The 44,349-nt window shown below is 71.2% G+C and carries 37 protein-coding genes and 1 rRNA gene; 15 read left to right on the forward strand and 23 right to left on the reverse strand.

Annotated features, from left to right (window positions below):
• Positions 1–71: 71 nt before the first annotated feature.
• The 6 genes from ACWEF6_RS32220 to ACWEF6_RS32245 form a co-directional block, all read right to left on the reverse strand.
• Positions 72–1,367 carry a sensor histidine kinase gene (locus ACWEF6_RS32220; protein ID WP_449686375.1) on the reverse strand — a complete coding sequence of 432 codons (1,296 nt, stop codon included), beginning with the start codon at positions 1,365–1,367 and terminating at the stop codon, positions 72–74.
• Between the two features lie 2 nt (positions 1,368–1,369).
• Positions 1,370–2,080 carry a response regulator transcription factor gene (locus ACWEF6_RS32225; RefSeq protein ID WP_449686376.1) on the reverse strand — a complete coding sequence of 237 codons (711 nt, stop codon included), beginning with the start codon at positions 2,078–2,080 and terminating at the stop codon, positions 1,370–1,372.
• Positions 2,081–2,127: 47 nt separating this feature from the next.
• Positions 2,128–2,790 carry an IclR family transcriptional regulator gene (locus ACWEF6_RS32230; RefSeq protein WP_449686377.1) on the reverse strand — a complete coding sequence of 221 codons (663 nt, stop codon included), beginning with the start codon at positions 2,788–2,790 and terminating at the stop codon, positions 2,128–2,130.
• A gap of 51 nt (positions 2,791–2,841) precedes the next feature.
• Positions 2,842–3,654 carry a sugar phosphate isomerase/epimerase family protein gene (locus ACWEF6_RS32235; protein WP_449686378.1) on the reverse strand — a complete coding sequence of 271 codons (813 nt, stop codon included), beginning with the start codon at positions 3,652–3,654 and terminating at the stop codon, positions 2,842–2,844.
• Complete coding sequence (locus tag ACWEF6_RS32240; RefSeq protein WP_449686379.1) at positions 3,654–4,787, reverse strand: dihydrodipicolinate synthase family protein; 1,134 nt, start codon at positions 4,785–4,787, stop codon at positions 3,654–3,656. Before ACWEF6_RS32240 ends, ACWEF6_RS32235 begins: the two co-directional genes overlap by 1 nt.
• An 82-nt stretch (positions 4,788–4,869) precedes the next feature.
• Positions 4,870–5,910: a LacI family DNA-binding transcriptional regulator gene (locus ACWEF6_RS32245; RefSeq protein WP_449686380.1), complete on the reverse strand. Its 1,041-nt coding sequence runs from the start codon at positions 5,908–5,910 to the stop codon at positions 4,870–4,872.
• Positions 5,911–6,127: 217 nt separating this feature from the next.
• Between ACWEF6_RS32245 and ACWEF6_RS32250 the strand changes: the two genes are divergently transcribed.
• The 8 genes from ACWEF6_RS32250 (at position 6,128) to ACWEF6_RS32285 (ending at position 14,990) form a co-directional block, all read left to right on the forward strand.
• On the forward strand, positions 6,128–6,532 hold the full coding sequence (locus ACWEF6_RS32250; RefSeq protein WP_310971327.1) for a nitroreductase family deazaflavin-dependent oxidoreductase: 405 nt from the start codon (positions 6,128–6,130) through the stop codon (positions 6,530–6,532).
• A gap of 69 nt (positions 6,533–6,601) precedes the next feature.
• Positions 6,602–7,372 (forward strand): lysophospholipid acyltransferase family protein, encoded by a 771-nt coding sequence (locus tag ACWEF6_RS32255; protein WP_449686381.1) that lies wholly within the window; start codon positions 6,602–6,604, stop codon positions 7,370–7,372.
• A 31-nt stretch (positions 7,373–7,403) separates the two neighbouring features.
• Positions 7,404–8,267, forward strand: coding sequence for an alpha/beta fold hydrolase (locus ACWEF6_RS32260; RefSeq protein WP_449686382.1), 864 nt, complete (start codon positions 7,404–7,406; stop codon positions 8,265–8,267).
• A gap of 287 nt (positions 8,268–8,554) precedes the next feature.
• The gene (gene lpdA / locus ACWEF6_RS32265) at positions 8,555–9,946 is read left to right on the forward strand and encodes a dihydrolipoyl dehydrogenase (protein WP_449686383.1); all 1,392 of its coding nucleotides are present in this window, start codon (positions 8,555–8,557) and stop codon (positions 9,944–9,946) included.
• A 296-nt stretch (positions 9,947–10,242) separates the two neighbouring features.
• Entirely contained in the window at positions 10,243–11,139 is an 897-nt protein-coding gene (locus ACWEF6_RS32270) for an NADP-dependent oxidoreductase (protein ID WP_449686384.1), read from the forward strand.
• 136 nt (positions 11,140–11,275) lie between these two features.
• Positions 11,276–13,183 carry a S8 family peptidase gene (locus ACWEF6_RS32275; protein WP_449686385.1) on the forward strand — a complete coding sequence of 636 codons (1,908 nt, stop codon included), beginning with the start codon at positions 11,276–11,278 and terminating at the stop codon, positions 13,181–13,183.
• Positions 13,184–13,241: 58 nt separating this feature from the next.
• On the forward strand, positions 13,242–13,976 hold the full coding sequence (locus tag ACWEF6_RS32280) for an SDR family oxidoreductase (protein ID WP_449686386.1): 735 nt from the start codon (positions 13,242–13,244) through the stop codon (positions 13,974–13,976).
• Between the two features lie 21 nt (positions 13,977–13,997).
• Positions 13,998–14,990, forward strand: coding sequence for an AraC family transcriptional regulator (locus tag ACWEF6_RS32285; RefSeq protein ID WP_449686387.1), 993 nt, complete (start codon positions 13,998–14,000; stop codon positions 14,988–14,990).
• A gap of 102 nt (positions 14,991–15,092) precedes the next feature.
• Here the strand turns inward: ACWEF6_RS32285 and ACWEF6_RS32290 are convergent, their stop codons facing one another.
• Positions 15,093–16,100 carry an SDR family oxidoreductase gene (locus tag ACWEF6_RS32290; protein WP_449686388.1) on the reverse strand — a complete coding sequence of 336 codons (1,008 nt, stop codon included), beginning with the start codon at positions 16,098–16,100 and terminating at the stop codon, positions 15,093–15,095.
• Positions 16,101–16,170: 70 nt separating this feature from the next.
• Here ACWEF6_RS32290 and ACWEF6_RS32295 point away from each other — a divergent pair, with 70 nt between their 5' ends.
• Entirely contained in the window at positions 16,171–17,049 is an 879-nt protein-coding gene (locus tag ACWEF6_RS32295) for a LysR family transcriptional regulator (RefSeq protein ID WP_449686389.1), read from the forward strand.
• A 133-nt stretch (positions 17,050–17,182) separates the two neighbouring features.
• Positions 17,183–18,061 (forward strand): bile acid:sodium symporter family protein, encoded by an 879-nt coding sequence (locus ACWEF6_RS32300; protein WP_449686390.1) that lies wholly within the window; start codon positions 17,183–17,185, stop codon positions 18,059–18,061.
• A gap of 368 nt (positions 18,062–18,429) precedes the next feature.
• On the opposite strand, the gene ACWEF6_RS32305 is transcribed toward ACWEF6_RS32300, so the two are convergent.
• Positions 18,430–19,875, reverse strand: a complete 1,446-nt coding sequence (locus ACWEF6_RS32305; RefSeq protein WP_449686391.1) for a peptide ABC transporter substrate-binding protein — start codon at positions 19,873–19,875, stop codon at positions 18,430–18,432.
• Between the two features lie 104 nt (positions 19,876–19,979).
• Between ACWEF6_RS32305 and ACWEF6_RS32310 the strand changes: the two genes are divergently transcribed.
• Positions 19,980–21,314 carry an LVIVD repeat-containing protein gene (locus ACWEF6_RS32310; protein WP_449686392.1) on the forward strand — a complete coding sequence of 445 codons (1,335 nt, stop codon included), beginning with the start codon at positions 19,980–19,982 and terminating at the stop codon, positions 21,312–21,314.
• On the opposite strand, the gene ACWEF6_RS32315 is transcribed toward ACWEF6_RS32310, so the two are convergent.
• On the reverse strand, positions 21,209–21,817 hold the full coding sequence (locus ACWEF6_RS32315) for an MmyB family transcriptional regulator (RefSeq protein WP_449686393.1): 609 nt from the start codon (positions 21,815–21,817) through the stop codon (positions 21,209–21,211). The two genes, ACWEF6_RS32310 and ACWEF6_RS32315, sit on opposite strands and share 106 nt — an antisense overlap.
• Between ACWEF6_RS32315 and ACWEF6_RS32320 the strand changes: the two genes are divergently transcribed.
• On the forward strand, positions 21,816–22,196 hold the full coding sequence (locus ACWEF6_RS32320) for a VOC family protein (protein WP_449686394.1): 381 nt from the start codon (positions 21,816–21,818) through the stop codon (positions 22,194–22,196). The genes ACWEF6_RS32315 and ACWEF6_RS32320 overlap by 2 nt on opposite strands.
• Before the next feature lie 49 nt (positions 22,197–22,245).
• Here the strand turns inward: ACWEF6_RS32320 and ACWEF6_RS32325 are convergent, their stop codons facing one another.
• From ACWEF6_RS32325 to ACWEF6_RS32355, 7 genes are all read right to left on the reverse strand, one after another.
• Complete coding sequence (locus tag ACWEF6_RS32325) at positions 22,246–23,817, reverse strand: glycoside hydrolase family 13 protein (RefSeq protein ID WP_449686395.1); 1,572 nt, start codon at positions 23,815–23,817, stop codon at positions 22,246–22,248.
• A 31-nt stretch (positions 23,818–23,848) separates the two neighbouring features.
• A complete protein-coding gene (locus tag ACWEF6_RS32330) occupies positions 23,849–24,718 on the reverse strand; it encodes a carbohydrate ABC transporter permease (RefSeq protein WP_449686396.1) in 870 nt (289 codons plus the stop codon).
• Positions 24,715–25,683, reverse strand: coding sequence for a carbohydrate ABC transporter permease (locus ACWEF6_RS32335; RefSeq protein ID WP_449686397.1), 969 nt, complete (start codon positions 25,681–25,683; stop codon positions 24,715–24,717). Before ACWEF6_RS32335 ends, ACWEF6_RS32330 begins: the two co-directional genes overlap by 4 nt.
• Positions 25,661–27,037: an ABC transporter substrate-binding protein gene (locus ACWEF6_RS32340; protein ID WP_449686398.1), complete on the reverse strand. Its 1,377-nt coding sequence runs from the start codon at positions 27,035–27,037 to the stop codon at positions 25,661–25,663. The genes ACWEF6_RS32335 and ACWEF6_RS32340 overlap by 23 nt, the downstream gene beginning before the upstream one ends.
• Before the next feature lie 181 nt (positions 27,038–27,218).
• Positions 27,219–28,226 carry a LacI family DNA-binding transcriptional regulator gene (locus tag ACWEF6_RS32345; RefSeq protein ID WP_449686399.1) on the reverse strand — a complete coding sequence of 336 codons (1,008 nt, stop codon included), beginning with the start codon at positions 28,224–28,226 and terminating at the stop codon, positions 27,219–27,221.
• A 77-nt stretch (positions 28,227–28,303) separates the two neighbouring features.
• Positions 28,304–30,484, reverse strand: a complete 2,181-nt coding sequence (locus ACWEF6_RS32350) for a discoidin domain-containing protein (RefSeq protein ID WP_449686400.1) — start codon at positions 30,482–30,484, stop codon at positions 28,304–28,306.
• A gap of 6 nt (positions 30,485–30,490) precedes the next feature.
• The gene (locus ACWEF6_RS32355) at positions 30,491–32,737 is read right to left on the reverse strand and encodes a discoidin domain-containing protein (RefSeq protein ID WP_449686401.1); all 2,247 of its coding nucleotides are present in this window, start codon (positions 32,735–32,737) and stop codon (positions 30,491–30,493) included.
• A 198-nt stretch (positions 32,738–32,935) separates the two neighbouring features.
• On the opposite strand from ACWEF6_RS32355, the gene ACWEF6_RS32360 reads away from it, so the two are divergent.
• Positions 32,936–33,718 carry a class I SAM-dependent methyltransferase gene (locus ACWEF6_RS32360; protein WP_449686402.1) on the forward strand — a complete coding sequence of 261 codons (783 nt, stop codon included), beginning with the start codon at positions 32,936–32,938 and terminating at the stop codon, positions 33,716–33,718.
• Positions 33,719–33,750: 32 nt separating this feature from the next.
• Here the strand turns inward: ACWEF6_RS32360 and ACWEF6_RS32365 are convergent, their stop codons facing one another.
• The 5 genes from ACWEF6_RS32365 to ACWEF6_RS32385 all read right to left on the reverse strand — a co-directional run bounded on the left by ACWEF6_RS32365 (position 33,751) and on the right by ACWEF6_RS32385 (position 40,420).
• The gene (locus ACWEF6_RS32365; protein WP_449686403.1) at positions 33,751–35,487 is read right to left on the reverse strand and encodes a choline/carnitine O-acyltransferase; all 1,737 of its coding nucleotides are present in this window, start codon (positions 35,485–35,487) and stop codon (positions 33,751–33,753) included.
• Positions 35,484–36,293, reverse strand: coding sequence for a class I SAM-dependent methyltransferase (locus tag ACWEF6_RS32370; protein WP_449686404.1), 810 nt, complete (start codon positions 36,291–36,293; stop codon positions 35,484–35,486). Before ACWEF6_RS32370 ends, ACWEF6_RS32365 begins: the two co-directional genes overlap by 4 nt.
• An 11-nt stretch (positions 36,294–36,304) precedes the next feature.
• Positions 36,305–37,159, reverse strand: a complete 855-nt coding sequence (locus ACWEF6_RS32375) for a HalD/BesD family halogenase (protein ID WP_449686405.1) — start codon at positions 37,157–37,159, stop codon at positions 36,305–36,307.
• Positions 37,160–37,249: 90 nt separating this feature from the next.
• Positions 37,250–37,750, reverse strand: coding sequence for a DUF4232 domain-containing protein (locus ACWEF6_RS32380; RefSeq protein ID WP_449686410.1), 501 nt, complete (start codon positions 37,748–37,750; stop codon positions 37,250–37,252).
• Positions 37,751–37,822: 72 nt separating this feature from the next.
• Entirely contained in the window at positions 37,823–40,420 is a 2,598-nt protein-coding gene (locus tag ACWEF6_RS32385; RefSeq protein ID WP_449686406.1) for a bifunctional FO biosynthesis protein CofGH, read from the reverse strand.
• A 153-nt stretch (positions 40,421–40,573) separates the two neighbouring features.
• On the opposite strand from ACWEF6_RS32385, the gene ACWEF6_RS32390 reads away from it, so the two are divergent.
• Positions 40,574–42,151: an IS1634 family transposase gene (locus ACWEF6_RS32390; protein ID WP_449686407.1), complete on the forward strand. Its 1,578-nt coding sequence runs from the start codon at positions 40,574–40,576 to the stop codon at positions 42,149–42,151.
• A 76-nt stretch (positions 42,152–42,227) separates the two neighbouring features.
• On the opposite strand, the gene ACWEF6_RS32395 is transcribed toward ACWEF6_RS32390, so the two are convergent.
• Together ACWEF6_RS32395 and ACWEF6_RS32400 are read right to left on the reverse strand one after the other, a co-directional pair.
• Positions 42,228–42,989, reverse strand: a complete 762-nt coding sequence (locus ACWEF6_RS32395; RefSeq protein WP_449686408.1) for an SDR family oxidoreductase — start codon at positions 42,987–42,989, stop codon at positions 42,228–42,230.
• Between the two features lie 30 nt (positions 42,990–43,019).
• Positions 43,020–43,805 (reverse strand): alpha/beta fold hydrolase, encoded by a 786-nt coding sequence (locus ACWEF6_RS32400; protein ID WP_449686409.1) that lies wholly within the window; start codon positions 43,803–43,805, stop codon positions 43,020–43,022.
• A 451-nt stretch (positions 43,806–44,256) separates the two neighbouring features.
• Between ACWEF6_RS32400 and ACWEF6_RS32405 the strand changes: the two genes are divergently transcribed.
• Positions 44,257–44,349 (forward strand): 16S ribosomal RNA (locus tag ACWEF6_RS32405); the annotation flags it as partial.

The raw sequence follows: 44,349 nt of genomic DNA on the forward strand, positions 1-44,349 counted from the left end.
GTGGTAAGGAGGGTTAGAACCCTCCTTACCACTCACGACCAGCCGCGGCAGACCACCTGAACCGTGGCCTGTCACTCCGGGTCGGTGGGTGGGGCGGCGGGGAGGAGGAGGGTGAACGTGGGTGGGGCGGGGCGGCTGAGGCGGAGGCGGCCGCCCTCGGCTTCGGCGAGGCTGCGGGCCAGGCGGAGGCCGATGCCGTGGCCGCTGGGCGTCGTCGCGAACGGGTCCGTTTCGCCCAGGTCCGGGCCTTCGTCGGTGACGTCGATCGCCAGCGCGTCCCCGGCGTCGCGGGCCAGGACCGTGACCGTGCCGCGGCCGTGCGTCACGGCGTTGTCCAGCAGGACGCCGAGCACCTGCCGGACCGCCGCGGCCGCCACGCGGGCCGCCGGGGGATCTTGACGGCTGATCCGCAGCTCCCGCCCCTGCGGCCCGAGCAGCGCTTCGCCCGTCTGCCGGACTTCCTCGAGAAGCGCGCCGAGGTCCAGCTCGGCCCGCGGTGCCCGGCGTTCGCGGCCCAGCGCCAGGAGGTCCTCGATGGTGCGTTCCAGCCGGTCGGCGGACGCGATGCCGGCGCGGATGGCCGCGTACGGGTCCGCCGCCGGTGTCTCCAGCGCGGCTTCGAGCTGCAGGCGCAGCCCGGTCAGCGGCGTGCGCAGCTGGTGGGACGCCTCCGCGGAGAACGCGCGCTCGCGCTCCAGGGTCTCGCCGATCCGGGCCGCGGTGGTGTCCAGCGTCTCGCCGACCTGGTCGATCTCGGGGATGCCCGCGCGCGGCGACCGGGCCGTGAAGTCGCCGTCGCCGAGCCGCTCGGCCGTGACGGCGAGCTCCTCCAGGGGCCGGACGAGCCGCCTCGTGAACCGCCGGGCCAGCAGCCAGCTGACCCCGGTCGTCACGACCGCGAGCCCGGTCATGCCGACCCAGGTCAGGATGATCTGCAGCCGCAGCTGGGACAGCGGCCGCGCGGCGCGGACCACGCCCGTCACCCGGGAGCCGCTGACCACCGGCACCGCCAGCGCCATTTCGTCGTCCTCGCGGCCGATGACGACGTCCGCCGTGGCCTTGGCGGCCTGCCGCTCGACCGCGCCGGCGACGGCGGGCCCGTGCCCGGCGAGGAGCCGCCCGTCCGGGCTGTAGACCGCGACGTCGGCTTCGGCTTCGTCCTCGTCCTCGGCTCGCGGCACCACGGGCGGCAGGCCGGCGTTCAGCTCGTGGGACACGGAGAGTGCGGCGGCGTCCGCCGCCCGCTCCAGGTCACCCTTCGCGTCGTCGTGGTAGTACTGCCACACCGCGAAGCCCAGCGGCAACGCGAACAGCAGGGTGGCGACGAGTGCGGCCAGCACCGTCAGCGAGGTGATCCGGCGGCGCACGGCTACCCCTCGGCGGCGGTCCGGGCCGGGTCTTCCAGCCGGTAGCCGTGCCCGCGCAGGGTGGCGATCCGCGGCACCTCGTCCTCGGGCCCGGCGGCTGCCGACAGCTTGCGGCGCACCGCCGCGATGTGCACGTCCAGCGTCTTCGTCGAGCCGTACCAGTGCGCGTCCCAGACCTCGGCCATCAGCGTCTCGCGGCTGACCGCGACGCCGGGTTGCTCGGCGAGCCGGGCCAGCAGGTCGAACTCCTTGGCGCGCAGCACCACCTCGCGCCCGCCCAGGGTGGCGCGGCGGCCGGCGATGTCGACGGTCAGCCCGCCGACGATCACCGGCGGCCGGGCCCCGGCCGGCGCGCCGCGCCGCAGGTGCGCCCGCACCCTGGCCAGCAGCTCGCCCAGCCGGATCGGCTTGGTGAGGTAGTCATCCGCCCCGGCGTCGAGGCCGACGACGACGTCCATCTCCTCCTGCCGCGCGGTGAGGATGACGAGCACCGCGGCCGGCAGCGCGGCCCGCAGCCGGCGGCAGACTTCGACGCCGTCGAGGTCGGGCAGGCCGAGGTCGAGCAGCACGAGGTCGAAGTCGCCGGACTCGGCGGCCTGCAGGGCGCTCCGCCCGTCGCGGCACCAGCACACCTGGTGACCGTGCAGCCGGAGGGTCGATTCGAGCACGCTGCCGATCGCGGCGTCGTCTTCCACCACCAGCAGGTTCGGCATGCCGGGAAGCCTAACCAACGACGCGCCGGATTCCGTCCGGCTGTGGCCTATTCCGCCCGCGTGGCGAGGCCGATCTGCGATATCCGCACCGAAGCGGCGGCCAGGGCTTCGGTGAACGCAGCGACTTCGCCGGGCCCGAACCGGCTGCTGGGCCCGGTGATCGCGAGCGCGGCCAGCAGCCGCCCGTCGCCGTCGTGCACCGGCGCGGCAACGCTGGACGCGCCCGCCTCCGGCTCACCGTGGCTGACCGCAGCTCCCTCGGTGCCGTCGAGGACCCGCCCGGCGGCCCCGGATCCGAGCGGCAGCTCGTCCCCGACGCGGCCGACGTGCCGGATCGCCAGCGGCCCCTCCTGCTGTGCCACGCAGACCAGCACGGAGGTGCTGCGGACGTAGAGGTTCACGGTTTCGCGGCATTCCCGGGCCAGCTCCCGCAGCACCTGGCGGACCGGCTCGGGCAGCTGCCACGCCGTGTTCGCCAGCTGCGCCCACCGCAGCATCCCGGGCCCGACGGTGATCCGCCCGTCCGGCCGCGTCCACAGCAGGCCGCGCTGCTCGCAGGTGGCGACCAGCCGCAGCACGGTCGTCTTCGCCAGCCCGCTGGCCGCGGTGAGGTCCTTGACCGCCCAGACCCGGCGGTGTTCCGTGAAGAGGGCGAGCAGGTCGAACGCGCGAAGCACGCTCCGCACCGAACCGTCGTCGTCTGCCTTCATGAGCGACCCCCGTCCGCCTGATGGACCCAGAGTACCGCCAGGCGGACCGGGTCAGCCCACGTATCGCTCGAACGCCGCAACGGTCTCCGCGAGCACCTCCGCCCCCGGCCGGGCCCAGAGGTCCGCGTTGAACACCTCGACCTCGATCGGCCCGGCGTACCCCGCCGCCTCGACGGCCGTGCGCAGGTGGCGGTGGTCGATCGGGCCGTCGCCGGGCAGCGCCCGGCCGAGCAGCGGGTCCGGGAGCGGCACCAGGACGTCGCACACGTGGAACCCGGCGATGCGCCCGGCGGCCGCGGCGATCGACTCCTCGATCCGGGGGTCCCACCACACGTGGAACTCGTCCACGATCACCCCGACCTGCTCGGCCGGGTGCTCGAGCGCGACCGCCAGCGCCTGGTCCACAGTGGACAGCACCGACCGGTCCGCGCACTGCATCGGGTGCAGCGGCTCCAGGCCCAGCCGGACCCCGCGCTCGCCGGCGTACGGCGCCAGCTCGCCCACCGCGTCGGCGACGCGCTGCCGGGACGCGGCCAGGTCGTTGCCCGCGATTCCGCCCACCACCAGCACCAGCACGTCGGCGCCGAGCGTGGCGGCTTCGTCGATCGCCTCCCGGGTCTGCGCCACACCGTCCACAGGGGACCCGTCCGGTGTCACGCCGGTGAAGAACCCACCGCGGCACAACGACGACACCCGCACACCGTGCTCCTCGAGCAGCCGCGCGGCCTCGTCGGCGCCGGTTTCGGCGACCTTGTCGCGCCACAGCCCGATCCAGCCGACGCCCGCGTCGGCGCAGCCGGCCACCGCCTCGGGCAGCGACCAGGACTTCGTGGTGATCTGGTTGAGGCTCAGCCGGGGGTCCATCACACGACCCCCGCCACCTGCAGGATCGGCCGCATCCGGACCTCGGCCAGGTCGGGGTCGGCCAGCACACCCGCCTCGTCGGCCAGCCGCAGCAGCGTCGCCAGGTGGGTGATCGTGCGGGCGGACTCCTGGCCGGCGATCATCCGGAAGTGGTCCTGGTGGCCGTTGAGGTGGGCCAGGAACACGACACCGGTCTTGTAGTGCCGGGTCGGCGCGCGGAAGATCTCGCGCGACAGCGGCACGGTGGGGTCGAGCAGCGCGCGGAACCCGGCCTGGTCGCCGGCGTCGAGGCGGGCCAGCGCCGCCGTGGCGACCGGGGCGAGCGGGTCGAAGATGCCGAGCAGGGCTTCGCTGTGGCCTTCGGCGTCCCCGGCGATCAACGACGGGTAGTTGAAGTCGTCGCCGGTGTAGCAGGCGACGCCGTCCGGGAGCGCCCGGCGGAACTCGACCTCGACCTCGGCGTCGAGCACCGACACCTTGACCCCGGCGATCGCGTTCGCGTGCTCGGTGCAGAGCGCCGCCAGCTCGCGGGCAGCGGCGCGGACGTCGGCGTGACCCCAATAGCCGGCCAGCGCCGGGTCGAACTGCTCGCCGAGCCAGTGCAGCAGCACCGGGCCGCCCGCTTCGGACAGCAGTTTCCCGTACGCCGCGTGGTAGTCGTCCGGGCCCGTGGCCGCCGCGGCCAGCGCGCGGCTGGCCATCACGACCGGGACCGCGCCCGCGCCGGCGACCAGGGCGAGCTGCTCGCGCCAGGCGTCCACAATGGACGCGACGGTGGCCGGTCCCGGCGGCAGCTGGTCGGTGCCGACCCCGGCGCACCAGCGCCGCCCGGCCGCGACCGCGCCGGTGCGGGTCACCAGCTCCCGCGTCGTCGCCCAGTCGAGGCCCATGCCGCGCTGGGCGGTGTCCATCGCTTCCGCGACGCCGAGCCCGGATGACCAGAGGTGCTCGCGGAAGGCCAGTGTCGTGTCCCAGTCCACGGCGTACGGCTCGTCGGCCCGCGCGTCCGCGACGACGTGCGCGGCGGCGTAGGCGGTGCGCGAGGCCGGCGGAGTCTTCGGGGGCGCGGGGGGCCGTGGCCCGGACGGCGACCAGTTCAGCAGCTCGCCGCCGGGGGCCGGGAGCACGAGCATCGAAGACCTCCGGAAGGGTCAGAAAGCGCTTTCTCAACCCACGGTAGGGCCTGTGCCGCGCCCGCGGCAAGGCCCGGTGGGGTCACCGCTTGGGGCGGCCGGTGCTTTCGCGCAGGACGACTTCGCCGGACAGCCGGACCGTCCGCGGCCGGGCACCCGCGGAACCCTTGATCGCCAGGTCCATCGCGCGTTCGCCGAGTTCCTCCAGCGGCAGCCGCACGGTGGTCAGCGCCGGGGCGAGGTCGCGGACCACCGGGATGTCGTCGAACCCGGCCACCGAGATGTCGCCGGGCACCGACAGGCCTTCCTCGCGCAACGCCGTCAGCGCGCCGATGGCCATCACGTCGGTGACGGCGAACAGGCAGGTCGGCAGCTTGCGCTTGCGGCCGGCGAGCAGCCGTTTCGTCGCCTCGTAGCCGCCGTCGCGGCTGAACGCGGCCTCGACGACGTCCTCTTCGCGCAGCTCGATGCCGTGCGCGGCGAGCTCGCCGGAGAACCCGGCCAGCCGGTCGATCACGGTGCTCAGCCGCCGCGGCCCGGCCAGCACGGCGAACCGCTTGTGGCCGAGGCCGGCCAGCTCCTTCGCCAGCGCCGCGGCGCCGCCCTTGTTGTCCGGCTGCACGGTGTCGATCTTGAGGCCGCGGTGCCTGCTGACCGCCGCGACCTGGCCGCCGCCGCGCCGGTAGGGCTCCAGTTCGGCGGCCATCGCGCGTTCCCACGCCCGGTCTTCGAACGCCGAGCCGATGAGCAGGATGGCCGCGGCCCGCTGCGCCCGCAGCGTCGAGACGTAGGCGACTTCGCGGTCCGGGTCGCGGAACGTGCCGGCCAGCATGACGAGCAGCCCGTTGTCGGTCGCCACCCGCATCACCCCGCCCGCGATGGCCGCGAAGTACGGGTCGCTGACGTCGTGGCAGATCACGCCGACCGTGCGGTGTGTGCCGCCGGCGAGGGCCTGGGCGTGCGCGTTGGGGGCGTAGGCCAGTTCGGCCGCGGCGGCGGACACCCGCTCCCGCAGGTCGGCGCGGACGGACGCGGTGCCGTTGAGCACCCGCGACGCCGTCGCGAGCGAGACGTTCGCGCTGCGTGCCACGTCTTCGAGTGTCACGTGCGGCCGGGCCTTCATGGCTGGCTCCTCCAAGATCGGTCTCGAGTGTCTCGGCGTGCTCGGTCGGTGCAATCTACTGGGAGGGGGGTGTGCCGGGAGAAGCCGCTGCTCGGGGGACCTCCCCCGAACGAGTGAAAACCGGCGGGAAGATCGCGCGCTTTGCGTGTGTTGCAAACAAGGAGAACCTTCAAGTGGTGAGCCCGCCACTGCCGACGTCCACGAAAGGAAGCACCGCATGTTGTTCGGTGACGAGCACGTCCGCCGCTACGAGGAGACCGATGGCGAGGTCGGCCACGAGTGGAAGGAAGGCGTCCCGACACTGGTCTTGACCACCACCGGCCGCAAGACCGGGCAGGAGCGCAAGTTCGCCCTGATCTACCAGGAAGTCGACGGGAACGCGGTGATCGTGGCCTCCAAGGGCGGCGCGCCGAACCACCCCGGCTGGTACTTCAACCTCGTCGAGCACCCCGAGGTCGGCGTCCAGATCAAGGCGGACAAGTTCAAGGCCCGCGCCCGCACCACGTCCGGCGAAGAGCGCGCGAAGCTGTGGGACAAGCTGGCCGCCGTCTGGCCGGACTACAACGAGTACGCCAAGAAGACCGACCGTGAGATCCCCGTCGTGGTGCTCGAGCGGCTCTGAAAGTTTTCGCTGTGATCTGCGCCGCGTTCGGCGCGGGCGGGGGCCGATCCGGCCGGTCGTGGGCTACGAATGACACTCATGGACCGCTGGACCGCCCTGGACCTCGAGGGTGAACTGCTCACCCGACGCCAGATGATCGCCTACGGCCGGCGCTTCGCCCGCGCCGGCCGTGGCGCCTGGTACAGCTTCGCCATCGAGGTGGTCTGGCAGTTCCTGGTCCAGTCCACCCGGTTCCGCGTGCGGGGCTCGCGCCACCTTCCCAAGACCGGCGGCGTGCTGGTGGCGTCCAACCACCTGTCGTTCGCCGACCCGACGACGCTCACGGCGTTCTGCCTCGCCGCCGGCCGCGTGCCGCGCTACCTGGCGAAGGCGTCGCTGTGGAAGGTGCCGGTGGTCGGCCGCGTGATGCGCTCGGGCCGCCACATCCCGGTCTACCGCGGCGCGGCGACGGCCGCGGAGGCCTACCGCGACCTCGTGGCGTCGGTGCGGGCGGGCGAATGCGTCGCGATCTTCCCGGAAGGCACGTTCTCGAACGACCCGGACGGCTGGCCGATGCGCGGCAAGACCGGCGTCGTGCGGGCGGCGCTGGAGACCGGGGCCCCGGTGATCCCGGTGGCCAACTGGGGGACCCACCACCTGCTGCCGTCGACGGCGAAGTTCCCGCGGGTGCTGCCGCGCAAGACCGTGGAGCTGCTCGCCGGGCCGCCGGTCGACCTCTCCGACCTCGTCGGGCGGGAGCTGACGCGCGAGGTGCTGGAGGAGGCCACGGCCCGGATCATGGCTGCGATCACCGAACTGCTGTCCTCCCTTCGGGGGAAGCGGCCGCCGCTGGCTGCCTGATTTTGTCGGTGGTGGGTGAGAGCCTGCCGGCATGACGATTTCCGGGTTCTCCTACGAGCGGATCCCCGTCGGGGATGTGCACCTCGGCGTCGCGCAGGGCGGCGCCGGGCCACCCGTGGTGCTGCTGCACGGCTTCCCGCAAACCCACCTCGCCTGGCGCGAGGTGGCGGTGCCGCTGGCGCGCGACCACCGGGTGATCTGCCCCGACCTGCGCGGCTACGGCGGCAGCGACAAGCCACCGGGCGACTACTCGAAGCGGCGCCTGGCGGCGGACGTCGTCGAGCTGGCCCGTGCGCTCGGGCACGAGCGGTTCGCGCTGGCCGGCCACGACCGGGGTGCGCTGGTGGCGTTCCGGGCGGCGCTCGACCACCCGTCGGCGGTCGGTCACCTGGCGGTGCTCGACGTGCTCCCGGCCGTGGACCTGTGGGAGTCGCTGACGGGCACCGGCGGCGTGTTCGCGTTCCACCTCTTCCTGCTCGCGCACCCGCCGCCGCTGCCGGAGCGGATGCTGGGCGCGGCGCCGTCGGTGTTCTTCGGGCACTTCCTCGACGTCTGGGTGCGCGACCCCGCGGCGATCCCGCCGGAGGTCCGGGCGGCGTACCTCGAGGCGGCCTCGACGCCGGAGGCGATCGCGGCGGTGTGCGCGGACTACCGGGCCAGCGCGACGGTGGACGCGGAGCACGACGCGGCCGATCGCGCCGCCGGGCGGCGGCTGGCGATGCCGGTGGCCGCGCTGTGGCAGCGGCCAGTGGGCGAGCTGCCGTTCGACCCCGCGGCGGTGTGGGGCTCGTGGGCGCCCGACCTGCGGACCCACGAGCTGGATTGCGGGCACTTCCTGCCCGAGGAACGGCCGGAGGAGGTGGTCGCCGCCCTGCGCGAGCTCGTCGCCGCGTGAGGTGCGGGGCGGGCGCCGTGTGAGGTGCGGGGCGGGGCGTCGTGTGAGGTCCGGACCGGAGCGTCGCCAGACGTGCGGGCTGGGGGCGCCGCGAGAGGTGCGGGCCGGGCGCCGTGTGAGGTGCGGGCTGGGGCGCCGCAAGAGGTGCGGGGCGGGGCGCCGTGTGAGGTCCGGACCGGAGCGTCGCCAGACGTGCGGGCTGGGGGCGCCGCCAGAGGTGCGGGCCGGGCGCCGTGTGAGGTCCGGGTCACCCCGCCCGACGCGGCCCGGAAGGGTAGCTTCGAGGCATGAGTGCACAACACTTTGATGTCGTCGTGCTGGGGGCCGGGGTGGGCGGCTACGTCGCGGCGATCCGCGCGTCCCAGCTGGGGCTGAGCGCCGCGGTGGTCGAGGAGAAGTACTGGGGTGGCGTCTGCCTGAACGTCGGGTGCATCCCGTCGAAGGCGCTGCTGCGCAACGCCGAGCTGGCGCACGTCGTCACGCAGGAGGCGAAGGCGTTCGGCATCTCCTCCGACAGCCCGATCAAGGTCGACTACACGGCCGCGTACGAGCGGAGCCGGAAGGTCGCCGAGGGGCGCGTCAAGGGCGTGCACTTCCTGATGAAGAAGAACAAGATCACCGAGTTCGACGGCCACGGCACGTTCGTCGACGACCACACCATCGAGGTCAACGGCTCGCGGATCACGTTCGATCACTGCGTCATCGCGACCGGCGCGACCACCCGGCTGCTGCCGGGGACTTCGCGCAGTGAGCGCGTGGTGACCTACGAAGAGCAGATCCTGACGAGCGAGCTGCCGTCGAGCATCGTCATCGCCGGCGCGGGCGCGATCGGTGTCGAGTTCGCCTACGTGCTGCACAACTACGGCGTCGACGTCACGATCGTCGAATTCCTCGACCGGATGGTGCCCCTGGAGGACGCCGAGGTGTCGGCGGAGCTGGCGCGCCGGTACCGCAAGCTCGGCATCAAGGTGCTGACGTCGACCCGCGTGGAGTCGATCGACGACTCGGGCTCGTCCGTGCGCGTGACGGTGTCCTCGGAGAAGAACGGCGAGCAGGTCCTCGAGGCCGACAAGGTCCTGCAGGCGATCGGCTTCCAGCCGCGCGTCGAGGGCTACGGCCTGGAGAAGACGGGCGTCGCCCTGACCGACCGCGGCGCGATCGCGGTGGACGGCCGCGGCCGCACGAACGTCGAGCACATCTTCGCGATCGGCGACGTGACGGCGAAGCTGATGCTGGCGCACGCGTCGGAGTCGATGGGCGTGGTGGCGGCGGAGACGATCGCGGGCGCCGAGACGATGGAGCTCGACTTCCCGATGATCCCGCGCGCGACGTACTGCCAGCCCCAGATCGCCAGCTTCGGCTGGACGGAGGAACAGGCCCGCGAGAAGGGCTTCGACGTCCAGGTGGCGAAGTTCCCGTTCACGGCCAACGGCAAGGCCCACGGCCTCGGCGACGCGGCCGGTTTCGTGAAGCTGATCAGCGACGCGAAGTACGGCGAGCTGATCGGCGGCCACCTGATCGGCCCGGACGTGACGGAGCTGCTGCCGGAGCTGACGCTGGCCCAGCAGTGGGACCTGACGGTGCACGAGGTTTCCCGCAACGTCCACGCCCACCCGACGCTGGGCGAGGCGGTCAAGGAAGCGATCCACGGCCTCGCGGGCCACATGATCAACATGTAGGGACGTCGAAGCGGAGCTCCGGCCGGTCCCAGCCGACCTTCGGTGGGTTGGCGGGGATCGTGCCGGTGCGCCGCGCGCCCATCCGCACGTGGCAGAAATCGAAATCCGCCGTGCCACGCCGGACCAGGCGCTCGCCTTGACCGCACTGGTGCGCGTCCTCGGCGTACCGAGGTTGCTATGCGTCCATTTTGGACGGTTACTCATCGCACGCCGATGCCGCGGACGGTACGGCAGGGCACCGACGATTTCCGCCTCGTGCTTGACCTCCAGTGCGCTCGAAGTTCGAGACTGGGGCCATGAAAGCCGTAGCGTTCACCGAATTCGGCGGGCCCGAAGTGCTCCGCGTCCTCGATCTTCCGGAGCCCCACGCCGGGCCGGGGGAGGTGCGGGTGCGGGTCAAGGCCGCCGGGGTGCAGCCGTTCGATGCCGCCGTTCGGGCCGGGTGGGAGCCGCCGCACCTCGTGCTCGGCTGGCCGCGGGTGCCCGGGAACGAGTTCGCCGGCGTCGTCGACGAGGGCGACCTCGGTGCCGGTACCGAAGTTCTCGGCTTCACCGCCGTGCAGGCCGCCGCCGAGTACGTCGTCGTTCCCGCCACCGATGTCACGCCGAAGCCGCCGGAAATGCCGTGGGAGGTCGCCGGCGGGTTCACCGCCGGGGCGCAGACCGCGTCCATCGCGCTGGAAACGCTGGACCTGCGCGAAGGGGAAACACTGCTGATCCACGGCGCCGCCGGCTCGGTCGGCACCGTCGCCGTGCAGCTCGCCAAGCTGCGGGGCGCCCGGGTGGTCGGCACCGCGAGCGAGGCCAACCAGGACTACCTGCGTGAGCTGGGCGCAACCCCCGTCGTCTACGGCGAAGGGCTGAAGGAGCGCATCCTGGCCGCCGCGCCGCAAGGTGTCGACGTCGTGCTCGACGGGGCCGGCGGAGCGGCGCTGGACGTCTCACTCGAACTGGTGAGAGCGCGGAACCGGATCCTCACCCTCGTCGACCACGACCGGGCCGCCGGGCTCGGGGTGCTCGTATCGAAGTCCGGACGCTCGGCCGCGCGGCTCGCCGAGCTGGCCGCCCTCTACGCCAAGGGCGACTTGCGCTTCCTCGTGCGCCGGGCCTACCCGTACACCGAGGCCGTCGCCGCGCACCGGGAAATCGAAACCGGGCACGGCCGGGGAAAAATAGTTCTCACATTTCCCTGATCGTTCCAGTATGTGGACGCGAAGGCGTTCCCGACTTTGGTCGCTGGAATCCGGCTCGGTCACTCCTTAGATTCTCCCCATTACACCCGGTCGGGTGTCATTCGGTCGAGTGGCCGAGTACCACAGGGAGACATCGATGGTGAGATTCAGCCGGGTCGCCGCGCACGCGGTTCCGCTGACGGTCGGCGCGCTGCTGCTGACGACGGGGGTCTCGGCGGCGCAGCCGTCCACCGTGGACGCTGCGGCCGCGCGCACCGAAGCGGGCATCAACGCGCTGCAGAGCATCAAGAAGAGCCTGAGCTCCGCCGAGCGCAAGCAATCGAGCCAACTCGTCGTCGAGAAGCGGTTGCGGGCCGACCGGTCGCTGGCCGCGAAGCTGCCCGAATACCGCTCCGGCGTCGGCGTCAGCAACACCGGCACCGTCTCGGTCGACATCGCCGCGCAGGGCCAGACCGTCGCGAACGCCATCAAGGCGGCGGGCGGCACCGTGCGCTACGCCGCGCCGGACGGTGCCGTCCGCGCCGACCTGCCGCTGTCCGCCCTGGACGCGATCGCCGGCCGGGCCGACGTCACCGAGGTCAAGCCCGCCGCGCAGGCCACCACCTGGAGCGAGCCCGGCAACCGCGACTTCCGCAAGGCCGCGTCCGCGCAGGCCGCCGCCGCGGCGACGCAGGTGTCCGAAGGGGACAAAGCGCACGGCGCCGACACCGCCCGCACCACCTACGGCGTCAGCGGCTCCGGCGTGAAGGTCTGCGTGCTGTCCGACGGCGTCGACTCCCTGGCGAAGTCGCAGGCGGCCGGCGAGCTGCCCGCGGTGGACGTCCTGTCCGGCCAGAAGGGCAGCGGCGACGAGGGCACCGCGATGCTCGAGATCATCCACGACCTCGCGCCGAACGCGACCCTCGGCTTCGCGACCGCGTTCACCAGCGAAGCCAGCTTCGCCGCGAACATCCGCGCGCTGCGCACCACCGGCAACTGCAAGGTCATCGTCGACGACGTCTCCTACTTCGACGAATCGCCGTTCCAGGACACGCAGGTCGCGCAGGCCGTCAACGACGTGACCGCGGCGGGCGTGCTGTACTTCTCCTCGGCCGGCAACTCGGGCAACGCGACCGACGGCACCAGCGGCTACTACGAGGGTGACTTCCGCGCCTCGTCGTCGAAGATCAGCGGCGTCACCGGCACCCCGCACGACTTCGACCCGAGCAGCACCACGCAGAACTTCGACGCGCTTTCGGCGGGCTCGCTCGGCAAGCCGGTGACGCTGTTCTGGTCCGACCCGTGGGGCAAGTCCGCCAACGACTACGACCTGTTCATCCTGAACTCGTCCGGCAGCGTCGTGGCCTCCAGCGAGAACGCGCAGTCCGGTTCGCAGAACCCGTACGAGATCGCGAGCGTGCCCACCACCGGCTCCGGCTACAAGGTCGCGGTGGTCAAGTACAGCGGCGCCGACCGCTTCCTCGCGCTGAACGTGATCCGCGGCCGGTTCGTGGCTTCGGGCTCGCTCAAGGCGTTCAGCACCAACGGTGTCACGAACGGCCACTCGGCCGCGGTCAACGCGTTCAGCGTGGCGGCGGCCCCGGCGGCGGGCGCGTTCACCCGTCCGCTGGAGACCGGCGACCCGGCCAACCCGGCGGGTCCGTACCCCGGCCTCTACACGGCGTCGAGCAAGTGGGAGCGCTTCTCCTCCGACGGCAAGCGCCGGCTGTTCTACAACGCCGACGGCACGGCCATCACCCCGGGCAACGTCTCCTCGACCGGCGGCACGGTCCGCAACAAGCCGGACATCACCGCGGCCGACGGCGTCGCCACCTCGGTGACGGGCTTCCAGCCGTTCTTCGGGACCTCGGCGGCGGCCCCGCACGCGGCGGCCATCGCGGCCCTGCTGCTGTCGGGCAAGCCGACGGCGACCCCGGCCCAGATCCGCACGGCCCTGGTGTCCTCGGCGATCGACCTGGGCACGCCGGGCTTCGACACGGTGACCGGCAACGGCGTGATCATGGCCGGCCCGGCCCTGGCCGCGCTGGGCGTGGCGGCGAAGTAACGGATGTTCCGCGAAGAGGGCCCGGCACGCGCCGGGCCCTTTTCGTTAGGGTCGGGGCATGGCGAAGACCGCGGTGGTGACCGGAGCCGGTTCGGGGATCGGACGGGCGGTGGCGCGGGCCCTCCTCGAAGACGGCTACCGGGTGGCGCTGGCCGGGCGGCGGGCCGACGCTCTCGCGGAAACCGCCGCGGGTTTCGAAAACGCCCTGGCCGTACCCACCGATGTTTCTGACGAACACGAGGTCGAAGCCCTCTTCCACGCCGTGCGGGAGCGGTGGGGGCGGCTCGACCTGCTCTTTAACAACGCCGGGATCTCCGCGGGCGGGACCGTGGCCGACCTGTCCGTCCAGGACTGGAAGCGGACCGTCGACGTCAACCTCACCGGGATGTTCCTCTGCGCGCGGCAAGCCGTGCTGGTCATGAAGGACCAGGACCCCCGCGGCGGCCGGATCGTCAACAACGGCTCGATCTCCGCCCACGTGCCGCGGCCCGCCAGCGTCGCCTACACCGCGACCAAGCACGCCGTCACCGGGCTGACCCGGTCGATCTCGCTGGACGGCCGGGCCTGGAACGTCGCCTGCGGGCAGATCGACATCGGCAACGCCGCCACCGAGATGACCGAGCGGATGGCCGCCGGCATCCCGCAGGCCGACGGCCGGGTCCTCGCCGAGCCGACCTTCGACGTCCGGCACGTGGCCGACGCCGTGCGGTACATGGCCGGGCTGCCGCTCGACGCCAACGTCCAGTTCCTCACCGTCACCGCGACGACCATGCCGTTCATCGGCCGCGGTTAGCTGCCTTCCGGGGGGAACGCGATGCAGCTGCTGTTCGAGGGGAACGACGTCGAAGAGCTGGACGAGGTGGTGACCCGCGAGTTCTCGCCCCACTGCCTGCGCGTCGGCCGGGGCGATCCCGCGCCCGGCCGCTTCCGGCGCCTGCACCGGCAGGGGCTGGCGCTCTACGAGCTGGGGTGGGGCCGCCCGGTCGAGGTCGCGGCGGGCGAGCTGCCCGACTTCTACAACGTCCACCTCCCGCTCGCCGGCGAGAGTGCGGTGCGGGTGGCGGGCCGCGAGGTCGCCGCGTCGTGCTCGATCGCCGGGCCCGGGATGACCCTGGGCATGTCCCTGCCGACCGGGTCGGACACCCTCATCCTGTTCCTGCCGCAGGCCGCGGTGGACAACGCCGTCGCCGAGCAGACCGGCGAACCGCCCGCCGGCGCCCTGCGCTTCGCCCCCGCCCTCGCGGACGGCGATCCGGCGGTGGCCGCGTGGCTGGCGACCGCGCGGGCCTTCGCGGAGTTCGCCGCGTCGCCGCTGGCGGCCCGGTCACCACTGGCGGCCGCGCACTTCGAACAGGTCCTTGTGCACGGCCTGGTGGACATCCAGCCGCACGACCACGTCGCCGCCCTGCCCGCCTACGCCCATCCGGCGCTGCCGCGGGTCGTGCGGCGGGCCATGACGTACTGCGAAGAACACGCGGGCGAGCCGGTCTCGGTCGCGGACATGGCCGCGGCGGCGCGGGTCAGCCCGCGCACCCTCCAGGAGCGCTTCCGCCTCGACTTCGGCACCACCCCGGCGGCCTACCTGCGGCGCGTCCGGCTCGACCGGGTGCACCAGGACCTGCTGCGCATCGCGGACGGTTCGGCGTCCGGGACGGTCGCCGAGGTCGCGACCCGCTGGGGCTTCACGCACCTCAGCCGGTTCGCCGCGTACTACCGCGAGGCGTACGGGCAACTGCCGTCGCGCACCGCCGGCCCGGGCCGTTCCGGCAATCCGGAATCCGCGGACCACTCGGCGGAAAACGGATAGAGGGCGCTCACGCGCCGTCCGTACGCTGGACGACGTCCGGGGGGTGTCCATGCCGGCATGGTCCGGGGGGTCCGTGCCGGCATGGACGACTGCGGATCCGCGCTAGGGGATGACCCGCGCCTTCCGGAACTCGTCGAACAGGCGGAAGAACATCTGCTCGGTCTCCACGTACTCGTGGAACCCCGCCCGGCGCGACTTCGACGTGTCGGCGAACATGTCGTAGTCCCAGCCGAACACGAAGTCGCCGAACGCCCACGACGCCGAAACGTCCCCATAGGACGCCGAGAGCCCGTGGTCGGCCGCCATCCGGGTCCACAGTGGACCTTTGTCCGCCATGACGTCCGCGAGGGACATCCGCAGCGGCGGCGCGACGTCGAGGCCGAAGTAGGCCGCCAGTTTCGGCCAGAGCTCGCGCCAGCGGAACAGGTCGCCGTTCGCGATGTTGAAGGCGCCCTGCTGCCCGGTCGCCCAGACCGTCGCCGAGGCCAGGAGGCCCGCGTCGGTCATCTCCAGCAGGCTGTCGTACGCGCCGGGCTTGCCGGGGAAGCGCAGCGGCAGCCCGAGTTCCTTCGAGATCGACGCGTACACCGCGATCACCAGCGCCAGGTTCATCGGGTTGCCCAGTGCCGTGCCGCCGACCACCGACGGCCGGATCGCCGACCACGTCCAGGACCCCGCCCGCCGCTCGAGGAACTGCTGCTGGTCGACGTTGAACTCCGGCGGCATGTGCCCGGCGTCGGTCTCGCGCGCCGGCGTCTTGAACGGCCCGAGGTGCGCGCCGTAGACCTTGTAGCCCTGCATCAGGCTGACGTGCTCCAGGCCGGGCGGGGCCGCGTCGACGAGGTTCGTCAGCATCGCCAGGTTCGGCGGGACCAGCTCCGCCCACGTCGGTTTGTCCTGGTAGGCGGCGTAGAAGAGGTGCGTGGCCGAGGTCAGCGGGGCGAGTTTCGCGCGGGTGTCGGCCGGGTCGAGGAGGTCGACGGCGATCGTGCCCGGGCCGCCGCGCCGGGAGAGGCCGGTGACGTCCCAGCCGTTCGTGCGCAGGTGCTCGGTGAGCGTGCGGCCGATGATCCCGTTCGCTCCGGCGACCAGAGCTGTCTTGCGTTCCATGCCTCCACGCTCGGCTCACGGATTCGATAAGTCCAAAGCTTAGTTGTCACCAAGTCGATAAACTGAGTTCATGACAAGTCTGCGGCAGCTCGAGTACCTGGTCACGGTGGTCGACACGGGGTCGTTCACCCGCGCCGCCGAGCAGCTGCACGTGACGCAGCCGGCGTTGTCGCACCAGATGCGGGCCCTGGAACGCGGCCTCGGCGGGCCGCTGCTGGAGCGGCTGCCCCGGGCGGTCCGGCTCACGCCGATGGGCCGGGCGATGCTGCCGCACGCGCGGGCGGCGCTGGCCGACGCCGAACGAGCGCGCTGCGCGGCCCGGCTCGCGTCCGGGACGACGGCGGGCGAGCTGCAGGTCGCGACGGTGTATTCGGTCAGCCTGGGCGTGCTGCCGCCCGCGCTGCGGGTGTGGCGGCGCGACCGGCCGGAGGTCGACGTCCGGCTGATCGAGTTCCGGCACGCCGACGAGCTGCGCGAGGCGATGGCCGCGGGCGAGGCCGACGTCGCGCTCGGCCCGCGCCCCGGCGACTGGGCGGGCCCGATGCGGGAGCTGGGGGTGGAGGAGTTCGTGGTCGTGCTGCCGGCGGACGGCGCGACGGAAGGGGACGCCACCGGGGTCGTCGACCTGGCCACCCTCTCCGGCTGCGCCTGGGTGCACTACGCGCCGGGCAACGGCCTGGCGGAACTGGTCGACGCGGCCTGCGCGGCGGCGGGCTTCCGCCCCCGGGCGGCGGTCCGCACCGAGCAGACGGCGGCGGCCCCGATCCTGGCGGCGGCGGGCCTGGGGCCGGCACTGGTGCCGGCGAACGTCCTGCCGGCCCGCTTCGACGGCCGGGTCCTGCGGCCGGCGGTGCCGGTCCGCCGGGTGCTGACGGCGTACACCCGCGCGGCTCCGGACCCGCTGACCGCAGCGTTCATCGAGACGCTCGCCGCGCACGCGACGGTCTAGAACGCCGGTTCATGACTCTGAACGGACCAGCGAAGGTTACGAATCGGGCATTCGACGCACAACGGGAGAAAGATCGCGCCCGAGTGGGAGCAGGATGGCAGCCGGTTCTCGCCTGGGACTCGCGGAGGTTCGGATGGGTGCGCAGATCGTCTCGATTTTCCTGCCGGCGGCGCTCGCGCTGGTGATGTTCGGCCTCGGCATGTCGCTGACCCCGGCCGATTTCGCCAGGGTGCTGAAGTATCCCAAGGCCGCGATCGTGGCGCTGGTGTGCCAGATGATCGTGCTGCCGGCCCTTTGCTACGGGCTGGTCGTGCTGTTCGGGCTCAACGGGGTGCTGGCCGTCGGCATGATGTTGCTCGTCGCCTCGCCCGGTGGGACGTCGGCGAACCTGTTCAGCCACCTCGCGGGTGGCGACGTCGCGCTCAACATCACCCTGACCGCGATCAACTCCGTGCTCGCGGTGTTCACGCTGCCGGTGGTGGTCGCGTTGTCGATGGCGCGGTTCATGGCCGGCGACGCGTCGGTCGGGCTGCAGCCCGCGAAGCTGGTGCAGGTGTTCGTGTTCGTGCTGGTCCCGGTGGCGATCGGCATGTGGGTCCGGCACCGCTCCCTCGCCTGGACCGAGAAGATGCAGAAGCCGGTGAAGATCGCGTCGATCGTCGTGCTGGCGCTGGCGATCATGTTCTCCATCATCGGGAACTTCAAGCTGCTGCTGGAGAACGCCGACACGCTCGCGCCGGTGGCGTTGCTGCTTTCCGTGCTGAGCCTGGCGATCGGCTACGGCGTGCCGCGGCTGCTGCGGGTCGAGCGGCAGCAGGCGATCGCGTCCGCCATGGAGATCGGCATCCACAACGCCGCGCTGGCCATCACCGTCGCCATGTCGGTGCTCGGCAGCGAGGCGATGGCGGTCCCGGCCGGCGTCTACGGCTCGGTGATGTTCGTGCCCGCCGCGCTGGCCGCCTACGCGTTGAGCCGCAAGCGTTCGAAGGTCATGAGCGTCACGGGCGTCTGAGGTCGTTCCCGAGCCGGTGACGCCAGGGATGGTCCTCGTCGAGGGCTTCCGCGAGCCAGCGGCGCCCGCCAGGTAAGGGATTCCACCGGCCGAGACGCCGCCCAGCGACGCGATCCGGCGGCGCACCGCGGGGTTGCGGCGGGAGACCCACTCGTCGCCCTCGGCCTTGTCCAGCATGAACTGGATCCGCCACGGCGCGGCCGCCGACGGGCGGCACTGGTCACCGACAGCGCGGCTCATCGAGCGCGGTGAGGTGAAGGTGCACCTGATCGGCGGCCGCCCGTGCACTTCGGTGACCTCCGTAGTGACCTCGCCGACTTTCCCGACCCGGATTTCACTCCGGCAACGCAGGGACGCCGGTTCCCAGCTCACGAGACGCCGATCCCCGCGAGGACCGGGCCGGTGAACGGCGTGGCCGGGACGTCGTGGACCCGCGAGCCCCAGACCGCGTGGCCGTGGCCGGTCCACAGGGGCGCCACCGGCAGGTCGCGCAGGAGCTGGTTCTCCGCCAGGCGGTACAGCTCGCCCGCCTCCTCCGGGGTGGCCGCCGCGTCCGCCAGGGCCAGGTTCTGGCGGAAGACCTCGTCCGCGTAGCCCGACTCCGCCGCCAGGCGGGACAGCAGTTCGTACGGGCTCGCCGTGGCCAGTTTGACGTCCAGGGTGGCCGGTCCGTCGAGCCGGCCCGTGCCCGGGGCGGCCTGTGCCGTCACGGAAACGTCCAGTGCCTTGTGCAATCCGACCACCAGGGTGCGCGTCCACGCCTCCGCGCCGGGTCCGAAGTAGACGGTTGCGCCGCCGGGGAAGGCCGCCTGCTTCAACAGGGCCTTGCCGGCCGCCGCGTCGAAGCTGCAGGGGCGGCAGGTGCCCGTGCGCTCGCCCGGGGCGTCGGAGGGCGGCAGCATCGCCTTGGCCGGATCGACCTGGTGCGCGAGCGGGCCTGCCTCCAGGGCCGCCCGGTCCACACCGAGGGCGAAACCGTGGCGGACCGTTGCGTCGGCGAAGCGGGGGTTGCCCACCGGGAACGCCAGGTAGCCCGCCTCGGGCAGGGCCCAAGACGCGTGGCGGTCGGCGAAGTCGCCGTGCATGGCCTCGTGCCGTTCGCCCGGGACCTCGGTCGCCAGGTCGAGCGTGCCCGTCTTGACCGCGTCGTACTGGGCCGCCGGCTCGCCGACCCGCAGCTCGATCTCCTCGGCCTTCCCGGTGCCGACGCGTTTGAGCGTGCCGCCCGAGCCCGGGTGCCAGCCGCCGTCCAGGCGGTACGGGCCGTTGCCGACCGGCGCCATCGCGAAACCGTCCCAATCTCCGGAAGCGAGCACCGAGGCCGGCAGCGGGACCAGGCCCGGCGCGGCGAGCAGCGCGGGCACCTGGCCGGACGGCCGGTCGAGGGTCAGCGCGATCGTGTCCGGGGCCGCCGCCTTGATCTCGCGGGCGCGCAGGAGCTTCGTCAGCACCGGGGAGGACACCCAGTGCGCCGCCGCGACCGCCCGCCAGGTGTCCACATAGGACTGCGCGGTGACCGGGGTGCCGTCGTGGAACGTCGCGGGCCGCAGCTTGACCGTCCAGTGCACCCGGTCGGTGCTCTCGATCGACGCCGCCGCGCGCGGGGTGACCTTCCCGGACGCCGCGTCGTAGTCGGCGAGCGGCGTCCACAGCGCGCCGGTCACCAGCCGGCCCGCTTGGTCGGCGAGGTCGGCCGGCAGCAGCGTCGCGGGCTCCCGGATGCCGACGGTCAGCACCCCGGGCCGGGCGGGGCCGGATCCCGAACAGCCCGTGACGGCGAGGACCACGACAGTGAGCAGGACGAACAGGCGCATGCGCCAGTCTTATCAGTCAGGAGGCAACGAAAGACGGTTGTGTCCGGTTGATCTCCGTCGTACCGTTCGGTGGGTCACGCTCGGAGCGTTCTGGGAGGTTTCGCGTGCGCACCTGGTTGCGGTCGTGCTTCGCCGCCGTCACCGTCAGCGCCACGCTGGTCGCGACCGGGCTGCCGGCCGCGGCCTGCGGCGAGGACGACAAGCCCGCGACCCCGGCCGCCCGCACGGCGGGTGATCCGGGCGCGATCAAGAACGTCAAGGCCGTCGGCAACGTGCCCGACGCCGCCGGCGCCATCTCGATCGGCTTCCTCGACTACGGCCGCCGGGACGTCATGGTCGTGTCCGGCGAGTTCGGGCTCAAGGTCTACGACCTGACGAAGAACCCGGCCGCGCCGAAGCTGGTCGGGCAAGTCAGCCTGCCGGGCCTGTGGGAGACCGAGGACACCGAGGTCGACCAGGACCGCAAGCTGGTCTTCCTGTCCCGCGACCCGCGCGCCTACGGCGGCACCACCCACACCGGCGAGTCCGGCATCTACGTCGTCGACGTCTCGAAGCCCGAGGCCCCGGCGATCCTCAGCTACGTGAAGGTGCCGGCCGGCCACACCACCAGCTGCGTCGACGGCTGCCGCTACCTCTGGACCGGCGGCCCGGCCAAGGCCGACGACCAGCCGGCCGACTGGGGCGGGCGCCCGATCTGGGTCACCGACATCCGCGACCCGAAGCACCCGAAGGTGAACCCGCAGCCGATCGAGCTGGCCCGCAACGACGGCAAGACCGACTACGTGCACGACGTGCAGGTCGACGCCGACGGCGTGGCCTGGGTGTCCGGCCGCGGCGGCGTCCGCGGCTACTGGACGTCCGGCATCCACCGCGACCCGCTGTCCGGCAAGATCCGCCGCGCGACGGCGCACGAGCCGATCCCGTACGCGGGCGGCGGCATCGCCGAGACGGCGGCGCCCTCGCGGTTCATGCACAACAGCTTCCACCCGGCCGGCCACCGCATCGGCGACGGCGCGTGGCGCGGCCAGGACCTGATCTACGCGACGGAGGAGAACTTCGTCGACGGCTGCGCGGGCGACGGCGTCCTGACGATCTCGTCGTTGAAGGGCTCTTACCACGGGGAAGGCTGGCGTTCGACGCCGGAGCAGCCGTTCCGGTTGCCGAGCGTCGGAACGTGGAGCGTCAACGGCCAGGAGGGCAGCGACCCGGCCTCCGACGACTGCTCGGCGCACTACTTCGACGTCCGCGGCAAGATCCTGGTCCAGTCGTTCTACGCGCAGGGCACCCGGTTCCTCGACGTCAGCGACCCGACGAACCCGCGGCAGATCGCCTACTACCGCCCGGCCGACGCGAGCGCGTGGGCGCCGTACTGGCACGGGAAGTACGTGTACGTGGCCGACAACACCCGCGGCATCGACGTCCTGCAGCTCACGAAGTAGCCGGGGCCGGGGCCGCCGTGCTGGGGCTCGGCCACCCGGTGCTCCGCCCACAGCGCGGCGAACTCCGCCGACCGCGTGCACAATTCCCCGGCGAGCCGGGCCAGTGCGTCGTCCGCGGGGCCGGACCGCAGGACGGCGACGACGCCGGCGGCGATCCGCGCCCAGTCGCGGTACACCACCCGGGCCCGCGGGTCGAGGAACATCCACTTCGCCGTGTTGCGGTCCGCCGGCGGCATCGCCTCGAAGTCCGCCAGCAGCGCCTTGCCCGCGTGGTTGATCGCGAGCACCTCCAGGTGCGGGCCGTGGATGACGGCCGGCACGGCCAACGCACCGATCATCGACCGCAACGCGGGCCGGGCGCGCGGGGGAGCGGGCACGGCGTGGCGGCCGGGCGGCCCCGGGCCGGCCGTAATGGGAAGCGTCCGATCACCGCGTTCCCCGGAGAAGATCATGCCTTTGCCCGCCACCCCGCCGCAGGACCCCGAGTCGCCGTTCGCTTCCATGCGTGGGTACCACACCGGGATCCGCTACCCCGACTTCGAGGCGGCCCGCGCGTTCTGGGTCGACACGATGGGCTGGCGCGTCCTGCAGGTCTGGCCGTACGGCGACCTGACCCTGGCCTACGTGTTGCCGCCCGCCCAGGACTGGAAATACTCGGCGGCCCAGCCGCAGTTCGGCGACGTCGACGCGAGCCTGGCCGTGAACGGCTACAACCACGTCTGCCTGTCGGTGGCCAACGTCGACGAGACCCTGGCCGAGCTGCGCAAGCGCGGCGTCGAAATCGTCAACCCGCCGTTCGAGATCGCCGACATCAGCGCGCGGCTCGCGTTCTTTCGCGACCCGTGGGGCAACATGTTCGAGCTGTCCGAGCGCGTCGGGTGAGCCGCCGGAGGCCGCCGCGGTCCGGCTCGGCGGCGGCCTCCGGTGTCCTCTACTGCCGCAGCCAGACCGCGGTGTCCGTCGGCAGCGTGTCGGTGACTTCGCCGCTGGCCAGCAGGATTTCGCCCGGCGGCAACGGCACCGGTTCCGGGGAGAAGTTCAGCGCGAACGTGAACCCCCGCCGGAACGCCAGCACGCCTTCCCCCAGCGAGAGCCATTCCAGCTCGGCCGCGGGGAAGTCCCGCCGCAGCCGGAGCCCGGTGCGGTATAGGGACAGCATCGACGCCGGATCCGCTGCCTCCGCCTCGGCGGTGTAGTCCCGCCACGAGGCGGGCTGCGGCAGCCAGGCTTCGCCGCTGCCGAAGCCGAACGGGGGCTCGGACCCCGACCACGGGATCGGCACGCGGCAGCCGTCGCGGCCCGGGTCGGTGCCGCGGGTGCGGGCGAAGACCGGGTCCTGGCGCAGCTCGTCCGGGATGTCCAGGACCTCCCACAGCCCCAGCTCCTCGCCCTGGTAGACGTACAGCCCGCCGGGCAGGGCGAGCGTCAGAAGCGCCGCCGCGCGGGCTCGGCGGGTGCCCAGCCCGAGGTCGACCGGGGCCGAGTGCAGCCGGTTCGCGAACGAGAAACCCGTGTCGCCTTCGCGGCCGTAGCGGGTGACGTGGCGGGTGACGTCGTGGTTCGACAGCACCCAGGCCGCCGGGGCGCCGACCTCGTCGTGCGCCTTCAACGTCCGGTCGATCACGTCCCGGAAGCGCTTGTTGTCCCACGGGCAGACCAGGAAGTCGAAGTTGAACGCCGAATGCAGCTCGTCGCGGCGCAGGTAGCGCGCCGCCCGGGACATGTCCGGCAGCCACATCTCGCCGACCAGCACCCGCTCGCCGCCGTAGCTGTCGGCGATCTTGCGCCACGAGCGGTAGATCTCGTGCAGGCCTTCCTGGTCGGAGAACGGCGTCTCGTCGCCGTCGTCGACGTCGGGCAGGTGCGGGTCCTTGACCAGGCCGTCGGCGACGTCGATGCGGAAGCCGTCCACCCCGCGGTCGAACCAGAAGCGCAGCACGTCCTCGAACTCCGTGCGGATCTCCGGGTTGTCCCAGTTGAAATCGGGCTGGCGGGAGCTGTAGAGGTGCAGGTACCACTCGCCGTCCGGGACGCGCGTCCACGCGGACCCGCCGAAGCGCGACTTCCAGTTGTTGGGCGGCTCGCTGCCGTCCGGGCCGCGGCCGGGGCGGAACCAGAACCGCTGCCGCTCCGGCGATCCCGGGCCCGCGGCCAGCGCGGCCTGGAACCAGGGGTGCTCGTCGGAGCAGTGGTTGGGCACGATGTCGATGATCACCCGGATGCCCCGGGTGTGGGCTTCGGCGATCAGGTCCTCCGCCTCGGCGAGGGTGCCGAAGAGCGGTTCGATGTCGCGGAAGTCGGCGACGTCGTAGCCGCCGTCGTCCATCGGGGACGGGTACCACGGCGTGAACCAGATCGCGTCGATCCCCAGGTCGGCCAGGTGGTCCAGCCGGGCGCGGACGCCGGCGAGGTCGCCGACGCCGTCACCGTTGCCGTCCGCGAAGCTGCGGATGTACACCTGGTAGATCGCCGCGCTCCGCCACCAGCCGGTCTTGTCGGTCACGTAGGTGCCCCTTCTGGTCGTCGTGGAAAACTCAGCCCTTGATGCTGCCGGCGGTCAGCCCGGCGAGGATCTGCCGCTGGAAGGCCAGGAACAGCGCCACCATCGGCAGGCTGGCCAGCACCATCCCGGCGACGAGCACGTTGAGCGGCATGTCGATCGCCACCCGCTGCAGCATCACCGAAAGCGTCTGCTTTTCGGTGTCCGGGAACACCAGCAGCGGCCAGATGAAGTCCTTCCACGCGGCGACCACCGCGAGGATCGACACCACGGCCAGGATCGGCCGCGAAATCGGCAAGATGATCCGCCAGAGCGTGCGCACCGGCCCGGCGCCGTCGATGCGCGCCGCCTCGATCAGCTCGTCGGGGATCTGGTCGAAGAACCGCTTCAGCAGGTAGATGTTGAACGCGTTCGCCGCCGCGGGCAGCCAGACCGCGGCCGGCGAGTTGATCAGGTTGAGGTGCAGCAGCGGCAGGTCCGTCACCGTCACGTACGTCGGGACGAGCAACGCCGTGGCCGGCAGCATCAGCGTGGCCAGCATCAGCCCGAGCACGACGTTGCCGAATTTCGGCCGCAGCTTCGACAGCGCGAACGCGGCCGGGACGTCGATGGCCAGCTGCGCCAGCCACGCGCCGCCGGCGACGATCAGCGTGTTGAGGAAGTACTTGCCCAGGCTGAGCTGGCTCCAGGCGTCGGCGAAGGTCTCCGGGTGCCACTCGCGCGGGACGAGCGTCGCCGGTGTCTGCGCCAGTTCCTGCGGTGACTTCATCGCGCCCGTCACGACCCAGTAGAGCGGGAACATGAAGGCGAGGATGAACACGGCGAGCGTGCCGGCGAAGACGACGGCGTAGACGACCTTGCCGCGCGGGCTGCGCAGCGCGCCGGGGGAGACGAGGGTCCTCATGCTTGGTCCGCCTTCCGCGTCAGCCGGACGTACCACGCCGAGAACACGCCCAGCGCCACGAACAGCAGCAGGCTCATCGCGCTCGCCGAGCCGAAGTCGTTGTAGACGAAGGCGTACCGGTAGAGCAGCAGGAGCACGGTCACCGTGGAGTCGTCCGGGCCGCCGCCGGTCATCACGTACGGCTCGGTGAACACCTGCATGGTCGCGACGACCTGAAGGAGCAGGAGCACCAGCAGGACGAACCGGGTCTGCGGGAACGTCACGTGCCGCAGGCGTTTCCACAGCCCGGCGCCGTCGAGCTCCGCGGCTTCGTAGAGCTCGCCGGGGATTGTGCCGAGCGCGGCGAGGTAGATGAGCGTGGTGCTGCCCATGTTGGCCCACGTCGAGACGAACACCAGGCTGAGCATCGCGGTGCCGCTCGAGTCCAGCCACTGGCCGCCGGGGAGGCCGGCCGCGCCGAGCGCGGAGTTGAACAGGCCGGGACCCGGGTCGTAGAACCACTTCCACATCAGCGCGGTGACCACGGGCGGCAGCATCACCGGCAGGTAGACGGCGAGCCGGAAGAACGCCTTGGCGTGGCGGAGTTCGTTGAGCAGCACCGCGGTGAGGAACGGGACGGCGAAACCGAAGACCAGCGCGAGCCCGGTGAACAGCAGCGTGTTGCGCCAGGCGACACCGAAGAGCGGGTCTTCGAAGAGCCGCGTGAAGTTGTCGAAGCCGACCCATGTCGGCGCGTTGACGAAGTCGACCTGCTGGAAGCTCAGCAGCACCCCGCGCACGATCGGGTACCAGGAGAACAGCGCGAACACCACGAGTGCGGCGCTGAGCAGGCCGTACGCGGTGACGTTCTCCTTGAGCTTGCGCTTCAGCCGGGTCCGGTTCGCCGCCGTTGCGGCCGGGCGCCCGGCCCGCGACGGTTTCGCCGCGGGCCAGGCGAGCAGGCTACTTGACCTGGGCGAGGACACTGTTGACCTTCGACGACGCCGACGACAGCTGCTGATCGAGGTTGGCGTTCTGGTCGGTGAGGACGGCCTGCATGACGCTGTCGAGCGCGGCGTAGATCTGCTGCGCGTTCGGCGGCTCGATGCTGCCCTTGATCTTGCTGGTGGTGTCTACATAGGACTGGAAGTTCTTGGCGGGGACGTTGGCGTACTTGGCCTTGAGGGCCAGCTGCTGCTCGCGGACCGAGCCGGTCCAGACGTCCGGGGTCGGCTCGGCGGGCAGGCCGACCGGCTGCTTGCCGTCGACGTACTGCTGGATGTGCTTCTCGAAGCGGTCCGGGTTGAGGTACTTCCACTGGATCCACTCGAGGCCGGCTTTGACCTTCTCCGGCGAGGCCTTCGGGTTGATCATGTAGCCCTCGCCGCCGAGCAGGGTGCCCTGGCCGCCGGGCATGCCCGCGATGCCGTAGTCCTCGTACTTGCCGTTGAATTGCTTGACCAGCACGGGAACGTTGTCCGGGGCGGCCATGTACATGCCGAGCTGGCCGGCGCCCATCATGCGCTGGACGTCCTGCGCTTCGAGCAGCTGCTTGGCGCCCATGGAGTTGTCGGTCCAGCGCATGTCGTGCAGGTACTGCAGGGCTTGCTTGCCCTTCTCGTTGGCGAAGTCGGCGACCCACTTGTCGCCGTCCTTGCGGGCGATGTCGCCGCCCATCGAGTACAGCCAGCCAGCGAGGTGCCAGCCGCCCTGGTTGTTCTTGCTGTAGTCGGCGTACCCGACGACGCCATTGCCGAGCGCGGAGATCTTCTTCGCGGCTTCGCGCACTTCGTCCCAGGTCTGCGGCGGCTTGTCCGGGTCGAGCCCGGCCTTCTGGAACAGCGGGCGGCTGTAGAGCAGGCCCATCGTGTAGTTCATGGTGGGCAGGCCGTAGAGCTTGCCGCTGGAGTCACGGAAGTTGTCGAGGAGTTCCGGCTTGATGTCGCTGACGTGCGGAACGCTCTTCGCCGCTTCCGTGATGTCGGCGGCTTGGTGGCGGGCGATGATCTGCGCGGGATCGGTGAAGTAGACGTAGTAGACGTCTTCGAGCTGCCCGCCGGCGAGCTTGGCGGAGAACGTCTTGGGGTCCATGAAGCCTTCGTGCGGATCGATGTCGATGTTCGGGTGCGAAGCCTCGAACTCCTTGACGTCGGCGTCGAACACGCTGCGCTCGAACGGCTGGCTGGTCGGCGGCTGCCCGGTGACGGTGATCTTCACCTTGCCACCGGTCTGGGCGGCGGTGTCGCCGTCTCCGCAAGCGGCGGCGGTGAGGGCAAGCCCGCCGGCGGCGAGCAGGCAGAACATCCGTCGGGTGGCGGTTCTGGACCAGGGACTGCTCATCTCAAGCCTCTTCTCGGGGTCGCGACGGCTGTCACGTGATTGCGGTCACTCTAAAGTGGTAGACCGGATCGGCGCAATAAGGCGACGAGAAGTTGCAAGTTACGAACAGGACGCGCGGCAGCGTGAGCGCGCGAAAAAGCGCGACGGCTCGCGAGCCGTCGCGCCTCTCAGGGGTCGGACGTCAGTCGATGCGGCGCGCGGTCGAGCCCCGCACCACCAGCTCCGGCGCGAACAGCAGCTCCTCCGCCGCCACCTCGCCGCCGTTGATCCGCTTGACCAGCAGTTCCACCACCGCCCGCCCCATCGCCTCGATCGGCTGGCGCGTCGTCGTCAACGGCGGGTCGGTGCAGTTCATCAACGCCGAGTCGTCGTATCCGACCACCGAAATGTCCTCCGGCACCGACAGCCCCTGCCGCCGCGCTGCCCGCACCGCGCCCAACGCCAAAAGGTCACTCGCGCACAGCACCGCCGTCGCCCCTCGCGGGTACAACCGGGCCGCCGCCGCGTGGCCGCCTTCGATCGAAAACATCCCGTGCTCGACCAGCTCGTCCAGCACCGGCAGGCCCAGCTTCGCCGCGTACGACCGGAACGCCTCGAGCTTGCGCTGCGACGGGACGTGGTCCGACGGGCCCAGCACCAAGCCGATCTTCTCGTGCCCGAGCGAACTCAGGTGCCCGACGACCTGCTCCACCGCCACCGCGTCGTCGCACGACACCTGGGGCAGCCCGAGGTGGTCGACCGCCGCGTTGATCAGGACCGTCGGCAGCCGGCGCTCGACCAGGTGGTGGTAGTGCGAATGGACCGCGTCCGCCTGCGCGTACAGGCCGCCGGCGAACACCACACCCGACACCTGCTGCTGCAGCAGCAGCTCGACGTACTCCGCCTCGGACACCCCGCCCGCCGTCCGCGTGCAGAGCACCGGCGTGAACCCCTGCTGGGCGAGGGCGTTGCCCATGATCTCGGCCAGCGCCGGGAAGATCGGGTTCTGCAGCTCCGGCAGCACCAGCCCGACCAGCCGGGCGCGCTCGCCGCGGAGCTGGGTGGGCCGCTCGTAGCCCATCACGTCCAGTGCGGTGAGCACGGCGGCGCGGGTGCTGGCGGACACCCCGGACCGGCCGTTGAGCACCCGGCTGACCGTGGCTTCGCTGACCCCGACCTGGCGGGCGACTTCGGCAAGACGACGCGTCATAGTCGAAACTTTACAGCAACTCGGCGCAAAAGTAAGACAAGCCCGGACCGGTGGCGACACCGGTCCGGGCTCGGAGACTACGCGGCCGCGACCTCGAACTCCGACGCCTGACCGGCGGGCCAGCCGGTGTTGCCGGTGAACGTCAGCCGCACGAACCGCTGGGACGTCGTCGCGAACGACGCCGACGCCGTGTTGCCGGACGCCGGGTCGAACGTGTAGCCGCGCGCACCCACCAGCGTCGTGTATGCGCCGCCGTCGGTGCTGCCTGAGATCGTCACTGTCTGGGTGCGCGCGCCCCACGCCGAGGACGGCGGCAGTTTCAGCGTCACCTTGTTGATCGACGCCGCCGCGCCGAGGTCCACCGTCAGCGTCTGCGGGAACGCGTTGTTCGTGCTCTCCCAGTACGAATTCGCGTCACCGTCGTTCGCGTTCGACGGCGGGAAGCCGCCCTGCGAGCCGGACGCGCCGATCGCCTTGCCGCGCGCCAGGTTGGTGCCGGACTGCGGGGGCTGCGGCGGGCCCGAGTTCGGCGCGGGCCAGGTCGAGCAGTCGCCCCAGGTGCCGGTCCAGCCGCTGTTGCCCGAGCCGCTGAAGGTCATGCGCGGGATCGACGTCGGGTACGGGCAGTTGTACGTCCCGGTGACGCCGACGCCGGACGCCGTCAGGTTGCTGATCGACACCGCACCCTGCGTCTGGGACTGCGCGACGAACGTGCCGGCGCCCTGCACCGTGACGCCGTCGATGGTGATGCCCTGGATCGGCTTCCCCGCGCCGTTGCCGTCGATGAACTGGATGGCCTCGTACGGGCTCTGGATCGCGGTGAAGCCGGTGACGCGGATGGTCACGCCGGTGATCGCCTGGTCGCGGGCGTCGAACCAGAGCGCGCCGACGCCGAACTGCCAGTTCGGGTCGAGCGCGCCGGCCCGCAGCGCGGTGTTGTTCGACAGCGTCACCGTGCCGGACAGCGGTACCGAGCTGAACCGGTTCGCGACCAGGTAGCCGCCGCCGAGGGCGTTGGTGTCCTGGACGAGGTTGCCGCTCACGGTGTTGTTCGAGCCGCCGTACAACGCGATGCCGTTGGCCAGGTTCGGCTGCACGACCGTGTTGTTCACCAGCGAGTTGCCCGAGTCGGCCTGGCCGTTGGACCACAGGGCGAGGCCGTCGTCGCCGTTGTTGCGCAGGTAGTTGTTGCGCAACGTCGAGTTCGTGACGGCGCCGTCGAAGTTGACGCCGTCGGCCTGCGTGTCGAGAATGCGGTTGTTCTCGATGGTGACGTTCGACGAAGCGCCGTTCATCAGCCACAGCCCGCATTTCGTGTCCTGGATCCACAGACCGGATACGACCGAGCCGGTGCCCAGGACGCCGTGGAAGGCGTTGTCGGGGCTGCCGTCGTTGCGCTCGGTCACGTCACCGAACACGGCGAAGTCGTAGAGCTTGATGTTCCCGGACGCGCTGCCGTTGTTGAAGATGTTGTTGCCGTGCAGCACGGTGTACCACTGACCCGCGCCGCGGACCGTGGTCTGGTCGATCTGCAGCGCCGACCCGATTTCGAACCGCCCGGACGGCACCCACACCTCACGCCCTTGCGAGCGCGCGGCCGAAAGGGCGTTGCGGAACGCCTGCGAGTCGTCCGACGAGTCGTTCGCCGTGGCGCCGTAGTCGGTCACCGACAGCGCGTTCGCCGGTTTCGTGCCCGCGCCGCCGACCTGCTCGAAGTCGGCGAGGTCGATGGTCGCCTGACCGACGTCACCGGAGTCGGCCTGCACGCGCACCTTCGCGCCCGCCGCCAGGTTCTGGCCCAGCAGCAGCCGGGCGTCGTCGAAGAAGTGGTGCGTCTTCGCGCCGGGGATCCAGCCGGTGTCCACATAGGAATAGCGGGAGGTGACCGGCAGCGCCAGCCTGGTCCCGTTGACCGACACCGTGAGGCGGCCGGACGAGCCGTCCGGGACGTTGTAGTGGACGTTGATCGAGTTGGCCGCGGCGGGCAGCGTGAACTCGACGTACTGGCCGGTCGTGATCCGGACCGCCTGCCGCCCGGACGCTTCCGAGGCGATCGACGCCTGGGTGTGGTCGGGGCCGACAGCCGAGCCGTTGGTCGCCGAGCACTCGGCCTCGACGGTCCGGAACGGCACGCTCGCGCCGCCGGACGCCGTCGTCGGGCAGGTCGCCGCGGCGGCCGGGGTGGCGCCGGACAGCACGGTCAGGCCGGACGCGGCGAGCGCGGCGGCGAGCAACGCCGGGATGCGGGACATCGTCATCACCTCTCAGGAGGAATAGGCTTCGAGTTCGGACAGCTGCCCGGCGGGCCAGCCGGTGTTTCCGGTGAAGGTGAGCCGCAGCGTGCGCACCGACGTCGCCGGGAAGGTCACGGTCGCGGAATTGCCGGACGCGGGGTTGAACGGGTAGCCCGCCGCGGCCTTGACGCCGTCGACCGAGATCGTCAGCGTGCGGGTGCCCCACGCCGAGGACGGCGGCAGCTTCAGCACCAGCCGAGAGACAGTGACCGTGCTGCCGAAGTCGACGGTCAGCGACTGCGGGAACGCGTTGTTCGTGCTCTCCCAGTAGGAGTTCGCGTCGCCGTCGACCGCGTTGCCCGGCGGGAAACCGCCCTGCGAACCGGACGCGCTGACGTTCTTGTGCAGCGCCAGGTTCCCGCCCGGCTGGGTCGTCGTCGTGGTCGGCGGCGGGGTGGTGGTCGTCGTGCCGCCGTTGTCCGAGCCGTACACCGGTGCCGGCCACGAGCCGCAGTACGTCGTCGTCCAGCCGGAGTTGCCGCCCTGGTCGGCGAGACCCGCCATCGCGTCCGGGCCCATGCAGTTGTAGACACCCGCGCGGCCGACCCCGGTCGCGACGACGTTCTTCACCGACCCCGTCGGCTTGGCCTGGATCTGCCAGGCGAACGTGCCCGCGCCGGTGATGCGCACGTTGGTGAAGTGCACGTCCGTGGTCGCGCTGTCGATGAACTGGATGGCCTCGTAGTTGTTGTCCTGCAGGTCGAGGTCGGTGACGTCGATCCGGCCGGTGATAGCGGAGTCGCGGCCGTCGAACCACAGCGCGCCCACGCCGAACTGCCAGTTCGAGTCGAGCACGCCGGTGCGGATGGCGGTGTTGCGCGCGACCGTCGTGGTGCCCGACAGCGGCACCGCGCTGAACCGGTTCGCGACGTGGAGGCCGCCGCCCTGGTCCTGGTTGTCGGCCACGACGTTGTCGGACACGGTGTTGTCGTGCCCGCCGTAGACCGCGATGTTGTTGGCGAGGATCGGCAGCAGCACGGTGTTGAAGGAGAACGTGTTGTGGTGGTCGGCGTCGTGCTCGGACCACATCGCCAGGCCGTCGTCGCCGGTGTTGCGCAGGAAGTTGTTCGTCACCAGCGTGTTGCTGATGCCCTGGTGCAGGTTCAGGCCGTCGGCGGTCTGGTCGAGGATCCGGTTGCCGGACACGGTGAGCCCGTCGAACGGCCCGTCGAGCCACAGCCCGACCTTCGTGTGCTGCAGCCACAGGTTCTGCACGACCGAGCCGCCGCCGAGCGCGCCGCCGATGGCGTTGGACTGGTCGCAGTCGACGCGGGCGTCGACCTGGCCGATGATCGCGAAGTCGAACAGCTTGACCGCGCTGCTGGTGCCGGGGACGGCAGGGTTTCCGGGATACGTCGGCGTTCCGCAGCTCGCCGGCTCGCCCTTGCCGAAGATCCCGGCACGCGGCCCGGTCAGCACCGAGTACCACGGTCCGGCACCGCGGATCGTCACCTGGTCGACGGTGATGTGGTGGCCGAGGGTGAAGGTCCCGGCCGGGATCCAGACCTCCTTGCCCTGGCTGCGCGCCGCGGCCACGGCGGCGTCGAACGCGCCCGCGTCGTCGCCGGCGTCGTTCGCGGTGGCGCCGTAGTCGGTGACGGACACCGAGTTCGCGGGCCGGGCGGCGGCCGCGCCGACCTGCTCGAAGTCGGCGAGGTCGACGGTGACCGGGGTGACGTCGCCCGCGTCGACCTGCAGCCTGATCTTGGTGCCGGCCGGGTAGGACGTGCCGAGCAGCGCGCGGGTCTCGTCGTAGAAGTGGTGCGCGTGGCCGTCGCCCGGGTTGTTGGTGAACGGGTACGAGCCGTAGTACCAGGCCCACTTCGACGTCAGGGCGATGTCCCGGCTGTGCGAGCCGCCGACGTACAGCGAGATCGTGCCGTTGACCGAATCCGGGACGCTGTAGCGGACGTCGATCGAGTTCGCCGGTGCGGTGAGGGTGAATTCGACGTACTGGCCCTGGCCGGAGAGCGTCACCGCCTTCCGGCCGGAGGCTTCGCCGGCGAGGGTGCCGGCGGCGCGGTTCGGGCCGATGACCGACCCGTTCGTCGCCGCGGTTTCCGCTTCCTGTTCGAGGAAGGGGACGGAGGCGCCGCGGGCGGCGGCGAGCGCGCCGGCCGGAACCGCGGCGATGGTGACGCCCGCCGCCGTGACGACGGCGAGGGCGAGAGCGCCGAATCTGAATTTGGGCGCACTGAAGACAGAGCTGGGAGACATGGGCAGCACTGGCCTTTCCGCAGCTGGTGGGGACCTCTGTGATCGGGATCATACGAATCTCGGACAAGAAATCGCAATAGTCGAACGAACTTACGCAAGTTTGCGACAGGAATTGACGACTGGGCTGCATGTCCGACGGCTGCTTACGACCGGCGGAGCAACGCCTCCGCCGCCGCCCCGCGCTGATAGTTTTCCGGCATGAGCCAGCGACGTGCGGACGGGAGCGCCGGGGACGCCGACTACGGCGCCATCGGCGGGGTCTACACCGACTACCGCAAGCCGGATCCGCGGATCGGCCGGTACATCCTCGACGCGCTGGGCGAGGCCCGGACGGTGCTGAACGTCGGCGCGGGCGCCGGTGCGTACGAACCCGAAGACCGCGAAGTGACCGCGGTCGAACCGTCGGCGTCGATGCGCGCGCAGCGGCCGGCGGGTCTGCCGCCGGCGGTGGACGCGGTCGCCGAGAAGCTGCCGTTCGGCGACCGGGCGTTCGAGGGCGCGATGAGCACCTTCAGCGTGCACCAGTGGAACGACCTGTGGACCGGCCTCAGGGAGCTGCGCCGCGTCACCCGCGGCCCGATCGCGATCCTGACCTGCGACCCGGACCTGCTGCGCCGCTTCTGGCTGCTCGACTACGCACCCGAGGTGATCGAGACCGAAGCCCGCCGCTACCCGTCGGTCGACGACATCGCCGACGGCCTCGGCGGCCACACCTCGATCGTCCCGGTGCCGATCCCGATCGACTGCACCGACGGCTTCAACGAGGCCTACTACGCCCGCCCGGAACGCCTGCTGGACCCGGGCGCCCGGCTGTCGTGCTCGGCGTGGAGCTTCGTCGACGACCGCGTGCACCACCGCTTCGCCGCGGAGCTGCAACACGACCTCGACGACGGGACGTGGGAGCGCCGCTACGGCCGGCTGCGCGAACAGCCGACCTTCGAAGGCTCCCTGGTGCTCGTCGTCTCGAACCCCACGGCCTGAGTACCGCGGGTTCGCCCGCCCGGCTGCGCCGCCTACTCGGCCAGGAGCTCCTGCAGCTCCCGCACCGCGACAGCGAGTTCGTCGGCGAAGCGGTACATCTCCGCCGAGACGTGCTTCGGCGTGCTCAGGTAGATGTTCCAGCGGTCCGGCAGCAGCACGTACGCAATGCCGATGCACTGCGGGCTGGTCGAGCCGAACCCGAAGTACTGGATGTTGACCGACGGCGCCGAACTGGTGCTCAGGTAGTCGTCGCGCGTCTTGAGCCAGCCGGGAGAGGTGTACAGGGCCGGCGTTTCGGTGTCGCCGCGGCGTTTCCCGATCAACTGCAGCTCCCACAGGTGCTGCTCCGGCGCGTCCCCCGCCTGGCATTCTTTCGCGCGGGCGACGTGCTTCGCCGCCGCGGCGCGGAACGCTTCGCGCTTTTCGTCCGCGGAGGCGTCGGAGGTCATGGCGTCGGCGAAGCGCACGACCTCCGGTGTCACCACGCGCATGGCCTCGGTCCGGCCGTTCTGGAACTGCCGGGTGGCGATCGATTCGTACGTCGCGCCGGTCAGGCCCTTCGCCCGGCGGTGGGCCAGCTGGTACGACATCTGCGCGAAGGCGTCCGGGGACATCCCGAGTTCCTTCGCCCGGTTGGCGCCGAAGTCGAACGACACCATCTGCGTCGCGGTGGCCTCCCCGTACGCCTGGTAGGCGGCTCCAGCGGCGCGCGCGTCTTCGCGGAGTTCGCCGGTCAGCTTGAACTCGACGACTTCGTAGCCGGGGACCCCGTCAGCCGGTTCGCGTTCCGCGCGCGGGCCGCTCAGGATGGCATCGGTGAAGCCGAGGATCGTGGTGCCGTCGAGTTCGCAGTGCTCGACGTTGATGCCCGCGGTGCCGTCTTCGAACACGATCAGCGACACGGCCTTGTCGTACCAGCGGTTGTCGCCGTACAGCAGCCGGTCGCCGGCCTCCAGCGCGTTCGACGGCGTGAAGTCGTCCAGGCACAAGCAGAACAACGCGGTTTCGATGGTCTCGAGCGCGTCGGCGTTGCCGGCTTCGAACAGCGCGGCCCGCGAAGCCGCCCACTCGGCGCGGGCCTTCGTGGTGAAGTGACCGGCCGGGACGTCGGCGCGGTGGTCGTCCTTGAGGATCGCGTGCAGCCCGTCGGCGATCTGGGCGGGCGAGTGCGGGCGGCCGTCTTCGGCGATGACGTCCATCCGGAACGGCGTGCCCTTCGAGAACACGACGATGTGCCGCTCGCCGGACGGGTACCGGGTGCGCGCGGTGTCGAGTACTTCGCCCGGGATGCGCGTCGCCGAAAACAGGAACTTGTGCTGCACCATCGACTGCGGCGTGCCGCGCAGCAGTACCGGCGGCACCAACTCGTCGTCGAGCCGCAGCTTGTAGTCCACGGCGGACGCGGCCAGCTCGGCCGCGCGTTCCACCTGGCCGAGCGGGGAGTCCTGGAACAGGAAGAAGAAGTTCGCGTTGAGCGCGATCCGGTCGCGGCGGCCGAGGTAGCGGTACGGCCAGAACGTGTCGAGCCAGCTGCGCACGCCGGGCGAGCGGTCGTACTCCTCGAGCCGGGCGTGCAGCTCCGGGCCGGGACCCGCCTGGAACTCCGCGACCGCTGCTTCGGTCTCCGCCAGCTCGTCCGGCGTCAGCAGCGGGGCACACCACTCGAGGAAGCGGCGGCAGCTGTCCTCCAGCGTGGGGAGCGGGACGCGGGGGAGCCGGTCCTCGTTGCCGAAGGTGCGGGTGGACCATTCCGGACTGCTCACGGTCATCCTTCTGGGTCGGGGAGTTCGAGTTCGGCCAAGCCTGCAGGACGGGAAACATACAGCCGGGCGTAGAGCCACCCGTCGGACTCCAGTCCGGTGGGGTCGACGCCGGCCGCGCTCAGGGTGTCCAGGATCTGTTCCTGCTCCTCGGCGGAGGCGAACTGCCGCTGCCGGAAGACGCCGTCGACGCTCGTGGTCTCGTACCCCAGCTCGGCGAGGCTCTCGGCGATCGGCTCATAGGAGAACATCCGCAGCACGAAGTGCGCCATCCACGGCCGCGCGCCGCGCGCGACGCGGGTGAGGGTCTTCTCGGTGACGTACCCGACGCAGCCGGTGGAGATGACGAGGTCGACGTCGTCCAGGAGCTTCTGCTGCGTGCTGTCCGGGTCGTCGCGTTCGAGGTCCGCGTGGAGCGCCTCGTCCAGGAAGCCGGCGGAAAGCGCGTATTCGAGCGCCGGGGCCGAGCTGTCCAGGCCGTAGAACCGCGGGTTGCCGGTGCGTACGCGCTTCCGGTCCGCCTCGACCAGCGCCGCGTGGTCCAGCGCGCGCACGGCCGGGTCCGTGTAGTGGGCGTAGAGGTCGTCCATGGTCGCTTCGCAGCGCTGCAAGGCCGCGTTGACACCGTACGAGCAGCCGACGTCGAGCACGGTCGGCTGCTCGGCGGGGTGTTCGGCGAACAACCGCGCGAAGTACGGCTTCGCCAGCTGTGGGATGCCGTAGCCGACGCGCTTCAGCGTGCCGAAGAACGGACGCGGGTCGGCCGCGGTGTAGATGTGGTCGAACGAGATCTTGCCGGTCGAGTCGAAAGGCACGGGCCAGGCTCCTAGTCGAGCAGTTCGTCGCCGCGGGCGGTCCGCTCCGCGAGGTGGGCGGGCAGGACGCGGCCGAACAGCTGCCGCGTCCGCTCCGCGCTGCCGATCACACCGGGACGCTCACTGAAGGCGAAGATCGCGGAGTGCCGCGCGATCGCGCCCTCCACGGTACTGACCCGGTGCAACGCGAAGCGACCTTTGAACAGCTGGAGATCACCGGGCCGCAGGTCCAGGCGCCGGACCAGCCGGGTGTCGCCGGCGAGCACCGAGCGCACGGCGGCGAAGTTCTCGTCCGCGGCGGACCGGATGTTCGGGCAGTACTCGAAGATCCCGCCGGCGCCCGCGGCCTGCGTCAGCATGCTGACGGTGTGGGTGTTCGTGTCGAAGTGCCACGGGTGCGCGCGGCCGGGCGCGATCACGTTGAGCGTCAGCCCCGACAGCGGGTCGGCGAGTTCGTGCAGCTCCGGCCGCCCGAAGCAGTCCGCGACGAACCGGCGGAACACCGGGCTGGTGTAGAGCCGGTTGATGATCGCCGAGGCCGGGATGCGGTCACGCGCGACGAAGGCGTTGCCGCGTTCCATGATCGTCCGGCCGGGGTGGTCTTCGGGCAGCGGCTCGTCGATCGCGGTGTTGTAGGCGTTGACCTTTTCGATCTTGGTGTACGCGTGCGGTTCGAGCGCGGCGCACTCCGCGCGCAGTACGTCGTGCAGCTCGGCACGGATGAAGTCGGGGAGCACGCTGCAGCCGGCGTCGGCCAGCTCCGCGCGGGTGCGGCCGACGACCTCGCGCCAGGCAGGACTGTCCGGTTCGGTGAGCGGGTAGCGGTCGGTGTCGACCATTTCCAGTGGCGCTACGGAGGTGCTCATCGTCGAGGTCCCTTCCGGCGGGTGAAGGAACAGAGGTAGCACAGAAGCCCGCCGGCCAACCGTCGGTTTGTGAGCGGTGACACAAAGTGGTCAGTTGCCGATTTCGGTGGCCCACGCGCTGAGCTTGACGGTGTCGGTGGTGCCGAGGTCCGTCTCCAGGGGCTGCTTCTGCTCGGGCTCCCCGGGGATCGGGACCACCGCGATCGCGGCACCGGTGTGCTGGTCGCCGCTGGTGACGGTCGCCGACCAGGCGAGCACCGAAAGCGCCTTCTCACCCGGCTGGAGAGTCAGGTCCTGCGGCCCCGGATCGGCGGCGAAGTAGGACGTCTCGTGCAGCACCCGGACGTCGAGCGCGGTGCCGTCGCCCGCGAGGACCTTCAGGTCCGGGTAGCCGGTGACCTTGCGCGGCACGGTGTCCCGGTTGGTCAGTGTGAGGACACTGGCGCGGTGCCCGAGGCCCGCTTCCACCTGACCGACCGAAAGCGACAGTCCGGTCGACGGCGGCGGTCCGTACGTCGGGCTCGGCGTCGGCGTGGGTACCGGCGGCGCGGGTGGCTGGCTGTCACAACCCGCGAGAAGCGCTACGAACAGAAGTGGTGCGAAGCGGGAAACCCCCATGCGCCGGAAGGGTAGCGGGCGCCCCGGAAGGCGCCCGCCACCACCTCACGGCGTCAGCAGGGGAAGCAGCGGCTTGCGCACGGCGGTCGCAACACCGTCCGACGCCTCCGCGGCGGCGATCCGCTCCGGCGACGGCCGTCCGTAGCCCGTCGTCCGCTGGACCAGCGGGCGGCCGAGCGGCTCGACCATCGCGCGCATGTCGCTGATCGTCTTGTACGACCCGTGCGACGCGCCGGCCATCCGGCTGATCGTCTCCTCCATCAGCGTGCCGCCGATGTCGTTGACGCCGCCCTGCAGCACCGCGCGGCTGCCCTCTTCGCCGAGCTTCACCCAGGAGCTCTGGATGTTGTCGATCATGCCGTGCAGCAGCAGCCGGGCCAGCGCGTGCACCGCGCGGTTCTCGCGCAGCGTCGTGCCCGGGCGGGCGAGGCCGGCCAGGTAGATCGGCGCGCTCTGGTGGATGAACGGCAGCAGGACGAACTCGGTGAACCCGCGCCGCCCGTGCTTCTCCAGGCCTTCGCGCTGCAGCCGGGCGAGCAGCTTCAGGTGCGCGACCCAGTGCGCGGGCGTGTCGACGTGGCCGTACATCATCGTGGACGTCGTCGGCAGCCCGACCTCGTGCGCGGTCGTGACGACCTTGATCCACTCCGACGTCGGCAGCTTGCCCTTGGTGAGCACCCAGCGGACGTCGTCGTCCAGGATCTCCGCCGCCGTTCCCGGCAGCGAGTCCACGCCGGACTCCTTGGCCTTGATGAGCCAGTCCTTCAGCGAGAGGTTGGTGCGCGAAGCGCCGTTCACGACCTCCATCGGGCTGTAGGAGTGCAGGTGGATCTCCGGCTGACGGCGCTTGACCTCGGCCGCGAGGTCGAAGTACGCGGTGCCCGGCAGGTCCGGGTGGATGCCGCCCTGCATGCAGATCTCGGTCGCGCCCGCGGCCCACGCCTCGTCGACGCGGTCGCCCACCTGCTCCAGCGAGAGCGTGTACGCGTCGGCGTCGGTGCGACGCTGCGCGAAAGCACAAAAACGGCAACCCGTGTAGCAGACGTTCGTGAAGTTGATGTTCCGCGTGACGACGAAGGTGACGTCGTCCCCGACCGTCTCGCGCCGCAGGTCGTCGGCGATCCGGGTGAACGCGTCCAGCTCCTTGCCGTCGGCGTGCAGGAGGGCGAGCGCGGCGTCGTCGGAGAGCCCGGCCGGGTCCTTTTCCGCGCCGCGCAAGGCTTCCAGGATGTCCGTGTCGAACTTGGCCGGTCCGGTCTTGATCCGGTCGCCGATCTCCTTCCAGTCCCCGTACACCGAGTCGAAGTCGCTGCGGCGGTCTTCGGTGCGGCCGCTGGTGTCGATCTCGGTGTGCAGGTCGGTGCGGCCGGACTCCTGCCAGCCGCCGTCCGGCTCCTGCCACGGGAGGCCGACCGGCATCGCGCCTTCGCCGGCCATGCCGGTGTCGTAGTCGACGAGCGCGGCGACGTGCCGCGTGATCCGCGGGTCCAGCCACGGCTCGCCGGCCTTGACGTACTCCGGGTAGATGGTGAGCCGTTCCTTCAGCTCGAAGCCGGCCTTCTCGGTGCGCCGCGCCAGCTCGTCGATTTGCGGCCACGCCCGTTCCGGGTTGACGTGGTCCGGGGTCAGCGGCGAGACGCCGCCCCAGTCGTCGATGCCGGCGCGGATCATCAGGTCGTACTGGTTGCCGATCAGGTTCGGCGGCGCCTGGATGCGCATCTTCGGGCCGAGCACCAGCCGCGCGACGGCGATGTTCGCGGCGAGCTCCTCGAGGTCGGCGTCCGGCGTCGCGCGCATCTTCGTGTCCGGCTTGGCCCGGAAGTTCTGCACGATGACTTCCTGGATGCCGCCGTAGGTCCTGGCGACCTTGCGGATCTCGAACAGCGCGTCCGCGCGCTCCTCGAACGTCTCGCCGATGCCGATGAGGACGCCGGTGGTGAACGGGACACTGCTGCGGCCGGCGTCTTCGAGCACCCTCAGCCGGACGGCGGGATCCTTGTCCGGCGAGCCGTAGTGCGGGCCACCCTTTTCGCTCCACAGCCGGGTCGCGGTGGTCTCCAGCATCATGCCCATCGACGGCGCGACCGGCTTGAGCCGCTGGAAGTCCTGCCAGGTCAGCACGCCCGGGTTGAGGTGCGGCAGCAGGCCGGTCTCCTCCAGCACCCGGATCGCCATCGCGCGGACATACGAGAGCGTGTCGTCGTAGCCGTGGGCGTCCAGCCACTCGCGGGCGGCCTTCCAGCGGTCCTCGGGCCGGTCGCCGAGCGTGAACAGGGCTTCCTTGCAGCCCATCTCCGCACCCTTGCGGGCGATGTCGAGCACCTCGTCGGGCGAGAGGAACGGCGATTCGAGCCGGCCGGGCACGGTGACGAAGGTGCAGTAACCGCAGCGGTCCCGGCACAGGCGCGTCAGCGGGATGAACACCTTGCGGCTGTAGGTGATGACGCCGGCGCGGCCGGCCTCGGCCAGGCCCGCGTCGCGGATGCGCGAGGCGTACTCGGACAGCTGGGTGAGGTCGTCACCGCGGGCGTGCAGCAGGACGCTCGCTTCGGCTACGTCGAGTGTCTTCCCGTCGCGCGCCCGGGCGAGCGCGCGGCGCATCGCGGAGGCGGTCGGGGCGGTGGCGTCGGGTTCGGGTCCCATTCCGCCAACGCTAGGACCGCCCTCGCGCGACCAGCCAGGGTGTGTTCCGCACCCGGCTCACCCGATCGGTTCGCGTGGTCGTCGCCGCAGGTCAACGGGTCCGCGTAGTTGTCGATCAGCACGCCGGCGTGTATTACCTAAAGGGTGGCATCGGTGGTCGGGAAGAAGATCGGCGGACGGACGTACTACTACCTGGCGGAGTCCGCCCGGGTCGACGGCAAGCCGCGGGTGGTGACCCAGCGTTACCTCGGTACCGCCGACGAGATCGCCCGCGCCGTCCCGGGCGGCGAACCCGCTTCGGCGTCGTACCGGACGTACGGCGACGTCGCCGCGGTCTGGGCGACGCTTTCGCGCCTGGATTTCGTCCGCCGTGTCGACGACGTCGTCCGCTCGAAGCCGGGCCTGGGGCTGACCCTGGCCATCGCTGTCCTGCACCGCGCGACCGCTCCCGCAACGCCGATCGGCGAGTGGTGGGCTTCCGGGGCGGCCGTGGACCTCGTTCGCCCCCGGATGGCGACGGTCGACGGGCTGTGGCGGGCCCTCGAACGTCTCACCCCCGAGCGCATCGCGGGAATCGAGGACACCGTCGCCACCGCAGTCCTGGACATGCTCGACGACCACGCCGCGCTCGCCGTCGACGTCCCGCAGTTCGCCGCGTTCGCCCCAGCCGACTGCACGCTGCCGTCCGCCTGCCAGGGCGTGCTCGCCGGAGCGGGCCTGCGGGTGACCCGCGACGGTGCGATCCCGCTCGAATCGCGGCTCTACCGGCGTGACGACGGCACCGCGCCGACGTTCGCCTCGCTGATGGGGGAACTCCGCCGCACTCGAGAACACAGCCCGGCGACGCTCGTCTTCCACGCGGGCCAGGCGGCGCAGCTGGACCTCGGCTCGCGAAGCGGCTTCGTCGGGTCGTTGCCGTTGACCGACCACCCCGAGCTGCTGACCCAGCCGGCGTCCGCGCGCAAGCGCGTCGACCCCGAACGGTTCGCCGGCCTCACCGCGCTGGACACCCACGCGGTCGTCGACGGCGTCCGGCGACGGGTGATCCTCACGCATTCGGCGACGCTGCACGCGGCGCAGTCCCGCGCGTTCGCCGACGAGCTGGCCACCGCGACCCGGGAGCTGGACGGCCTGGCCGAGGCGCTGGCCGCGGGCACCCACCGCGGCGACCGCGCCCAGGTGCACGCCGAGATCGGCCGAGTGACGCGGGGACGGCGCGTCGAGCGCGTGCTCACCGCCGTCCTGAGCGGGAACCGGCCCGGCGAGATCCGGCTCGAACGGCGGATCGACACCGCCGCGGTGGCGCGGCTCGACGAGGAGTTCTTCGGCAAGCAGGTGCTGGTCACCGACCGGGACTGGCCGGTCGCCGAGGTCGTGACGGCCTACCGGGCCCGCACCCACCTCGAATCGACGTTCCGCTGGCTCACCGGCCCCGCCGTCACCGGCCCGACCCCGCGCTGGGAGTGGACGCGGCAGCGGATCGCCGCGCACGGCCTCGTCTCGGTGCTCGCCGCGACCGTGACGCACCTGATGCGGCGCGAGGCGGACCGGGCGGGGATGAACCTGTCGGTGCGCGAGCTGCTCGACCAGCTGGCCGGCATCGGCGAGCTGGTGCTGCGGTACCCGTCGACCGGCGGCCGGCCGCGGACCAAGCGCCTGCTGACCGAGCTGGACCCGGGTCAGCAGGCGCTGGCCGGCCTGTTCGGCCTGGGTCAGGCGACGTCGGCGTAGCTGCTGCCGAGCTTCGCGTTGTCGAGCAGCGCCGTCGCGTGGCCGCTGTTGCCGGCTGCCTGTCCCGGCGCGGCGGTCAAGAGTTGTCGCGGAAGATCTGCAACGGGGAAAAACTCTGCACGACCGGCATCAGCTCGATGACGTTGATGTTCACGTGCTTCGGCTGGGACGCGGCCCAGTACACCGACTCGGCGACGTCGTCCGCCGTGAGCGGTGTCGTGCCTTCGTAGACCTTGTCCGCCTTGGCCTGGTCGCCGTCGAAGCGGACCTTCGAGAAGTCCGTGCCGCCGACCATGCCGGGCTCGACGTTGGTGACGCGCACGCCGGTGCCGTGCAGGTCGCTGCGCAGGTTGAGGCTGAACTGGTGGACGAACGCCTTGGTCGCGCCGTAGACGTTGCCGCCGGGGTAGGGATAGGTGCCGGCGATCGAGCCGATGTTGATCACGTGGCCGCGGCCGCGCTCGACCATGCCCGGCAGCAGCGCGCGCGTGACGTGCGCGAGGCCGCGGACGTTGGTCGCGATCATCTCGTCCCAGTCCCGCAGGTCGGCCTTGTGCGCCGGCTCGAGCCCCTTCGCCAGGCCGGCGTTGTTGACCAGGACGTCGACCTCTCGCCAATTTTCGGCAAGACCGTCGACAACGGTCTTGACCGCTTCGGGGTCGCTGACGTCGAGGACCACCGGGAGGACGGCGTCGCCGAGCTCGGCGGCCAGCTTCCGGAGCTTGTCCGCACTGCGGGCGACGGCGATCACGCGGGCGCCCTCGGCGACGAACCGGCGCGCGATGGCGTCACCGAAGCCGGCGCTCGCGCCGGTCACGAACACGGTCTGCTGGGTCATGGGGTGAACCTTATTCCGGTCAGGCCGGCGCTACCGATCGCAGCTACTGGTCAGGAACGTGCTGAGTGCCTCGTCGAACTCGGTTTCGCGCTCCAGGTTGGGCAGGTGGCCCGCGCCCTCGATCACCACCAGGGTGGAACCCCGGACCTTCCGGTGGATCAGCTCGGCGTCGGCGACCGGGGTGAACTCGTCCTCACTGCCGACGACCACCAGGGTCGGGACGCTGATGTTTTCGAGGCCGTCGGTGTAGTCGGGGCGTCCGGCGCGTCCCCTGAGCGCGGCCGCTGCGCCATCCTTCGGAGCGTTACGCATCATCTTGCGGACGTGCGCTTCGACGTCGGGCCGGGTCTCGCGGGTCTGTTTCGAGATCATCTTGGGGAGGAGCTCCTCGGCGTAGCTCTCCATGCCTTCCTCGGTGATCCGGTCGGCGGTGTCGTAACGGGCCTGCTTGGCCTGAGGTGTGTCCAGGCCCGCGAAGGTGTCGGCGAGCACGACAGCCGCGACGCGGCCGGAGTGGTCGGCGACCAGTTGCATGACGATCTGGCCGCCCATGGAGAGGCCGCCGAGGACGAACCGCTCCAGGTGCAGGCGGTCCGCCAGCTCGACGAGGTCGCTCGCGAAGACGTCGAGGCCGGTCTTGGTGTTCTGGCTCTTCGACTGTCCGTACCCGCGGAGGTCGGGCGTCACGACGCGGAAGCCGCTGCCGGTGAGGCGCGCGACCTGGGGACGCCACATCGAGCGGTCGAAGGGGTGGCCGTGGACCAGCAAGACGGGCTGTCCGTCGCGGGGTCCGAGGTCGTCGTACGCGAGTGTCATGCCGCCGACGCTAGGCGGAGCTTTGACGCGGAGCAATACGGTGCAATGTACTCGGAGCAATGTTCTTTCGGTGGCGCTCGCGGCCGGTTCGGGGCAGACTGAGCTGTAGACGGGCTTCGTCATGGGGTCTGACCTGCGCTGATCTTGTTAACCGACCCCCCTGTTCCGGGCCGTTTTCGGGCGTGTAATCTTCTCTTCGTCGCCAGGGAAACCGAGCGACAGGGACACGAACCAAGCTCTCGCGGATCGCGATTGAGTGGGTGTCCCACCAAAAACTGCTAGGAATAACCCGCTTCGGGTGACGCTGGGCCTCTTCGGTACGGTGTTGTTCGGGGTGTGTTGCTTGAGAACTCAACAGTGTGCTAGTGAACTAAGCCAGTAGAGCTTATATTGAAACCCCCTCGTCGGGGTTTCCTTTGAGAGCAGTAAAATGCCTCGATTGAACTGTTCATTGTTGGAGAGTTTGATCCTGGCTCAGGACGAACGCTGGCGGCGTGCTTAACACATGCAAGTCGAACGCTGAACCCACTTCGGTGGGGGATGA

It is taken from the genome of Amycolatopsis sp. NPDC004772 (genome assembly GCF_053601215.1).

Excerpts from the sequence above, each read along its gene's own strand:
- ACWEF6_RS32290 (WP_449686388.1), bottom strand. The coding sequence starts at position 16,100 with ATGGAACGCAAGACAGCTCTGGTCGCCGGAGCGAACGGGATCATCGGC.
- ACWEF6_RS32280 (WP_449686386.1), top strand. The coding sequence starts at position 13,242 with ATGGCGAAGACCGCGGTGGTGACCGGAGCCGGTTCGGGGATCGGACGG.
- ACWEF6_RS32355 (WP_449686401.1), bottom strand. The coding sequence starts at position 32,737 with ATGTCTCCCAGCTCTGTCTTCAGTGCGCCCAAATTCAGATTCGGCGCT.
- ACWEF6_RS32275 (WP_449686385.1), top strand. The coding sequence starts at position 11,276 with ATGGTGAGATTCAGCCGGGTCGCCGCGCACGCGGTTCCGCTGACGGTC.
- ACWEF6_RS32315 (WP_449686393.1), bottom strand. The coding sequence starts at position 21,817 with ATGGAAGCGAACGGCGACTCGGGGTCCTGCGGCGGGGTGGCGGGCAAA.
- ACWEF6_RS32400 (WP_449686409.1), bottom strand. The coding sequence starts at position 43,805 with ATGACACTCGCGTACGACGACCTCGGACCCCGCGACGGACAGCCCGTC.
- ACWEF6_RS32340 (WP_449686398.1), bottom strand. The coding sequence starts at position 27,037 with ATGAGCAGTCCCTGGTCCAGAACCGCCACCCGACGGATGTTCTGCCTG.
- ACWEF6_RS32320 (WP_449686394.1), top strand. The coding sequence starts at position 21,816 with ATGCGTGGGTACCACACCGGGATCCGCTACCCCGACTTCGAGGCGGCC.
- ACWEF6_RS32255 (WP_449686381.1), top strand. The coding sequence starts at position 6,602 with ATGACACTCATGGACCGCTGGACCGCCCTGGACCTCGAGGGTGAACTG.
- ACWEF6_RS32300 (WP_449686390.1), top strand. The coding sequence starts at position 17,183 with ATGGGTGCGCAGATCGTCTCGATTTTCCTGCCGGCGGCGCTCGCGCTG.
- ACWEF6_RS32330 (WP_449686396.1), bottom strand. The coding sequence starts at position 24,718 with ATGAGGACCCTCGTCTCCCCCGGCGCGCTGCGCAGCCCGCGCGGCAAG.
- ACWEF6_RS32360 (WP_449686402.1), top strand. The coding sequence starts at position 32,936 with ATGAGCCAGCGACGTGCGGACGGGAGCGCCGGGGACGCCGACTACGGC.
- ACWEF6_RS32305 (WP_449686391.1), bottom strand. The coding sequence starts at position 19,875 with ATGCGCCTGTTCGTCCTGCTCACTGTCGTGGTCCTCGCCGTCACGGGC.
- ACWEF6_RS32260 (WP_449686382.1), top strand. The coding sequence starts at position 7,404 with ATGACGATTTCCGGGTTCTCCTACGAGCGGATCCCCGTCGGGGATGTG.
- ACWEF6_RS32240 (WP_449686379.1), bottom strand. The coding sequence starts at position 4,787 with ATGCTCGTGCTCCCGGCCCCCGGCGGCGAGCTGCTGAACTGGTCGCCG.
- ACWEF6_RS32385 (WP_449686406.1), bottom strand. The coding sequence starts at position 40,420 with ATGGGACCCGAACCCGACGCCACCGCCCCGACCGCCTCCGCGATGCGC.
- ACWEF6_RS32225 (WP_449686376.1), bottom strand. The coding sequence starts at position 2,080 with ATGCCGAACCTGCTGGTGGTGGAAGACGACGCCGCGATCGGCAGCGTG.
- ACWEF6_RS32345 (WP_449686399.1), bottom strand. The coding sequence starts at position 28,226 with ATGACGCGTCGTCTTGCCGAAGTCGCCCGCCAGGTCGGGGTCAGCGAA.
- ACWEF6_RS32245 (WP_449686380.1), bottom strand. The coding sequence starts at position 5,910 with ATGAAGGCCCGGCCGCACGTGACACTCGAAGACGTGGCACGCAGCGCG.
- ACWEF6_RS32350 (WP_449686400.1), bottom strand. The coding sequence starts at position 30,484 with ATGACGATGTCCCGCATCCCGGCGTTGCTCGCCGCCGCGCTCGCCGCG.
- lpdA (WP_449686383.1), top strand. The coding sequence starts at position 8,555 with ATGAGTGCACAACACTTTGATGTCGTCGTGCTGGGGGCCGGGGTGGGC.
- ACWEF6_RS32285 (WP_449686387.1), top strand. The coding sequence starts at position 13,998 with ATGCAGCTGCTGTTCGAGGGGAACGACGTCGAAGAGCTGGACGAGGTG.
- ACWEF6_RS32250 (WP_310971327.1), top strand. The coding sequence starts at position 6,128 with ATGTTGTTCGGTGACGAGCACGTCCGCCGCTACGAGGAGACCGATGGC.
- ACWEF6_RS32270 (WP_449686384.1), top strand. The coding sequence starts at position 10,243 with ATGAAAGCCGTAGCGTTCACCGAATTCGGCGGGCCCGAAGTGCTCCGC.
- ACWEF6_RS32230 (WP_449686377.1), bottom strand. The coding sequence starts at position 2,790 with ATGAAGGCAGACGACGACGGTTCGGTGCGGAGCGTGCTTCGCGCGTTC.
- ACWEF6_RS32365 (WP_449686403.1), bottom strand. The coding sequence starts at position 35,487 with ATGACCGTGAGCAGTCCGGAATGGTCCACCCGCACCTTCGGCAACGAG.
- ACWEF6_RS32375 (WP_449686405.1), bottom strand. The coding sequence starts at position 37,159 with ATGAGCACCTCCGTAGCGCCACTGGAAATGGTCGACACCGACCGCTAC.
- ACWEF6_RS32395 (WP_449686408.1), bottom strand. The coding sequence starts at position 42,989 with ATGACCCAGCAGACCGTGTTCGTGACCGGCGCGAGCGCCGGCTTCGGT.
- ACWEF6_RS32295 (WP_449686389.1), top strand. The coding sequence starts at position 16,171 with ATGACAAGTCTGCGGCAGCTCGAGTACCTGGTCACGGTGGTCGACACG.
- ACWEF6_RS32235 (WP_449686378.1), bottom strand. The coding sequence starts at position 3,654 with ATGGACCCCCGGCTGAGCCTCAACCAGATCACCACGAAGTCCTGGTCG.